The organism is Leeuwenhoekiella polynyae (assembly GCF_004104075.1).
Taxonomy (GTDB): domain Bacteria; phylum Bacteroidota; class Bacteroidia; order Flavobacteriales; family Flavobacteriaceae; genus Leeuwenhoekiella; species Leeuwenhoekiella polynyae.
The window spans coordinates 1-57,671 of sequence record NZ_QOVK01000010.1 but is presented as its reverse complement, the minus strand read 5'-3'; the positions used below and the strand labels follow the sequence as shown (position 1 = coordinate 57,671).

Sequence of the window (57,671 nt, the reverse complement as noted above, 5' to 3'; positions counted from 1 at the left end):
AGCAGCCCAAATGATAAAAAGGCTAAATGTTGAGGTGATTAGAACTACAATGTGACTGGTGTAAGCTGCCACAGCAAGGTGTAAAGTCTGTGCAACAAAGTACCCGCCCAGAATACCCGCTGTAATTTTACCAAAGCGCTGCCATCTGGATTGTGTTAGGTATTTAGAATTTGCGGGCATAAATTATCTCTTTAAAAGATTTAATGGAGTTAATAAAACCAGAAGGCTGCCTGAAGTCATCAGGCAAACCAGACCTGAAAATATACCTGCCGCCCAACCTAGCGCAATAACAAATACTGAAAATGCCAAAATCAGCAGGACAAGCCCGCAGATTTTGACAAGTTGATTACTGTGTTTAAATAACCCATTATCTATGAGTTTTTTCTTTTTGCTCTGCATTTTATCTGATGCAGAATACAGCGCATAAAAACCAACAAATAAAAGAATAATAGCTAATAAAATCATAGGTTACAAAAGGTTGCACAATGCCAGATAAACTCATAATCAGTATCCTTAAATTTACCAGGCACTTCTTCATTATGTGTTATTTCAAGAATGTATTTAGTGTCAAAAGGCTTATTGAAACTCAAATAACCATCTTTATCTGTAGTCAGTTTTTTAGTCCATAAATCTTTCATAGAAAGTGTTGCTTCTCCTTCTGCTAAAGGCGCACCTTTATAAAATACCTGGAGCTGTACAGTTTCAGCGGTATTAGAAGTTTCTTTGATTAGTAGACCTTCAGAATACTTTTCCACTTCAACGGGAGCCTCAGTATCTACAAGAATTTGTTGAAAAGCCTGATATTCGGGTTTAAAGATTCCAAAATCATATTCCGTATAATCTAACACGTCAATGTTTCGATTTTCAAGAAAAACGAGGTAGCCTCCTTGTTCTTTTGGTGTGAATTCAGCTGAATAATAATCCTTGTGAGCACTTGTCTTTAAAGCGGTCTTTTCTCCAGAAGGAGTGACTAACCAAAGCGTAAAGTCAGCAACACCAGCAAAAGCTTCACCTGCTACTTCTTCAACAACTCCGTAGGCATATTCGCCAAAATAAACCTTGACTTCTTGTTTTTGATTTTGTGCTCCGGTCGGGTTCGTTTCTATCCATAAATAATGAGCGAATGTAGACTTCGATACAAATAGAAATAAGAATAGGCTTAGATATTTTATGTTTTTCATAATGATATTTTTAGAAGTTATAGGTGAAGTTGGCTAATAAAGAGCGTTTATTTTGTGGGCTGATGGTTGACCAGCCTTTAAAATACTCTTTGTTTGAGATGTTGTCAAGCTTTAAGCTGATGCGGAAATTTGGCGTGCCATAAAAAACAGAAGCGTTAACAATAGTGTATTCCGGAAGGGTAAATGCTCCGCCCAGATTACGGTTAAAAATTTTATTCTCACTGGCATAATTACCTCCAAAACCAACACCAAAGCCTTCAAATTTTCCTGAAGTTAATTGATAGCTTGCCCATAAGTTAGCTAAGTTTTGAGGTCCTGCGCTTTCTGGGCGTAAGCCTACAAAGTCTGCATCACCTTCTGTAAGCTCACTATCATTATAGCTATAACCGGCAACAATGTTAAAACCATCTACAGGGTTGGCTACAAAACTCGCTTCAAAACCTTTGCTCTCCTGAGTCCCGTCTTGTGTGTAGAAATAATTGTTAGCATCTACATCTATACGTAAAGCACGGTCTTTAACCTTAATGTCATAATAACTCAAGGTCGCGCTAAGTCTACCTTTTAGAAGATTGAATTTTGTACCTGCTTCAAATTGATCGGCATGCTCAGGATCAAGAGCTCTGTTGCTAATTACCCCATCAGTTAATTCATCAACTGGCGCAACATTGCTAAAGCCATTCATATAATTGGCAAATACCGAAACCTTATTCAATATAGGCTGATACACCAAACCGAATTTAGGCGAAAGTGCAGTCTGTGTATGGTCTTCGTTACTAAAGTGGTCTATACGTAAGCTTGCCATTGCAGAAAGTTCTGGCAACACATTGATTACATCTGAAGCGTAAGCGCTAAATATTTCCTGTTCGGTTTTTGATGGATTGATGGTGCTGTTTGCGAGTAATGCATCTGTGCCAGCCTGAGTTAAAACTCCTGAATCGTCAGTATAGTTAGCAGGATCTGTGACTCCTAAAACCTCCTCATTAAACTCTTGCAGGTTATTACCAATATAGATATTTCCATTTGTGATATAAGGCGAGCTGTTGTTAATCACATTTGTGCGTAAATAATCAAGACCTACAACCATTCGGTTTCTAAGCGAACCTATTCTAAAATCACCTATAAAATTCTGTTGTATGTCTGTTGCAATAGTTTCAGAGTTTTGTTTGCTGATGTAGCGCGCTAAAAGAATACCTTCATCTAGTGTAGTAAATTGTGTCCCTTCATATAAATACGAGTAATACCCATCAGATTTTGAATTAGAGCGAGAGTATGCAGTTTGTGAAGTCCAGTGGTCACTTAGCTTATAATTCATTTGCCCTTGAAAACTATAAGTAGGGGTTTCTATATAAAGATCATTACTTGTATAGGAACGGTTGATGTCATAACCCAGTTCATCAATATTATTAACGCGTAGTTGCGCACCACGATCTAGAAACAGCATCATTTGGTTAGTGCTTTTCCCAGTATAGAACTCGGTGTTTATATTAAATGAAAGACGGTCATTTACTTCATAGGCTAGAGAAGGGGCAAAGAAAAAAGATTTTCTAAAACCTGCGTCCTGGTAGCTATTTTGCGTGTGATATGCAGTGTTTACACGCAATGCAATATTCTTTTCAGAACTTAGCATGGTATTTACATCTGCAGTAACACGATTTAAACCGTAGCTTCCTGAAGTGTAAGATACAGAGCCGCCAAAACCATAATACGGTTTTTTTGTAGTGATATTAATTAAACCTCCGTAAGAAACCAAACTGCTTCCATACAGCGTTCCAGAAGGGCCTTTAATGACTTCAATACTTTCCATGTTTGCCGGGTCAGGACTGCCGTTAGTAAGCGCTGGGAGTCCGTTAACCAGAGTAGGCTGTACAGCAAAACCGCGTAAAGCAAAATAGCCGGCTCCGTCGCTTCCTCTACCGGTAGATTCCCAAAGCTTATCAATTCCCGGAGCATTTTTTAGAGCATCGTCAAAATTCGTGACAATTTGTTCTTCAAGTAAACTAGAAGTAATTGTATTGTAAACCTGTGGATTTTCTATGTCAGCAAGTGGCATTTTAGAAACACTTATGCTTTTTTCTCTGGTAAACTTATTGTGTCTTTTACCATTTATACTTACAATTTCTAATTGCTCCTGATTTTGCTGAAGTTTGAAATTGCCAAGGTTTTGAGTTGTGTTTTTTGATGCTGTTATATCAACAGTTTTGTTTATAAAACCAACGTAAGAAATAATTAGTTTATGGCTTCCGGCAGGGATATTACTCAATGTGAAATTACCAGAGTTATCTGTAGTAGTTCCTAAAGTGGTCTGAGAAAGTTCTATAGTGGCTCCAGATAATGGTTGGTTATAAACGTCTGTTACAGAACCGGTCACTTTTATATTTTGAGCTGATAGGCTTAATGAAAAGCTAAGTACAACTAACACGCTAACTAGGGTACGCATCATTATTTAGATTAAATTAAAATAGATATTTTTTGCAAATGTACATGCGAGCTTTAAATTCACAAAGATTATTTAGACTTAATTTGGATAATAGATTTAAATATGTTGAATCATAATGCTTTAGACATATATTTTAACAATTTTTAATAAGGAATTGGCATTGAGCTGAGCTAATTGAATAATGTTTTAGTTTCATAATTTCTAAGTGAAGAATTAAGAACCACTACATTAATAGTATATTTAGAGATTACTAATTATAGGTTATGAATATTCAAGAAAAATATGTAGCTGATCCTAATCGCTATGATAGGATGCAATATCGGCGTTGTGGAAATAGTGGTGTAAAACTACCCATGATTGCTTTGGGTTTATGGCACAACTTTGGGGATGCAGCAGATTTAACTAACGGAAGATCTATATTAAGAACAGCCTTCGACAGCGGTATAACCCATTATGACCTTGCTAATAATTATGGGCCTCCTTATGGTTCAGCAGAAACTAACTTTGGACGAATTTTTAAAGAGGATTTTAAGCCGTACCGAGATGAACTTTTTATTTCTTCAAAAGCAGGTTATGATATGTGGCCGGGGCCTTATGGCAATTTTGGCTCTAGAAAATATCTAATTGCAAGCTGTGATCAGTCACTTAAACGCATGGGATTGGATTATGTAGATGTTTTTTATCATCACCGTCCAGACCCCGAAACTCCTCTTGAAGAAACTATGGGAGCATTAGATCATTTGGTGCGTTCAGGTAAAGCTTTATACGTGGGTATTTCTAATTATGATGCGCAACGTACTCGTGAATCTGCTGCGATTTTAAAAGATTTGGGAACTCCATTTCTTGTACATCAGCCTCGTTATAATATGTTTGATCGTTGGGTAGAAGGTGGTTTGCTTAATGCACTGGAAGATAACGGTATGGGTAGTGTGGTTTTTTCACCTTTACAGCAAGGTTTACTGACTAATAAATATCTTAAAGGGATTCCTGAAAATTCTCGTGCTGCGAATTCTATTTATTTGTCTGAAGATCGAATTACACCTGAAATTTTAAATAAAGTTGAGAAGCTTAATGCTTTGGCTGAAGAGCGTGAGCAAAGTTTGGCTCAAATGGCAATCGCCTGGCTTCTTAAAGATAAAAGGGTGACCTCTGTGCTTGTTGGAGTAAGCCGGGTATCTCAATTACAAGATAATATTGATGCATTAAATAATCTTGAATTTTCTGAGGAAGAACGAGTTGCTATTGAAGAAATCCTACAAAGTTGATTTTTATATTTTGTGTAATGCACTTTTGTAATACTATCTTATTTCTACCGACTTTAAGCTTAACTATTTTTTGATAAAAGTTCAGTTTATTTTAATACATCAATGCATTCCTATGCTTAGAATTATCTTTTCAATTTGCTTTATAAGCATTTTAAGTGTCTTTACTGCAAACGCGCAAGATGACTTGTTTGAGAAACCAGAAGCCCCTTCGGAGAAAAATATCTGGAACTATTTTACCTATGACATGGGGAATGTTTTTGGAGGTGTGGGGTATGCATACTCCAGACCTCTGCACTGGCAAGGCAACGATTTTTTAAGATTGGGAGGTGTTGCTGCGGGAACCACCGGACTCTTTTTATTAGATGATGAAATACGTCATAACTTTTTGAGTCATAAAGATGATGTACCAGATATTTTACTGGATTATGGGCGTTATGCGGGCGCTCCTCAAAATAATTATGGAATTACAGGGGCGATTTATCTTACCGGTCTAATCACTAAAAATGAAAAATTACGTCGCACCGGAGTTTTGATGATCTCTGCCGCTACAGCTGCAGGTTTTATACAACAAGTGAGTAAAACACTAGTAGGTCGTGCGCGTCCCGGAGCAGGTTTTGGCAATCATCATTTTAAGCCAAACGGAGGCTCTGCAGCCTATCGCTCATTTCCTTCGGGGCACGCGGTTTTGACGTTTACAACCGCATATACCATTTCTAAACAATTTGATAACAAATGGGTGAAAGGTGGTATCATCGCTGTTGGATTGATCCCCGGCCTTAGTAGAATTTACGAAGAAGCACACTGGGCTAGTGATGTTGCTTTAAGTTGGGCAATGAGTGCTTTTATCGTTGAAGCTATTGATAGATATCTGGATAAAAAATACGATAAGAAGTACAATGAAGATACAGGTATGGCTGCTGCAAGATCAGATTTTGAATGGAATCTTACTTTTGGCGGAAACCAGCTAGGTGTAGTTTTTCAATTCTAAATTTATTGGCTAGACCAAAGGGTTTAATACCCTGAAGCTAGCTTAGAAATAGAAAATTTGTTTTTAACGAATGCATTGTGGGCTTGCCGCGAGGTATTTCACCTAATTAAATAACAGCTTTTTAGCACTAAGCTCAGTTAGTCTTTAGTACTTTTAAACCCAATCAGTTTTAATCTTCCTCACCAACTTGAGCTCAAAACGAAATATATACGCCCGTTCGGGACTGTTTGCTAAGGCCATACTTTTTCTGGCAATTGGCATTGTGACAGCTATGGAAGCCTTTGGTCTGGGTGGCTTTAAAGCCGGAAGTTTTACGTTGATGAATGTTCTGGCGAAGCAAGAGTACGGTAAAGCGATTCTTATTCTTTGGGCAACTGGTCTTTTAGGGTATTTATATTGGAGGGTTTATGAGACTTTTGAAGATAATGAAGGTTATGGCACAAGTATAATCGGTATTGGGCAGCGCATTGGTTTTTGTTTTGGCGGTCTCGTTTATGGCTTTTTAGCTTTCAAAGCTATACAAGTTGCGTTTTTTTCTGATGGAATAGACTGGATAACCAATTCTAAATTCCAAGATTTATTGCATACGAGACTTGCTCAGATTGCTGTAGTAGGTGTGGGATTAGGAATGCTTGGAGCTACACTAAATGAATTTTACATATCAATTTCCGGAATATTTAAAAAGACGATAGAATACGATAAAATTCCGGTTGCATATCAAAAATGGGTCGTAGCTTGTGGTAGAATTGGGTATGCTGTAAGAGGGGTTACAGTTGGAATTGCAGCATTATTGCTTATGGATACAGCGTATACCAATCAGGATATTTCCAGCGCTAATAAAGAAGCTGCATTCTCTTTTATGCAATATGCATTTGGTAGTTTTATTTTAGGAATGATTGCCATAGGTTTTATTATCTATTCCTTTTATGTTTTTATCGAAGTGCGCTATCGGCGCATAGATATGGCACAAAATAAAACCCGATAGCTTTACCATCGGGTTTTGATTATCTTATTAAAAGCTGAATTACTTATTCAGCAGACTTTCATTAAACAATTTTAGAATACGTTTGTATTCATCAGTCCAGCTGCTCGGCTCTACAAAGCCGTGGCTTTCTACCGGATAGACTGCAAGTTCCCAATTGTCTTTACCCAGCTCAATTAAGCGTTGTGTAAGCCGCACTACATCTTGAAAATGTACATTGGTGTCTACCATACCGTGCTCAATTAATAAATCTCCTTTTAAACCTTCGGCGAAATAAATAGGCGAAGAGCGTTTGTAAGCGATAGGATCCTGAGACGGTTCGTTAAGAATGTTAGCTGTATATCCGTGGTTGTAATGTGCCCAGTCTGTCACCGAGCGTAAAGCAGCTCCTGCCTTAAAAGTTTCCGGTTCATTAAATAATGCCATGAGTGTGATAAAACCGCCATAGCTTCCTCCATAAATGCCTATTTTTTCCGGATCAATATCATAGTTTTCGATTAAATATTCTACTCCGTCAACCTGATCAGAAAGATCTTTTCCGCCCATATGGCGGTAAATACCGGTTCTCCAATCTCTACCATAACCTGAGCTTGCCCGGTAATCAATATCAATTACTGTGTAACCCAGATCAGTCAACATGTTGTTGAACATATATTCTCTAAAATAGGTTGACCACCACTTATGCGCATTTTGCAAATAACCGGCACCGTGAACAAAAACCACAGCGGCATTATTTTTTACCGAAGCTTCTGGTACATACAATCGCGCCGGAACCATAGCCCCATCATCTGCTTTAAAAGTTATGTTTTGTGGCACACGCCAGTCATAGGCTTTAAAAGCTTCAGATTGCCCTGAAGTAAGTTGCTGCGCGTCACTTTTTGAACCAGTTTTCTTAAAATACAATTCCCAGGGCTCATTGCTGAAAGAATTACGAATCGCCATATATTTCTCGTCAGGTGAAAGACTTACTTCGTTGTTTCCGGGTAGGTTGGTAAGTTTTTGCATTTTGCCCCCCATAAGCGGCATTTTGTAAAAATGACGTTCGCCGTGATCAACTTCTGAGGTCGTTAAAAACCAGGATTTTTTATCCTTAGACAAAAACGGATTAAAGACTTCATACTCACCTTCAGTTAAAGCTTTTTTTGTTCCGTTGTTTACATCTAAAACATATAAATGGGAGTAACCACTTGCCTCAGACTGAAAGTAAATATGCTTATTATCGGGTAACCAGCCAAGTGTTCCCCCACCAAAAGACCAACCAATTCCCGGGCCGGCAATCCAGGCCTCGTCCCGTTGACGGTCTAAGGTTTTAAGACTTCCGTCTTCCAGATTTAATAGGGCAATCCAGCGATCCTTGTTGTCTTTAGATCTGATGTTTACAAAGGCTTTACTGCCATCATCTGAGAAGGTGGCCTGAGAAACAATAACCTCACGCTCTTTTTCTTTCCATTCTTTATCCGGGTAATCTTTTGTATAATCGGGTAAATCTTTAATCCCCGGTAGCTTTGAGGTATCTATATAATATGCCGTGTCTTTTTTGATGTTGTAAACCGCGAGAGTCACTTCGGTTTTGTCATCACCTACTTTACTACGCGCCCGCAGATCTTCCGTATATCCACTGGCGTCAACATAGTTAGGTACATTGGTGCTTTCACCGCGATCACGTTTCATCAGCATCAGCGTTACAAAATCTGCTTTTGGAGCAACTTGTAAACCACTTACAGACCAATCTCCTGCATAAAACGTATAGGGTTCAGGATCTGCAGTCATCTCCCGATATGCTTTAGAAAGAGAATCTTGTTTTTCACGCTCGCGTACTATTTGTAAAAGACTAAGGTTTTCATCTTGCAACCATTTGTCTTTTTCAGAGCTTTTTTTCTCGCGTTCCTCCGGTGCTTTTTCTTCTTTGATTTGGGTTAGTTTTTCAATATTTCCGTCTTCAGTATCAAAGACATAAGCGTTGTTTTCAAATTCAAAAGCGATTTGATTTTCATTAGCTAAAAAGGTAGGATTCCCTAAAGGTCCCCCTAGATCAATGAGTTGTTGTGACCGATCTTTTTTTAGATCGTACACATAAAGCGCTCCGTCTTCAGTATATAATTTTTTAGTGTGATCTGCATTCCAGGTGCCATAAGGGCTGGTCATGTTTTTGCGTTCAGCAAGACTTACCTTTTCAATGTTTTCCAGATTGTTTACACTTAGTTTATACAAACTGTCTGAAGGATTTTTGTCAGGATTATAATCAAAATAAATAGTTTTACTCTGTGAGCCCCAGTTAATGCGCTCCGGAAAAGTTCCCATCCACTTGGGGTCTTGCATTATTTTTTCTACAGATAATGAGCTGGTCTGGGCAAAGAGGGCACAGTTACTCAGTACAAAAAAAGCGATGAGCATTAGGTGTAAAGATCTGTTCATAAAGGTGTCATTGAAATTTAAAAATCATCGGTAAGTTACAGAATTGTTACAGAATCTATTGATCACGATAATTTAAAAATGAGGCATATAATTTATAAACTTGCTAATGGGTAAGCACCCTTTTTATTTCGACTATATTTGCACTCATTCAGGAATTACAAGCTATGTCGTTTAAAAAATTAATAGAGCCTTTAAAAGATGCTGTACAGCGCAAAGGTTTTACAGCTCCACTACCTTTTCAGAAAAAGATCTTATCAAAAATAAAAGGGGGCATAAGCATGTTTGCAATCGCTCCAGAAGGTTTTGGTAAGACCACTACAATTGTTATCAGCACGATTCAGAAATTAAAAGGGAAGGCTTTTGAAGATGCGCCGCGCGTACTTATTTTTGTAAAAGACAAGCAAGCAGCTTTAGATCTTGAATCTGAATTTCACGGGTATACACAAGGGACTGATCTGCGTGTTTATTGTGCTTATGATGAAAAGAATATAGACGATCAGCGGGATGAGATTTATAACGGTACAGATATCGTTATTGCGACTCCAAAACGACTGAATAAAATTTTTTACTTAAACGGAATCAACCTGAATAAACTGCAAATGTGTATTATAGAAGATGCAGGATTCATTTTTAGAGACAGTAATCTAGCCGAAGTTACCCGCACTCCAGAAAGTATAGGTAAATGCCAGTATCTCATTTTTGCAGAAAAATTTGATACGCGTTTTGAGCGGTGGTTAGATAGTTTTATGTTTAATGCAGAGATCATTAAATCATAAAAGTTATTTTTTAATATCCTCTAAAAACAAAAAAGCCTCACCAGTAAAGGTAAAGCTTCTCAAAGGTTTCACTACAAAACCAGTTTCCGAATCACTTCGGAAACAACACAACTTCTTTATAAAGATACAGCTGAAGGCTGCGGTTATTTCTTAATGATTAGACAAAAATAGCATTAGTTTTTTGATTTTGATTATATAATTCAAAAATTTAAGGCTTCAAGTCTATCAAAGCGTAAACCGGTAAATGGTCTGAAGCGTAATGTAAATCTTTAGAATCGCTCAGCGTTGCGTGCTTAAGGACTTTAGAAGAATTTGTTTTTTTCTGAAAAATATAATCTATTCTTTTGGTAACCGGTTCATTGAATTTGAAGCCATTAAAAGTACCCGTTGGACCAAAAGATCCGTTAGGGGCAAGTTCAAAAGTATCATCTAATTCGGTTTTTAAAACAGCGATAGGAGTACTGTCTGGTTCTAGATTTAAGTCTCCCATTACAAATGCCGGATAGTTTTTAGTGTTGAGTTCGTTTATTTTTTTAAGAATAAGCGCAGCTGCATTTTTACGCGCTTCAATACCTACGTGGTCAAAATGCGTGTTGAAAACATAAAACTTTTCACCAGATTTTTTATCCTTAAAAAGAGCATAAGTGCAAATACGCGGTAATGCAGCATCCCATCCGGTTGATATTTTTTCTGGTGTTTCAGATAACCAGAATGTATCTTGATCTAATTCTTTTACTGTTGAAGCATTGTAAAAAATCGCAGAGAATTCCCCTTTGTTTTTTCCTTCTCTACCCACACCCACGTGTTTATAACCGGTAAGATTATTAGTTAAATAATCCATTTGTTCAGGTAAAGCCTCTTGTACTCCCATTACATCTGGAGCATAAAATAAAACCTGATCGGCTAAAAATTCTTTGCGCTTACTCCACGCGTCAGCACCGTCAGATTCGGTAGCCATTCTGATGTTGTAGGTCATTAAACCCACTTCTTGTGCGTTGAGTAAATTCAGGCAAAAAAACAGACTTAATAAAGAGAAAAATGATTTCATATTTTAAATTGAATTTATAGCGAAATTAAAACAAATGTCCTCATTAAACAGAGAAGAAGTACAAGTTATGAGAATATTAAATACTACTGTATAGGCGTGCCACGCAAACGTTCAAAATTCTTATATTCACGAGCAACACGCTCAGGGGATGCTTGTTCAAATTCTTTGGCATTAACGCCATAAGCTTCCTGTACAGAATCTAGTTTTTTATGTAAACTTTCAATAATATCTTTATAGGCAGGATCATCAATTTTATTTGCCAATTCCTTAGGGTCGCTCTCCAAATCGTAAAACTCCCACTCGTCAATATCGTCATAAAAATGCATCAGCTTATACCTTTTGGTACTGATTCCATAGTGTTTTTTTACCATATGAAATGCAGGAAAATCATAATAGTGATAGTATAATACCTCTCTGAAATTGTCATCAGAAATTTGTTGCTCAAATACCGGTCGCAGGCTTTGTCCCTGCATATCGGTAGCTAAAGAATCACCTTGTGCATAATCTAAAAAGGTTTGTGCAAAATCAAGATTTTGAACCAAAGCATCGCTGTGGCTTCCGGCTTTTATGGCTTTGGGATATTGAATCAGAAGCGGTGTGCGATAAGATTCTTCATACATAAAACGCTTATCAAAAAATCCTTTTTCGCCCAGATAAAATCCCTGATCTGAAGTGTAAACCACAATCGTATTTTCATTCAGATTGTGAGCTTCGAGATAATCTAGAATATTTCCTACGCCTTCATCAACTGCTGCAATGGTTGCCATATAATCGCGCAGGTAGCGCTGGCCTTTCCATTCATCAAGGGCTCTGCCGTGTAGATTGGCCTTATGAAAAGCATCATTTTTAGGTTGATAGGCTTTATCCCACGCCGTACGTTGCTCAGGAGTCATACGTTCAAAATCTGTAGTCCATGGATTGTGAGCCAGTTCCGGGCTACCTAAACCTTTAGTCATTTTTAAATCATGACCTTCATACATATCTTTATAAATAGTCTGTAATTGCTCTTTTGAAGCTTTCGAACCATCGTGATCTGTAAAATAGCTTTCCGGTAACGAAAAATTAATAGAGTCGTACTTGTTTGTGTGCCGCAATGCCGGCATCCAGTTGCGGTGTGGAGCTTTGTGATGCACCATCATGAAAAAAGGCTTGGTCGTGTCTCGCTGTTTTTCTAGCCAGTTTATTGCGTCTTTGGTGATAATATCTGTGGCATAACCTTCTATTCTAGAAGTGTCACCGGCTTTAATGAAGTCTGGATTGTAGTAATTTCCCTGATCTTTTATAATATTCCAGTAATCAAAACCTTGTGGATATCCATGTAAGTGCCATTTCCCTAAAATAGCCGTTGTATATCCAAGTTTTTTTAATTTTTTAGGAAGCGTAGGTTGATCGCCATTAAAACGATCGCCGTTTTGACGAAACCCATTAATATGACTGTGTTTACCAGTAAGAATTACCGCTCGGCTCGGTCCGCAAATGGAGTTGGTTACATAAGCCCGGTCCATTCGTATCCCGTTGCTGGCAATGCGGTCGATGTGGGGAGTAGGCGCCAACTGGCTTATCGGATGCCCATATGCACTGATGGCCTGAAATGCGTGATCATCAGACATGATAAATACAATATTGGGACGTTGCTGTTCAGTTTCAGAAGTAGATTCTTCTTCTTTGGTTTCGGTTTTACAAGCTATTAATACTGAAACAGTAAAAAATACCAAAAGAAGCTTTTTCATAATATCATTTTTTTTCAACCTGCTCTTCACGCTGAATCAATTCATTTTGATTGATTACCGCGTTTAAGAAAGAAGCAATTTCATGAACATAGGCATACCCAAGATTTGCCCAATCGTGATTGCCTTGAGGTGCTGTTAATAGGGTATAAGAAGCATTGAGATTTTTAAGCTTTGCAGCGATAAATGCATCGCCGTCAAGCGGAAGAAATCCTGGGGTGTTAAAAGCACAAAAATGATGTGGCTGGCTACCATAAGGCACTAAGTTATCTGCATCACCGTGAATGAAAAACCCGGGTACTGCATTGTCTTTTGTAATGTAGCGCGCGTCTACAACTGCACCGGCTAGTGAAACTACAGCCGCAATTTTAGGATATTCTCCTAGATTTTTAAAATCTGGATGATGGGTCATATAAGCGGTATTTAAAATACCTTCTGCACCAGCACTACTACCTGCAAGAATAATTTTTTCAGTATCAAAATTGAACTCAGGATTAGACTTCAAATAAGCTATTGCGTTAAGAATATCTGCTGTTGTTTGTTTAAACGTATCTATCTTTTCTGAAGCAGGGCATGCACAACCAAAACCGGTTGGCTTGCCTTTACGCGTAAGCTTGTAACTCATAGACACCACGGCATAACCTTTTGTAGCCATTGCCTGAGCAAATTGAACTTCCATAGGGTTGTCGCGTTTTCCGCCACTAAAACCACCACCATGAACGAGAATTACTAGCGGTCTGGTCTCATCTGTTTTATTCTCTTTTGCCGTGTAAAAATCAAGTTTGAGTGTATCTGTATACGTATGTGTAGATTTAACCAGATCGGCATAGATTTGTCCTACGTATTTTTCTTGTGCCTGTGTCGAAAGGCTAATAAATACAAATAAAAAAAGAATACTGATCTGGCGTTTCATCCCGGCTAATAGTTTAGTTTAATACAAAAGTTTCTTTTAAGGAAGCATTGCTGTTTCCACCTACGAAAACTTCAAATTCTCCCGGCTCTGCTATGAAATCAAGCGATGCGTTATAGAATTTTAAATCGTCGGCTTTTAAAGTTAGGGTAACTGTTTTAGTCTCTCCTTTCTTTATAAATACTTTATGAAAACCTTTAAGGGTGCGCATAGGAGGTGCAAGACTGCGTACTACATCGTGTAGGTATAATTGCACCACTTCTTCACCATCATAATCTCCGGTATTGGTGACCTCTACAGTTGCGGTAAGGTCATCGCCTTGCTCGATTTGAGTAGCATTCAATTTTAAGTTTTTATATTCAAAAGTGGTGTAGCTCAGGCCGTATCCAAATGCTAAAGCAGGCGCATTAGGCGCATCTAAATATTGTGATTTAAATTTTTGAAATGCTGTGGAAGGAGCCGGGCGACCAGTTGTTTTCATACTGTGGTAAACCGGAATTTGCCCAACGTTCTGTGGCCAGCTGGCGGTTAATTTCCCTGATGGATTGTAATCGCCAAAAAGAACATCTGCAACGGCGTTACCGGCTTCAATACCCGGATGCCAAACTTGTAAAATACTTATAGGAAGCTGAAGCTCATCTGTAATCACCAGTGGCCGACCGCTCATTAAAACAAGAACGACCGGCTTACCGGTTTCAACCAACTTTTTTATCATTAATTTCTGGCTATCTGGAATAGAAATATTAGTGCGGCTTGAAGATTCTCCACTCATCTCTGTAGCTTCACCAACTACAGCAACTATAACATCTGCATTTTTTGTAGTGTTTAAAGCATTTTCTAATAAAGCATCCGGAGTTTCTTCAGAGATTTCAATACGCGGTCCAAAAACGTTTATTTTTTTCGCGTATGCGGTATCGTTAGAAATATTGGCCCCTTTTGCGTATGTGATTTGTGCATCTGGCGCAACGTTTTTCAATCCTTCTAAAATAGGAATTGAAAGCTGAGGATCTCCGGTAGGAGCCCAGGTTCCTAACATATTATTTTTATTATTCGCCAAAGGACCCACCAAAGCGATCTTTGCATTTTTTGCTAACGGAAGGATGTTTTTTTCATTCTTCAGCAACACAAATGATTTACGAGCTGCTTCACGAGCAACTTCTTTATTTGCAACGGTTAGAATATCGCGTTTTGGTCTTTTGCTATCTGAATATTTGTAAGGATTTTCAAATAACCCCAGTTTGTATTTAGCCTCCAAAATACGGCGGCAAGCGTTTGTAATGGTTTCTTCGGTTACTTTGCCTTCATCAACCGATTTGTTTAACGTGGTTAAAAAGCCTTCACCCACCATATCCATATCCAAACCGGCATTGATAGCAAGTGCAGAAACGGCTTGTAAATCACCCATTCCGTGCGCGATCATCTCATTAACAGAAGTATAATCTGAAACGACAAAGCCATCAAATCCCCAACGGTCACGCAATAGACTAGTCAATAACCATTTATTACCACTCGCAGGAACACCATCTACGTCATTAAACGAACTCATCACACTCTCGGCACCGGCATCAATTGCTGCTTTGTACGGCGGTAAATATTCGTTGAACATTTTAGTACGGCTCATATCGGTCGTGTTGTAATCGCGGCCGCCTTCCGCAGCACCATATAGTGCAAAATGTTTTACGGTAGCAATCATGGTGTTTTCTTCGGTAAGATCGTTTTGCTGATAACCGGTTACCATCGCTTTTGCGATTGCAGATCCTAAATACGGGTCTTCACCGGCTCCTTCAGAAATACGTCCCCAGCGTGGATCACGGGCGATATCTACCATTGGAGAAAAGTTCCAGTTTATACCGTCTGCAGTAGCTTCTTTAGCTGCAATCTGCGCGGTTTTCTCAATCAATTCCATATCCCAACTGCTCGATAATCCTAACGGAATCGGGAAAGTAGTTTTGTACCCGTGAATGATATCAGATCCTATTAAAAGCGGAATTCCCAAGCGGGTTTTTTTAACCGCGATCTCTTGCGCCTGTCTGATTTTATCAGGGCCCGTAACACCGAATAAACCACCAACATTCCCGGCTTTAATTTTTTCTTCTACATTTTTACTCACCACAGAACCGGTAGCAACACCACCACCCGGAGTCAATAAATTAAGCTGACCTATTTTTTCTTCAAGGGTCATTTTTTTGAGTAGGGTTTCTACTTCAGGAATAGGCGCTCTATTTTGAGCAAACGTACTGCTGATGCATAGTATAGTTGCAAGTAGAACGAGTCTGTTGAGTATATTTTTCATAGTATAAGGTTGCTTTTTTTTAGTTTGCTTTTGTATGACTAAAGAGCCATTGTAAGAAATCAGGTTCTGCAAAGGCAGTATCCCAACTGTTGTGATTGGCGTGCTCATAAACAGACACGCGAGGTTTTGCTCCTGCATCTAGCATAGCTTCTGCCATTTGTAGACTGTAGGTAGGTTTTACTACATTGTCATCAGCGCCGTGAATTACCCAAAACGGAGTTTTTAATGCGTAATCTTTTACAGAATCTGTACTTCCGGCACCGCAAATCGCAATGGCTGCGGCAAAAGTTCCGGGGTTACGTTGTACGATTTCATAGGTTCCCATTCCCCCCATAGATAATCCTGCAATGTAAACGCGTGAAGTATCTACTTTTCCGTCTTCAATAAAACTATTGACTAATTCCGCAGCCATTTTTAAATGGGGTGTGGGCTTTTTATCCGGATGAAAAGTGATACCAATGGGGTATGTGCTTCGATCAACATCTACATTTGCCCAGTAAGAGTCTTTAGGACACTGCGGAAAAATCACAATTGCGGGAAATGCATTGCGGTTGCCTGTATTAGTAAACACTTGTGCTCCATGAGTAAGTTGTGTTTCATTGTCAGAACCACGCTCCCCGGCGCCGTGTAGAAACAAAACCAGTGGATATTGCTTGGCCTTGTCGTAGTTTAACGGATATTGAATTCGATACTGTAAACTATCACCATCGCTGTGATAGACGGCACGTTCAAAGCTGTCCTGTGCCAGCATAACAGCTGAACCCAGCAACGCGATGATAAATGCAAGTTGGTTTTTCATTGAATTTTATTGAGGTACGGTATAGGTGAAATTTAGTTTGTCAAGACTGGCCTGTACACGTTCGTTTTGCATAAACAACTTCCAGAGTAGCCCGCTTCGGTGATTTTCGATCATAACCAAAATTGGCCCCTGATCAATGGCTAGATAGGCTTCGGCCACTTCATAATTTTGAATCGGACTGAATGCATCGTAAAATCCGGCAGGACCTAGTAAAATATTCTTCAGTTCATAAAATCTGCGCAAAGCAGCCATGGATTTTTCAGGCGTATACGGAAAGGAACTCAGCGCGGCAGTTGGCGAAATCACACCGGTGTCATCACCTGGACCATGTGCATTATAACCTAAACTTCCGTCAGCATTGATTGTGTAACTTGCTGTGAGTCCCCATAGATTCTGCCCGTAATCGCGCCATCCTAACGGATTTTGCACACAATATGCATAATTGCTCAAAGCATGGTTTGTTGTAGCTGTCTCATAATTTACATTAGCATCTGATAAACCAAAAGGATTTAGACCTAAATAGGAATAATGCGCCCAAAAAAGCGGACCTCCGGTTTGCTCTGCTCCGGCGTGTTTCACTTCAAGCGGATAACCGTAAGCCACTGCCGAAGATTTGATACCGCCATTTTGTGCCCAACCCTGATTGTAGACTTCAGGCGCAATGGAAAAATCTTTGGAAGCAGCTGCCATAACATAGGTAATTAAGGTCTCATTATACCCTTGTAATCTAAGATTTATGGCAAACTCATTATCCGGACTCCAGTGCCAGTACAGCACGTTTTCGCCTTGCGTAAACCAATTCCACTCAATACCATGTATCAATTCAAAGGCCTTTTGAGCCAGAGCCTGTTCTTCGGCAGAACCATTTTTGAAATATTCCCCAACAGTTATTAATCCCTGAGCAACAAAAGAAGTCTCTACTAAATCTGCACCATCATCTAATGAGCTAAAGGGAATCACCTTTCCTGTTGTACCATTGATCCAATGCGGCCAGGCACCGTGAAAACGATCTGCTCCTTCCAGAAAATTGATGATTTTTGAAAGTCGGTTAAAACCTTCAGTTCTTGAAATAAACTGTCTTTCAATCCCCACCAGAATTCCCATTAGTCCAAAGCCGGTGCCGCCCGAAGCAACAACGTGCTGGTCCTGGGTAGGATTTGCAGGAATGTAGCGTTCTTTAGCTGCACCCGATTCGGCATTGGCATAATCCCAGAAATACGTGAATGTTTCCTCCTGCGTAAGATCTAAAAGTTCTTCATCAGTCAAGTCAGGTTCTGTAGTGGGGTTCTCACCACCATTTCCCTCGTCAGGAGTTTCATCAGGGATGTCGGCGACAGCATCGCTGCTGTCGCTAGAACACCCTAATAGGCTCAATACAAATACTATGTAAATTAAATTTTTAATCCTCTTCGTTTTTTAGATACGGACTCTCAAAACCTAGTTTTCTAAGTCCGTTGAGTACTTCTTCATTTTTCATAAACAGATCCCAAAGCAAGCCGCTTCGGTAGTTTTCAATCATCACCGGGATAGGACCTTGATCAATCGCTAAATAGCGCGGTAAATACCAATCCTCTTGTAAGCTAAACGCATCATACGGACCATATTTTCCAACAAGAGAATCTAAATCGGTATACATATGGTGTAAAAAAGCCTGACTTTCTTTAGGGGTGTAAGGCATAGATGATAAAGCAGCAGTGGGTGATATGACCCCAAGGTCATTACCTGGACGATGCCCGGCATAGCCTTTCATAGAATAGCTCGAAGTCATTCCCCAAAGGTCGGGCCCATAGCCTTTAAAACCTTTTGGATTTTCAACAGCATATTCATATTGAATCTTCGCGTGGTTTACATTGAGTTTCCAATAATCTCCATATTGATCAGAAAGCCCTTTTGGGTTTAATCCTAAATAAGAATAATGCGCCCAGAAAAGTGGACCTACAGGAGCATCATCGTGTTCAAAGTGGTTGAGAACAGTACGCATACCATACATAGTTGTATCCTGAGCGATCTTACCATCAATAGCCCAGCCTTTTTCATAAACAGCCTTTGTGATAGGGTGTGTAGGAGATGCCGCTGCAAGTACATACATAATAAGCGCCTCGTTATAACCTCCTACGGGGAAGTTCATCTTCCAGCCTACATTAGGTGACCAGTGCCAATAGAGCACGTCTTTACCTTGTGTATACCAGTCCCATTCAACTTCTTCCCACATTCTTTGAATTTGAGCAGCAAGCGCTTTCTCTTCGTCACTGCCGCCTTTGTAGTATTCAGCAACGCTAAGTAATCCCTGAACCAGAAAAGCAGTTTCTACCAGATCGCCACCATCATCATATTTACTGAAAGGTTTCACCTTACCGGTTGTCCCGTCTAGCCAGTGTGGCCAGGCACCATGAAAACGGTCTGCATTATCTAAGAAATCAACCATTTTCTGAAAGCGGGCAAATGCTGAATCTTTAGGAATGAAACCACGTTCTGCTCCGGCGAGAATTGCCATAAGACCAAAACCGGTGCCGCCAATAGTTACTACATTCTTATCGTTAGAAGGATAAATGTCATCCAGATGAATACGCTCTGGAGCGAGCCCGGAATTTGTATTGGCTCCATCCCAGAAATAATTAATGGTTTGTTTTTGTACCGAGTCTAGGAGACTCTCTTCATCATTAGAAGGAGAAATCTGGGAAGTGTCTTGCACTTCCCGTTTTTCTGCTTCAGAATCACGACCCTTACATCCTGGCAGGGATAGTAGGATCAACCCAATTAAAATATATCGCATAATTACTTTTTATTCGATGATCGAGATTAAAATTTATTGAATTAGTATCCCGGGTTCTGTCCCATTTCAGGAGTTTGAACCAACTGATTGTTAGGGATCGGGAATAATTCGTGTTTACCAACAATAAATGTTTTACCATCTGCCGCCATTGCAGATTCAGCCTGACCGGTACGCACAAGATCAAACCAGCGGTCGTGCTCCATAGCTAATTCCAGACGACGTTCCGTCCAGATAGCCTGACGTACGGTTCCTTGATCTGTAGAAGTTACTGCTGGTAACTCAACACGAGATCTAACTAAATTGAGAGGTGCTAAAGCAGCACTGGTTTGTCCAAGTTCGTTTAAAGCTTCAGCACGAATAAGGAGTACTTCCGCATAACGCAACACTCTAATGTTCTTATCGCCATCACTTTGTCCTGCATTTGCAGAAGAATAGGCCTTTTCGCTATAACGTGGATTTTCTACACCGGCGTCAACTATCCGACCATCAAACAAGGTTTCACCTGCAAAAATAATGGTAGCATCACGGCGAATGTTGTCACCTGCTGCGTTAAACGCATCTTCTAAGTTTTGAGAAGGTGTATTGAAGCCCCAGCCCCAACCGTTATCACCACCACGAGCTCCTTGTACTTGAGAGTACTGTTGCACACCATGCTGAGGAATTTCTCCACGTGCTTGAATTTCAAATAAAGAACCCGGACCATTTTCACCGGTTACTCTCCATACATTAGCATAATTAGGATCTAAGCTATACTGATTAGAAGTGATCACTGTATTTGCTATATCAGCGGCTTCTTGCCATTTTTTTTGATATAAGTAAACTTTGGCTAATAAACCCTGAGCAGCACCCTTAGTTGCACGACCTAGCTCTGTGTTAGTATAATCACTTTTAAGAGGAAGCGCATCAATCGCGTCTACTAAGTCTTGCTCGATATAATCATAAACCTCTTCAACAGGAGCGCGTTCTACTAGGTTGATTTCTTGAATAGGGATTGCTCCAAAAGAACGAACCAACCAGAAATAGTTAAGGGCTCTTAAAAATTTTGCTTCACCAATAACGCGAGCGCTAGGTACTGCTGTTTGACCTTCAAAAGTATTTGCTATTTCTATTGTTTGTGAAGCTCTACCGATGGTTTTGTACCAAATCGTCCACATAGCAGTTACTGAAATAGAAGATGAGGTGAAGTTTAATTCATCTAAAGCACGCTTGTCTGTACCGCTATCTGTAGGCGAACTTCCCTTATCTGAATTATCAGAGATCATATCGGTGATTCCTAGGTAAGAGAATGCATAAGAAAACTCAGTATGCATCCCATAAACACCATTTACAAAATCAACGGGTTGATAATCTTCGCCTTCTTCGGCAACAGGATCTACAATATCTACTTCTTCAACAAAATCATCACAACTGCTAAAGACAAGCCCGGTAAACAGGCTTAATAAGAGTGTTTTATATATAAATTTCATAGTCTTTGTTTTTATAATTTGAAGTTTGCTCCAACAATGAACGAACGCGTATTAGGATATGGTGAAAGCTCGATACCTGTTGTATTTGTAGGGTCTCCATCATTATCACGCCTGTCTCCTTGATTCAATTCTGGAGTGAAACCAGAGTATTTTGTGAACATAAATGGGTTTTGTAGCGTTACATAGACCCGTGCACTGTTTATAAAAGAAGATATTTCAGGCAAGGTGTATCCTACAGTAATGTTGTTGATTCTAAAATAAGAACCATCTTCTAAGTAATACGAAGAGGCTTCAACATCTCGATCAGCTCCTGGATTCACATTGGTAGAACCTGGTCCTGTCCATCTTTTGTTGAAGATTTCTTGTGAAATATTCTCACCACCTAAACGGGTGTTGTATAGGCCGTTGTAAACCTTATTGCCACCAACACCAAAACCAGTAACACTCAAGTCAAAGTTTTTGTAGTTTGCACCTAGATTGATCCCGTAGTTATAGGTAGGAATATAAGAGCCAAAGTATTTCTTATCACGATCATCAATCACACCATCTCCATTTTGATCTTTGTAACGCAAGTGTCCGGGAGCAGCGCTTACTAAAGAAGGATTGCTTTCAATTTCATCTTGAGTTTGCCATACGCCATCTGCTTCGTACATCCACCACGCAAAAATTGGTTGACCTTCTGCAAGACGTTTGGTAATACGGCCGTTACCCAAGCTACCACCTATGGCACCGTCATAAGCTGGTTTTACATTTTGAACGCGGTTTTTATTTGTTGAAAGGTTTAGGCCAATATTATAGCTAAAGTCTGATCCTATTTGATCTCTCCAGTTTAATAGAAATTCAAAACCAGAGTTAGAGATTTCAGCAGCTTCATCAAAGAAGTTATTACTGTACTCAGAATTTAATAGAGGGCGTACGCTTAAGATTGCATTAGTATTCAAACGGTTGTAGTAGTCAATAGTACCAGACAGTTTACGGTTGAATAACGCAAAGTCAAAACCAGCTTCAAATTCCTCAGTGACCTCCCAAGAAAGTGGTATTGCAGGAGTACCTAAGGCTGCTCCTACAGTTAAACTCTGTAAAGGACCAAAAACATAATTGGTATTGCGGCTTCCTGCTCCTGCATCAATAGACTGTACGTTAAAAGGAATTGCCTGGTTACCCAATTTACCCCAACCAGCAAAGAATTTCAGGTTGTCTAACACGCCGTTATCTTCCATAAAGGCTTCGTTAGTCATCGTCCAACCTAAACTTACCGCTGGGAAATATCCAAAGAAGTTGTTGTCACCGGTGGCAAAATCACTGGTTCCATCACGTCTTATTACTGCTCTAACATAGTAACGTTGATCATAATTGTATTCTACGCGACCAAAGTAGGACTGTAGATTGGTGCTTTGATACGTATCACCGTCTACGTTATCATTAAATAACTGACTGGTTCTCAAGTTGAAGTTACGCAGGTTGCGCTCTGGTCTTATATCATAAGCCTGAGCCTCGGTAAACTCACCTCCTTGATAGTTTTCACGGCTAATACCTAAAGTAGCACTCAGGTTGTGCTCATCAAAGGATTTATTATATGTTAAGAAACTTTCAATATTCCAACGATATGATTCTAAGCGTCTAATGGTATATGAATTATTGGCAAATTCTGTAGAAACACCATCTTCGTCAGGGATTCTCCCTGCTTCAAATTGAGCCTCTGTACGATTAGGATTTGCATTTAACCACTGACCTCTAATATCATTGTAAGTTTTCTTAGTAGAGTAAAATTTTGTTGCTCCAAAACGGGTGGTTAACATTAAATCGTCTGTAATATCAAACTCTGCAGCGATTTGTCCTTGAAGGCTGGTAGTGTTGATTTGCTCGTCTTCATAATACACTTGGGCAACTGGATTTCCATGTGAATTCAATCTTCCTAAAGTTTCGCCAGGCTGTGTAGTAAACCCTACAACTCCGGTAGATTGGTTTACAAAAGATTGTCCAAAAAGGCCATTGTCATAGCGCACAGGAACCAACGGAGACTGGCGATAGGCTGTACTAAAAGCTCCAAAAGGTTTAGGAGTTTCATTAGTATAAGCAACGTTTAAATTTTGTACAAAACGCAAACGGTCATTAAATAAGTGATAGGTGTTGTTACTACGAATAGTACCACGGTTGTACTGCTGACCTTCTAAAATACCTTTCTCTTGGTACAGGTTGTAGCTCAAGAAATAGTCTATGTTTTCTCCTGCTCCTGAAACCGAAAAACTATTGTTGTTAATGGTACCCGTTTGTAGTAATTCATCATACCAGTCCGTATTATAACGTTGATTTTGTTGAAGTAAAAAGCCTCCATTTGCAGCACTTTCCTCATTAAAATATTGCGTATACTGCTGTGCATTTGCCATCTTAAGTGGGTTTAAGATGGTTTTAGCTCCATAATACGACTCAAAAGAAAATACGGTTTTACCTTGCTTACCACGTTTAGTAGTGATCAGAATAACACCGTTTGCAGCACGAATACCATAAATGTTGGCATAGGAAGCTCCCTTTAAGAAATCGATTGATTCAATGTCGTTAGGGTTGATGCTGGTAATATCAGTCAATGGTTGGCCATCTACGATATAAAGAGGAGATCTACCTCCTTCTGCAGTACCCAGACCACGCATTAAAACTGTAGGTGTAGAACCGGGTGCATCGTTTGCGATAATATTAACACCGGCAACTTTACCCTGAACAGAAGTCAAAGCAGAAGTAGCAGGTTGCTTAGTAATCTCTTCACTATCAACAGAAACGATCGCTCCGGTAATATCAGATTTTTTCTGATTACCATACCCTACAACAACCACTTCATCAAGTTCGCTCGACTGATCTTGCAACACTATATTATATGTAGCGTCATTAGTTATAGAAAATGTTTGAGCTTCAAAACCTAAATACGTTACACGTACTTGATCTCCTACTACAACGTCTAATGAAAAGTTTCCGTCAAAATCGGTAACAGCATAGTTGTCTTTGTCAACAACTTTAACTTCTGCTCCCGGTAATGGCACATCACGAGTATCTATAACAGTACCCGTTACTGTTTTTGTATCCTGTGCTGTTACTCCAAAAGTAACGAGTGACAGAAATAACAGAAAAGTTATTTTAAGTTTCATACACACTAAAATTTGAATTGGTTTTTATGATTTTGGGGTCAATATAGCAGAGGAATAAGTTAATATAGCTACATAAAAAACACATCAGATTGTTAAATTATAATAACTTGTTGTTTTGTAGTTATTTATAATTTAAAAAATGTAATTATAACGTTTTCGTAAACTGCCTTGATGTAGTGTTGAGAAAGTATTTTTTAGTTAAAATAGCTTTTGAAGTATGAGAATTTAATAATTTTTGATCAGGTATTTTGATAAATTCTTACCGCTTTTTAGACCTAATTTTTTACGTAATCTATACCGATGAATCTCTACTCCACGAACCGAAATTGCCATCAGTGGAGCAATTTCTTTGGTGCTTAAATTCATTTTTAAATAGGCACAGAGTTTTAAATCTTTTGAACTTAAATCAGGATGATCTTCCAATAACTGATGGAAGAAATCATCGTTGATTTCTTTGAAAGTCGTTTCAAAAACCTTCCAGTTATCTTTTGCGTCGATGATGTGATTGATCTTGCTTTGAATGTTGGAAACCTTTTTAGGGTTTCCGCCTTTTTCTTTTACATCCTCCAGTTCATTTTTAATATCAAGTAAACTGCTGTTACGTTTTGCGGCCAGATAGGTTGTATTAGCAAGTTCTTTGCGTTTAGTATTGATCTCTTGCAGTAGTTTATTGCGTTCTGCGATCTGGGTTTTACGTTCTTGTTCCTTAACCAGACGTTCTTCAAGTTCCCTACGGTGTTTATTCAGTTTATTTTTATTGATTACTGCAATAAGGAAGATGATTCCAAAAAGCAATAATACATAGATAACAATCATCAGATTAGATAAATACCATGGTCTGCTGATCACAAACTCTATCGTAAGCGGCTTTTCTCCTTGTTTCCCGTTAACGAGAGGCCAAATGTTGAGTTTATAACTCCCGGATTGTAAATTCTGAAAAGAGAGTGTGCCTTTAGTGTAGTCTTTATTTCCGTTAGAAAGAGTATAATAAAATTCAGGTTTATGTAAAGAAGGTGCAGCTACTTCAAAATCAATAGTTGCAGATTCATTATAATCTATTTTAAAGATTGAAGCATTAATGTCTAATGTATCCTTTGAAGTAGAAACCATACTGAGTAAGGGTTCTTGCATTTGCTCTCGTGTGCCGGCTTGTTTCAGTTGAGTAAGATTTAATCTCCCAAAACCTTCATTCAGTGTAATCAAAGAAATACTGTCGTTACGCTTTATAATACGTTCATAGTTTTTTATAGATCTGCTTTCTAAAACAGGTTCATAAATGAATATACTGTCCTTATTGAAATCTGTGTAAACAAGACCGTTTCCATTTCGGTTTTTAAACCAATACGAGTTTTCCTGATTACTCAGTAAAGCATAAGAACGATAGGATTTTAAATCCTTAAAAAGTTCGAGATCTTTACTTATACGGTTATAGCGATACCAATTGCCGGCGTTGTAAAAAGCAGTCTGACCTTCAATTTGATGTATAGTGGTTTTGTAAGCGTCTAGCGATTCATGAGTTGTATAAAACTGCTGGTTGCTGATTTTCAACTCGGCTAAATCAAGATCTGCAGCATAAAAACCTTTATACGGATGTGCGGCCCAAAAGTGCGTTTTATCCTCAAAAATAATGTGCTCTACTGGGGCACCGCCAGCTTCAAAAAGCGGAATGTTTTCTAGATTTTCAGCTTGCATTTGATACCGTCTTAAGCCGTTGTATGTGCTGTTGATGTATTCCTGTGATTGAGGGATTTGCGTTAGACTAAAACTTCCGGAAGCTCCTGAAATAAGACTGAGTCGGTCGTTTTTCAATTCAAACAATCCCAGGTTGTGATTCACATATAAGTGATCATTAATCGTGCTGAAACTCCATATTTGTCCTTGAGAACCGGGAATAAAAAACAGACCCGAATCAGTGATCTTGTGTACTCCGGTATTGCTGCCCACATAAAAGGCATCATTAAAATAGGCAATATCATAAACAGCTCCCAGCTGCCCGGTGTTGTCTAAAAAATATTGAATGGGAGCATCAGGGATAATCTCATCTATACCATTATCTAGACCCAGCCAGACTTTAGTATTTGATTTATGAAGTGATAATACGGTATTGTTTTGCAGACCGTTTTGGCGAAACTGATTTTTAAAGGTTTGTGTCTTGGGATTGTAATATAAAATACCCCCTTTAATAGTTCCGATAATAAGGAGACTTTCATTAAAAGGCTCAATTTTGTTGAGTTCGTTTGTGTTTAAAAATTCAGTTAGGTTTGGGTTTCCCCAGGGAAAGAGTTGTTCATCTTTAAAACTGAATATTCCATTGATGCGTGTTCCGGCGAGCAGTTTTCCATTGAAAGAAGTAAGCTCAATGATAGCGCTAGAATTATTGGTATTAAAAGTAACGGGATTAAATGTTTCAGCTTGAAAACGATAAATCCTTCCATCATTAGCGCCTAGAAAAAGTTGATTTTTAAAGAAGGTCATGGCGGTAATTACAAAATCTGGCTGAAATGCAGAGATCTTGTTATTTTCATAACGGTACAGCTTTCCGAAGGATCTAAAATAAACCGCATCTCCTACCGAATAAATTTGCCAGAACTCCTCATTTTGAAACGTAGTATCAATAAGGTGTGTAAGCGAGGTGTATTGTAAACCGCCAACATGTGTTTTTGTCCAGTATCCAAACTCCTCGTAAGAGCCGGTATAAATACGATCACCCAGACAGTAAACAGAGCGTATGATGGTCTGGTTAGGTAATGTAAAAACTTCCCATCGCTGACCGTCAAAACGCAATAACCCTTCGTTATTCGCTGCATATAAAATTCCGTCTGCATCTGTGCTTAAGCCCCAGTTTTGACTTGCCGCATTATACGTGTTACTGCTGTAATTGGTTACCGGTGGAAAAAAGTTTTGCGCATAATTTGATGTTCCGGAAAGAAGCAGGACAACGAGAATGAATCTATATAAATATTTTGAGAACATATGTTGTAGGCTAGATACGATAACGTTTGCAAGTAAAAATACCGAAGCTAAAAGCTTAACGGGTACCTTTTAAATTGGATACTGTAAAAGTATTAAAAAGTAAATTGCATTGGTGTAACCTGAGCCGCATTTACACCTAAACTTGCCCTAATTATTGAGGTCGTTATATAAGTTATGCAGTAACTTCTTTTATTGCAGGAATGTTGCCCAAACGTTGTGAATTTAAAATAGCAATGACCAGCATGCCAAATAAGGTGAGCATCAGATACGGGAACGCAACCCCCTGGTCAATTAAAAAACCGATAAGCAACGGTGCCAGTGCTGTGCTTAAAATCATACCCATAGAAAACAGACTGTTTACTGCACCCAACTTTGCGGTCCCGTAAACTTCGGCTAATACTGCAGATTTAACTGTGCCGGCAACGCCTGTGCTTATGCCGGTCATTATGAGAAAAATAAGCGCACCTGTAATACTATCCATAAATGCAAAGGGTAGAAGTCCTAAGGCTTGAGGAATTAAGAAAAATCGATACAATTTTTTTGCGGTAAACTTATCGACCCAGAGTCCGCCAATGACAGACATAATGAACCGCGTTAGTGCATATCCGGTAAAAAATGCTGCATAAAGTGATACAGACCAACCTTTTTCTTCCACAAAAGTGTATTGATATAAAAACACAGCGGTAGATGTAAAACTCAACATAAAGGTAGATGGCATCAACACAGCAAAACGCCTGTCTTTTATAATACCGCCAAAATCTTTTGCAAGCGTTTTAAAGCTGGGTTTTTTAGCTACTTGTGATTCTTTATCAAAATAACTGAGACTTCTAAAAGAAAAAACAATCAAACACAGAATCAAGAATACTGCGCTGGTTTGCGCTGCAATTTCAAATCCAAAAGCAACGATAATCGTTGTAATACAAATGGGGAAAATTGCTTCTCCCATAGGGAAACCCAGAGCAGCAACACTAAGTGCTTTCCCACGATTAGCGCCATAATAGCGTGACATAACTGTTTGACTAATATGACTCATCATACCCTGACCGGTAAGCCGTAATCCTATCATTGCAAGTATAAGCAAGCTGATGTGATAAGGTGAAAAACTCAAAATTAAACAAGAAAGAATTAAACCTGTGAAATTGAGTAATACCACCGTTTTAACCGGTTTATGATCTATCGTGTGACCTACTGCAATAAGTATTACTGAAGCAATAACGGTGCCCAGCGCATAAATGCTCCCAAAAGTTCCTTCAGAAATAGCAAATGTTTTTACCAGTTCAGGAACATAAAGTGAGATCAAAAAGGTTTGTCCAAAACTGGAAAGAAAGGTTAGCGACCAACCAAAACTTACGGTCTTAAAATTTGATCTTAAAAACTGAGCGAGACTCTTCAAGGTTTTGGTTTACGGTTAAAACTGAAATTTTGAATCACAAAATTAAGAAACACTTTAAGCCTAAATGCTTTAGCATGCAGCTTCTTTTCTATTTTTAAGAAATACGCATTTTTGCTATTGAAAATCAATAAGTTGATAATCGGCAATAACAAACGGAGTAAGAAACAACATTTGCACCCTTTTAAGAGAATTCAAAAATAGGGTAACGAACTTTACAGCAACCCTTGATTTGGGTATAGAGCTTCAGCCTGAATGAGGATTAAAAATATTAGAACATGCATTTTATTAAATATCTAAGTATACTGGCAGTTAGCCTTATTTTTTTAAACTCTAATACTATAGACCTTAAAAAGAAAAAGGATAAAGTAAAAATTGTAAAAACTTGGGAGATGCCAGATGAGCTCGAAGAGATCTCGGGAATCTCTTGGACTGACAATGGTAAAATTGCTGCTATTGAAGATGAGGATGGTGTGATCTATAGCTACGATTTGAATACATCAAAAATCACCAAAACCATTGAATTTGCAGATGATGGCGATTATGAAGGCGTTGCCGTAAATGGAAATAATGCGTATGTAATGCGTAGCGACGGCTTGCTCTTTGAGGTAAGTGATTACCTGAGTGATTCGCCAAAAACGAGGACCTATCAATCCTCGATGTCTCATAAAAGCAATGTAGAAAGTCTTGCGCTTGACGCTAAAAATAACAGGTTGCTGACTGCTCCCAAAGATGAGGACCCCAACGATGAAGATATTAAAGGAATTTATGCTTTTGATCTTAATAAAAGATTGATGGTACCAGACTTGATCTTTAAAATTGATATGAAAGACAAAGCGCTTAAAGATTTTAAAAAGAAGAAAAGTAAACGTACGTTCAGACCTTCAGATCTGGCGATACATCCGCAAACCGGAGAGATCTATATACTTGAAGGCGTAAATCCAAAATTGATGATTTTGGATGTTTCTGGAGCTATAAAAAAGGTATACGACCTCGATAGTGATGATTTCGCCCAGCCTGAAGGAATAACCTTTAGTCCAGATGGACGCCTCTTTATTTCTAATGAAGCGCACGGTGGTACAGCCAATATTCTGGAGGTTGAGCTGGACTAGCTCTTCTTATAATTAGTAAAAACGATGCAGATAATGGAATATGTAAATCATTTGGGGAAGATCAATTCTTAACCCAATGATAAAATGCAAGACTATAATGTATTCTCGTTTTTTACTTTTTTTGTCACAAGCACATACCAGATGCAAAGGCAAATTTTACAATACAGTGATCAGGAGTTGCAGCAGCTGCTTCACGAAAACCCAAAAAGGGGTTTTGACCGTGTTTTTGAATGCTACTGGAAACGTCTTTTTAGCTATGCTTACCAGATCTATGCAGATGATACTATTTGTGAAGATATTGTGCAGGAAGTTTTTGTAAGTCTTTGGGAAAAACTAGAAAATACAACGATCATAAACCTCGAAGGTTATTTGTTTAGAGCGGTAAAATATAAAGTGTTTACACACCTGCGAGATTTAAAATTCACACAGGACCATCAGGACATTCTCGATGAGATCGCAATGCCTTCACGCGCCGAAACGAATCTTGATTATAATGATTTTGAAACTTTGGTGCACCGGGAGATTGATAGACTTCCGCCCAAGTGCAGAACTGTTTTTATGCTCAGCAGATTTGAAGAAGTCTCTAATGCAGAAATCGCAGAAAAACTCAATATTTCCATCCGCACAGTTGAGAAACATATTAGCGATGCGCTAAAGCATTTAAAATCAAACCTTCCCGTTCGAGAGCTCTCGCTCATTATTACCTTAATGTTTCAATAATGTAAACAGATAAAAGCGTATTTAAACAAATTATTAAATGCGATTTTAACACTACGTGTGTAGGAGACAAAAGGAGACTTACTTGTAAAAGCAAGATATTTTGACTCAACAAGAACTCCTGGCATTAGCTGAAAAACAACGTCTGGGCACTGCTACAAAAGAAGAACAATACCTACTGCATACCTTTGTTGACAAACTTCAGCAACTAGACCTAAAGGCAAACCCTAGTGACCAAAACCGGTTGCGTATTCTAAAAGATATTGAAGCCAGAATAAAAACAGAGTCAAAACCCGGGCTGAATTATAAACGCCTGTTAACGTATGCGGCCATTTTTATAGGGCTCTTGAGTATCGCTTCGTTGAGTACTTATGTATTCGGAACGCAGTTAATCACAGAACAAACAGGAAAGGGCGAAAAGCGCACTCTTGCCCTTGCCGATGGTTCTAGCATCATTTTAAATGCGAATTCTAAAATAATATACTCTGAAGATTTTACGCAAAACCGCCGGATAGAGCTGCAAGGGGAAGCGTATTTTGAAGTGCACCGCGATACGCTACATCCGTTTACCATTACTACGGGTCCAGTACAAACTCAGGTACTGGGCACCACTTTTAATATCAATTCTTATGAAGCAGATGAAGTGACCGTAAGCGTAAACAGCGGTAAAGTAGCGGTACATCATACAAAAACCGATGAAAAGGTTTATTTGACCAAAAACCAGCAAGTGCTTTTTAATGCTTTAGATGCTCCTGTTCAGGCACAGGTAAACAGTGAAGATCAGATGGCTTGGACTAAAAATATCATCGCGCTAAATAATACAACCTTAATAAAAACTGCAGGCATATTAGAAAACTGGTATGATGTGAAAATTGAGTTTGAAGACACGTCAATTGAAGGACTCAGAATCACCGGAAAATTTAAAGAAGAACCATTAGAGACGGTACTGCAGAGTATTGCGCTTATCAATAATCTTAAAATAGACACCTTAACTCAAAAACACTTTGTTATCCGAAAAAAACACTACAATCCATTAAAAAACCCATCGCTGCTGTAACAGCAATGGGCCGAATTTAAATAAGACTACAAATCCATAATCATAGCCATTATTAAAATGAAAACTAAACTACAAATTTTGAGAAAGTTTTACTTTCGAAAATTAAACTTTTTAGCGGTTTTGCTGCTTTTTATAAGTAACGCTGCAAGCGCCACAACACGGCATCAATCCTCAGAAGAGGTTTTTGTTACCACACGTCTTCAAGACGCACCGCTTAAAGAGGTTTTTGCTGCACTTGAAGAACAGACCGATTTTACCTTCGTCTTTGACAGCACACTTCTTAAAAATGCAGCATCGGTAACGCTGGTAGTAAATGAGGTACGACTCAGTGCGGTGTTAAACCAAATCACCGCACAAACAGGACTTTCCTTTACGCAAATCAACAATACCATTACCGTGGTTAAAAGTGAAGCGCAGCAACAGGTTTCTGGAGTCGTAACCGATCAGGAAGGAGTGCCATTGCCCGGAGCTACAGTGATGGAGCAGGGTTCCAATAACGGAGTTACCACCGATTTTGATGGAGTTTTTAACCTTTCTGTAGGGGCTAATGCCACATTAGAAGTGTCTTTTGTAGGTTTTGAAACACAAACCGTGGCTGCAAATCCGGGAACTAACATCACCATTGTTTTACAAGAGAATATAAATGCACTTAATGAAGTGGTAGTAACAGCTTTAGGGATTAAGCGCGAAGAGAAGCGGTTGGGCTTCTCCCAAGCGACCATTCAATCTGATAATCTTGCACAGGCTGTGCCTTTAAACTGGTCTTCCGGATTAAAAGGAAAAGTAGCAGGATTAAACATTGTGTCTTCAGGTTCCGGACCTTTAAATTCTCAGCAAATCACGCTACGCGGAAATAACTCCTTAAATCCTAACGGAAACAATGCACTTATCGTGATTGACGGCGTACCGGTAAACAATGAGATGACCACTTCAGGTTCTTCAGCAAGTTATATTGGTGAAGATTCTCCTATAGATTATGGTAACGCGATTTCTGATCTCAATCTAGACGATATCGAAAGTGTAACCGTATTAAAAGGTCCGGGTGCAACAGCACTATACGGAAGCCGTGCGGCAAACGGGGCTTTGATCATCACCACCAAATCAGGAAAAAAGACCACAGGATTAGGCCTTACCTACACTTCTAGCGTTAACCTTGATGTGATTCAGCGTTGGCCAGATTGGCAATATGAATACGGGCAGGGTACCGGAAAAAGTTTTAATGAAGATGGGGAACCTTATTATTCCTATGGAGGTTCTGAAGATGGAAATAATACGGGAAGTACCAGTAGTGCCTGGGGCCCGCGTTTTGAGGGTCAGGAGTTCTTTCAATATGACCCTAATATCGAAGGGCAATCTTTAACGCGTCAACCATGGAGGGCGTATGAAGATAACCGTAAAGATTTTTGGCGTACAGGAGTTACGTTTACCAATAACCTATCGCTTCAAGGTGGAAATGATAAAGGCTCGATGCGACTTTCGGTAGGGCATTCAAAAAATGAATGGATTATGCCCAATACCGGTTACGAGCGTATTACGGCTTCTATAAATTCAAACTATAAGGTTTCAGAACATATTAAAATAGGATCGGTGGTTAATTATAACAACCGCAGCAGCGATAACCTGCCCAGTACAGGCTACAATAACGGTTCTATAGCGTACTTTATGATTTTTCAAAATCCTAATGTAGACTTAGACTGGTTGCGCCCCATCTGGCAAGAAGGGCAAAATCAAATTCAGCAGATTCAGCCGTTCAGTTCGTATATAGACAATCCGTATTTGATCGCTTATGAAGCAACAAATCCGCTGGCGAGCAGCCAGATCGTAGGGAATGTCTTTACCAATATAGACCTTGCGCCTAATCTGGATTTGATGCTTCGGGCTTCGCTAAATACCTACAATCAGGATCGGGAGCAACAACGTCCTTACAGCATTAACCGGTATAATCAAGGTTTTTACGAAACCCAGGGCATCTGGAAACAGGAAGTGAATACTGATTTTCTCCTAAGCTATGAAAACCAGTTGTCAGATGTCATTGGGTTGAACGCTTCGATAGGAGGTAATGCGATGGATTATAAATACCGCCGTACCGATGCTTCGGTAAATGGTCTTGTGGTTCCCGGAGTATACAAACTCGCTAACGGAATCAACAATCCTATCGTGCAAACCTACGACCGCAATAAAAAGGTAAACAGTTTATACGAATTGATTTCACTTTCGTTAGACAACACCTTATTTCTTGACCTAACCGGTAGAAACGACTGGTCAAGCACCTTGCCTGTCGCCAACAATTCGTTCTTTTATCCTTCAGCGAATGCCAGTGTGATTCTTTCTGAAATGTTCAATTTGCCTAAAGTGGTAGATTATTTAAAGTATCGGTTCTCTTTTGCAGAGGTAGGTAATGATACAGATCCCTATAAAACCAGTAAATACTACAGTCAGAGTGCTTTTCCAAGTTCAGCAACGGTTCCTACCAACTTGTATAATGCCAATTTTAAACCGGAGATCACCACCAGTTATGAGACCGGGGTTGAAGCGCGTTTGCTCAAAAGCCGCTTAATTCTGGATGCTACCCTTTATGAGACCCTTACTAAAAACCAGATCATATCGGTGCCTTTAGACATTACTACTGGGTATAGCTCTGGTGTTTTAAACTCGGGCGAGGTACGTAACCGCGGGATTGAACTTACCCTGACCGGAAAGATCTTTGATGCTGATAAATTTAAATGGAGTAGCACGCTTACGTTCTCTCGCAATTGGAACAAAGTGCTGGAATTGGCAGACGGTATCGATGGGCAACAAGAAATTGGCTCCGGAGGTAATGCAACCTTATTAGCCAAAGTAGGCGGAACCACAACAGCCATCTATGGCTATGGGTTTGTACGTTCACCGCAAGGTGAAATCGTATATGACAACGGTGGTTTACCGGCTTATCCTGAAGAGATTCAGTACATCGGTGATGCCAGCCCAGACTGGAAAGCCGGTCTGTATAACAGTTTTAGTTTAGGTCCTGTAACCCTTAATGTCATGCTAGACGGGCAGTATGGAGGAATTATCTATTCGCAATCCAATCACAAGTTTACCCAGCAGGGTAAACTGCGCAGTACGTTTATGGGGCGTGAAGAAGGCTTTATTGTGGGTGATGGTGTGGTGCTTAATGATGATGGCACGTATAGTCCAAATACTACCGAGGCCATTACGCCAGATTGGTACAACCGGTATTACCGTAGGGCTAATGTAGAGTCAAACTCGTTTGATGCTTCGTTTTTAAAACTGCGTGAAGTGAGTTTGCAATATACCTTTCCTAAACGCTGGTTGGGCAATAGCGGGATCACGGCACTTAATCTTTCAGTATTTGGGCGTAATCTGGCTACGGTATCAGACTTTCCGATTTATGATCCTGAGACCGCTGCATTAAACGGAGACACCATCCTTCCCGGAATCGAGATGGGACAAATGCCTTCGCCGGCAACCTATGGTTTTAATCTAAGAGTAAATTTATAATTCACTGCGATGAAAAAATTAAAAACACTATTTACTGGTCTTTGCGTTCTGATGTTATTGTGCGCGTGTACGGGCAATTTTGAAGAAATTAATGAAGACCCTAACCGTATTGCGCAAATCAGTCCGGGTACTTTGATCAACCCAATTATTTATGGGTTGGCAAGTCACAATGTAGGTCGCGCTCACGCGATTACTTTTGATTTGATGCAGGTGACCCTGCCGTTTCCCAGTGTATCCGGAGGATTGCACCGGTATGATGTGAGTCAGAATATCAGTAACTCTTCTTGGTACAATTATTACCGCTGGCTGAATAATATCAAGGAGATGGAGCTGGCAGCTGTAGCCGCTGAAGATCCCAACTATGAGGCGGTAGCTTTAACGCTAAAAGCCTGGGTTTACTCAAATTTAACCGACCTATTTGGTCCCGTGCCTATGGTTGAAGCGGTTAATGGAGAAGAGGGGAATTTCTACCCGGCTTTTGATACCCAAGAACGGATCTATGAGACTATTTTAGCTGATTTAGAACGTGCAAACGCTTTGTATGATCAAGATTTTGATATGGTATATGCAGCGGATATTCTCTTTGCTAATGATGTGGCCTTATGGCAAAAATTCACAAACGCGTTGCAGATGCGTTTGTTGTTGCGTATTTCTAACCGAAACGAGACCAATGCACTTCAAAGACTTACCAATATCATCAATGATCCGCAGACGTATCCAGTTTTTGAAAGCACGGAAGAGTCGGCTATTCTTCAGGTAACCGGAGTAACACCTAATATCTCCCCTTGGGGTCGTCCACAAGATTTTCCACTTGGTGTAAAAATGGCGAGCTTCTTTGTAGATAATTTAAATGAATTAGAAGACCCCAGAAGACCTATAATCCAGACTATGGCGCAAGATTTAGACAATGTATCTATAGGCTATAAAGGAATACCCAGTGCGTATGCAGGTCCTGAGTCACAGTTTGAGTACAACGCGAGTACCCTAAATAGAGCTCAGGTAGAAAACCCAATGCAAATCTTTTTACTGACTTATGCCGAGATCGAATTTATCAAAGCCGAAATGGCACAACGCGGCTTTATAGATAATGCCCAACAACATTATGAAGCCGGAGTAGCAGCAGCTATCGAGCAGCTGGAAGCAGAAATTACTGACACCTATTTTGAAAACCCTGCGGCAGCCTATAACGGGACTTTAGAGCAGATTTTATTACAGAAATACTACGCGCTGTACTTTGTAGACTATCAACAGTGGTTTGAATTCAGACGCACCGGATTACCGGAGTTGCCTACAACCGAAGCGATGCTAAATGACGCGGTGATGCCGTCTCGTTTTTTCTACCCTTCTGATGTGCAAATCAGTAATCAGGAGAACTATCAACAAGCGCTTGAACTCTTGGGTGGCCCGGATAATATCAACACCAAAGTATGGTGGGACAATAACTAAACCGTAAATACAATCTTATGATGAATACATTAAAAATCACCCTTATAGCTGGTTTACTTGCAACAGGATTGTCTGCTCAAGAGCAAGCCAAAGGGTATGTCTTTGAAGATCTTAATGGCAATGGTAAAAAAGACCGTAATGAGAAAGGCATTGCGGGAGTTTCGGTTACTAATGGGGAAGACGTGATAACCACCGATGCAAAAGGTAAATACGAACTTAGCGTAAAAGACGGGCAGGCACTTGCTGTAATCAAACCTGCAGGGTATACATTGCCGGTTGACGAAAACAACCTGCCGCAATTCTACTACAGCTACCGCCCTGAGGGTTCTCCAACATCTGATTTTAAAGGAATCGCTCCTACCGGAAAATTACCAAAATCTGTAAATTTTGCACTGCTGCCTGCTCAGGAGCAAGACAGCTTTACTGCTTTGATCTTTGGTGACCCTCAGCCGTATACACAAGAAGAGGTTGACTTTTTTGCGCAAGGCGTTGTGGCTGAGGTAGCAGGTATTCAGGATGTGGTTTTTGGGCTCAGTCTGGGGGACCTTGTTGGGAATAATCTTGACCTGTTTAATCCGTATATCGATGCAATTAAAAGCGTTGGGATTCCATGGTTTAACCTGATGGGGAACCACGATATGAACTTTGATGCCGCAAGTGATCAACTATCTGATGAGACATACGAAGCGCATTTTGGTCCGGCGAATTATGCATTCAATTATGGTGCGGTTCACGTGATCGTGCTTGATGATATTCTGTATCCTGATCCACGAGACGGCAAAGGCTATTGGGGCGGGTTTAGAGAAGACCAACTCCAATTTGTAGAAAATGACTTGAAGCTGGTTCCTAATGATAAATTGATCGTATTGGCTTTTCACATTCCCTTGAGCGAACCGGAAGGTGATCCGTTTAGAGATGCAGACCGGGAGCGGCTCTTTAAAGCCTTAGCTCCGTTTGAAAATACACTCAGTCTCTCGGCACATACGCATATTCAGCGTCAGGATTATTTTACAAAAGAAGATGGGTGGTTGCGGGAGAAACCGCATCACGAGTATAACGTAGGGACTACTTCGGGAGACTGGTACTCGGGGAAATTAAACGCAGAGGGAATCCCGGTTTCTACCATGCGGGACGGTACGCCTAAGGGCTATGCATTCATTCACTTTGATGGAAATCAATATAGCGTAGACTATAAAGTTGCCGGAAAACCAGAAGACTTTCAGGTGGAGCTGTTTGCACCTAAAGTAGTGGCACAAGGCCGAAATACCAAAGCCGGTATCTATGCCAACTTCTTTATGGGAAGTGCTGCCGATACGGTGGAATATCGCGTAGATAACGGGGAGTGGAAGCCGATGCAGTATGTGGAGGAGCAGGATCCTTCTTACGAACTCAGTGTTTATGAGTGGGATACTACAGAGACCTTGATGGAAGGCCGCCGATCGAGCAATCCTATCAACAGCACACATTTATGGCGCGGAAACATTCCTGCTAAATTAAAAAAAGGAAGCCATAGGGTAGAAATACGCGCTACTGATCAATACGGAAAAATCCATACTGGTGCAACAACATACCGTTTAGAATAGTATTAAGAATGCTTGTTTCGAGGGCCTGCCCACCTTCATCAATAATCTCGGGTGGGTCCTTTTTTTAAGAAATTATCCGTCTAACATGTAACTTTGCTTTATGAAAATCCTACTTTTAGCAGGTATAGTCCTTGCGAGCCTTGTAAGCTGCAAATCAAAACCTGAAGAATCAAAACCTATGCAAACACAACCTCAAGATACGCTTGCTATTCAAGTTCAGGGCCATCGCGGGGAACGCGGCAACCTGCCCGAAAATTCGATTCCTGCCTTTTTAGGAGCACTTCGCAAAGGCGTAGATGTATTAGAATTAGATGTAGTAATCTCCAAAGATAAACAGGTGGTGGTGAGTCACGAGCCGGTGATGCTTCCGCTGTATATGCTTACACCAGAAGGGGACAGCATTGCTAACGAAGACAGCCAGAAATACAACTTGTATACGATGGGGTATGCCGAAATCAAAGAATTTGACGGCGGTTCTAAGGGGAATGTACGCTTTCCGAAGCAACAGAAGATGAAAACCTATAAACCTTTATTAAGCGAGGTTTTTGATACGGTAGCCGCGACTATTACTAAAGAAAACCTGCAGCCTGTAACATTCAATATTGAAATTAAATCGGTGCCTGAAGCGTATGATCTTTTTCAACCGCAACCCGAAGCTTTTGTAACGCTTGTGATGCAGGTAATTCAAAACAAGAATATGCAAGAGCAAGTCAATGTGCAGTCCTTTGATCCTGCAATTTTAGAAGTGATGCATACCAAATATCCTGAGATTGAACTGGCGTATTTGGTAGGCGAAAACACGTATGAAGAGAATAAAAAGAACCTGAGCTTTACCCCAGAGATCTACAGTCCGTATTTTAAATTACTAAACCCAGATGAGGTTGCTACCATACGTAATGACGGTTTAAAAGTGATCCCATGGACGGTAAATGAACCGGAAGATATTAAACAAATCATAGCGCTTAAAGTAGACGCGATCATTACGGATTATCCGGAGCGGGTACTTAAAGCACTGAAACAGGAGTAGTTTTACAAAACGTTTTTAGTATTGAAGATTCAGGAATTAAAAGTATATACGCCCCATCTGAACCTACAGCGGCTGTTTTATGAAGAAACGCTGGGGCTTGAAGCATTTAACGCGACCAACGATCGCTTTTCGGTGAAGCTCGGAGAATCGATACTGGTGTTTGAGGAACGGGAGACCGCCACACCATACCATTTTGCGATCACGATTCCTTCAAATAAAGAAAAAGAAGCGCTTATCTGGCTCAAACAACGGGTTGATATTCTTAATTATGAGGGTAATACTATACAGGAGTTTAAAAACTGGAATGCAAAGGCAATCTACTTTTACGATGCAGATCACAATATTGTCGAGTTTATTGCCCGAAATACCCTGAATAACCAAACTTCAGATGGCTTTAGTAAAGCACAATTGCTTGAAATTTCGGAAATAGGGCTTCCTACAGATGCTATTGAGCAAAGCTTTATTATACTTAACAAAACGCCGGGACTTGAAGTCTACGACGGCAATTTTGAGCGTTTTTGTGCGGTGGGTGATGCAAACGGATTGATTATTCTTATCGATAAAAATTCCAGAAAATGGTTTCCTACCAATGACACGGCTTATCCTTCAGATTTTAGCCTAATCGCAAAGGTTGATAGGGCGACATTTAGAATTGAATATAAAAATGAAATTTTAAAAGCAGAACCTATAACTACAACAAGTAAACAGAACTTGTAAATGCAACACAACCTTAAATCCATCCGGCCATTTATAGGATCTAAAGACTTTAAAACATCGCGCGCGTTTTATCGTGAAATGGGTTTTGAAGAAGTCTTGCTTCCACCTAAAATGGCACTTTTTAAACTAGGAGATTTCAGCTTTTACCTTCAGGATGCCTATGTAAAAGATTGGGTAGACAATACCATGCTTTTTCTGGAAGTAGAAAATCTGGAAGCGCATTTGAAGCACCTTAAATCATTGAACTTGCCTCAAAGGTTTGAAGGCGTACGTGTTTCAGAACTGGTACATAACGATTGGGGTTCCGAGTTTTTTGTACACGATCCTTCCGGAATCTTGTGGCATATAGGAAATTTTAAATAGATCGTTTCGGGTAATTTGAGTACGAGTTGGATGAAATTCTTTAATATTTAGCCAATACGATGTTAGAGCTATCCAAAAACAAAGGTGCAACTCAATCTCATTAGTTAGCTTTAATAAAATTTTAAAGCCTAATGCAATGCGCGTATTACTTCTTTTTTGTTCTGTACTTCTAATAAGCTCTTGTAAAGAGAATCCCAAAAACCAGAAAACACCTATTCCTCAAAGTCAGGATGCAGGTTCTGAAACACCTGAACCCATATCCTCGCCGCAAACGCTTACGAATATAGAAGACATAAAAAAAGAGTACAGCCGCCTTACGCAGCTTTTAAAAACTAAGGATTTAGATTCTACATCGTTTACCTACAATTGCAACGGTGAAAAATCAGGTACTGTAGTATTTTTTTCAGACACTACAGGACTTAAAGTGATTCGACACGCGCATAATGAATACAGCCATTTTGAAGCAGCTGATCTTTATTACCTCCGCGATGAAGTTCCGTTTTTTGTATTTTCTACAAATACAACCTGGAGCTTTAGTGGAGGTACAGCAGATGCGCCACAAACTACTGATAATGTAGTAGAAAATCGTTTTTACCTATTAAATGGAGAACCGGTTGACTGTCTGCGGAAGCAATACAGTATCAAATCTGATGAAGCCAATCCGGTTAATCCCAATACCATAACAAATCAAAAGACAGATTGTAAGGCAATTGAAGACTATTTAGAAACGTATAAACTCCTTTTAAAACATCGGGAGACTACTTCAGAAATTACCTGTCTTTAAAATCTAAAAACGATCTAAAAATTAGTCTGAAAAACTTCAAATTATTTTAAGGGGGTACTTAGCTTTGTTGCTTACAAGTACCACTTCATGAAGCGCACCTTTATTAAATCAATTCTGCTGGCAGGTTTTACTGCTGCTTTGGCATTGATTTATATAGTGGCTCCTGTACAGCAAGCGGCATTACAATGGGCTCACGAACTGGATCACGAGTTCAATCATATAACTGCACAAGCGCACGAGCACCACTTTATAACTGCAGAAGAATTGCTTGCCGAAGCCGGTCATGATCACCGTACGTTAGAATACATCAAGCAGGTATTGGAGCCTTTTGAAGACGATCTCAAAAACGAGAAAGAACAACCTAAGCCATTTAAAATTGATAAGCATCTTCAGGTTGATCGCTTTTTAGAATGCGTCGTAACGCATCAGATAACTACTAAAACTTCTTATGATTTAAGAATGCAAATCCACCGGCAATTTGCTTTGCGCAATCCCGTGCCACCTCCCCGATTTACTATTTAAATATTTGTTGCTAAGTGCTTCATTCTTTAAAAAGAGAACAGAAGCGCAGATACTATTCTATTTATTTAATTAGTAAATCATAATATGAAATATATTTATATGGTGCTGCTGTTGTGCACCCTGCATGTAAGTGCTCAAAATTTAACAGGAACCATTACAGATAGGGATAAGCATGCCCTGGAGAATGTCAATATTTATAACCTATCAAAAGGAAGTCATACCCACACCGATGCTAACGGAACTTTTGTGCTTCCTGCGCCACGGCTTCAGGATTCACTGGTGATCTCCCGTTTAGGCTTTAAAACCTATTATTTGGTAGTCGATCAAGACTTGCTTTCAGAACCTCTAGTTGTAGAACTGGAAGAAGCCAGCACTTCATTAGATCAGGTAGTGCTTACTGCTGAGGTAAATTCATTGAGTACAGTGGTTGCGGTAGATCTTAAACTGAATCCGGTAAAATCATCACAAGAGATCTTGCGTAAAGTACCGGGGTTGTTCATCGGACAACACGCCGGTGGGGGTAAAGCAGAACAAATCTTCTTACGCGGCTTTGATATAGACCACGGTACGGATGTGGCGATTAGCGTAGATGGGATGCCGGTGAATATGGTGTCTCATGCGCATGGGCAGGGATATGCAGATTTACACTTTGTGATTCCTGAAACGATAGAGAATATTGACTTCGGAAAAGGAGCGTATTATGCAGATAAGGGAAACTTTAATACAGCAGGTTATGTAGATTTAAGATTGAAAGAGCATTTGGATGCAAGCAGTATTTCGGTGGAAGCGGGTCAGTTTAACACCTCGCGTTTAACGGGCTTGTTCAATTTGGTTGATGAACAAAATCACACGGCGTATCTGGCTTCAGAAATGTACCTGACCGATGGGCCTTTTGACAGTCCACAAAACTTCAACCGCTTCAATGTTTTGGGTAAATACACCTATACCAATCCTAATAAAGATAAACTCACATTGACGGCTTCTCATTTTCAAAGCAAGTGGGATGCTTCGGGACAGATTCCACAGCGCGCCATAGATCAGGGATTGATTGGTAGGTTTGGTGCTATAGATGATACAGAGGGTGGACAAACAAGCCGTACCAACATCAACTTAAACCACTTGAAGAATCTGGAGCATAATGCAGTTTTAAAAACCAATGCTTTTGTGTCTAAGTACGATTTTGAACTGTACTCTAACTTTACGTTTTTCTTAGAAGATCCGGTAAACGGAGATCAGATCAAACAGCAGGAAGATCGTTTTATTGCAGGCTTGCAAAGTGTGTATGAGCGTAGACATGTAACACTGGGATCAGGTAGCTTAGAGTATCAGGCGGGTGTAGGGTTTAGATATGATAATGTAGATGATATGAGTTTGTCACACACGCTCAACCGCCAGACTACATTAGACCGTATTGCACTTGGAGATGTAGACGAACTCAACGCATTTGCTTTTCTGAATACCGAATTTAAAACTGGGAAGTTTACCTTCAATCCGGCAGTGCGTCTGGATTATTTCAAATTTGATTACTACAACAAACTTACGGAAACGTATGACAATAAAAGCGAGTCTAAAGTGGCCTTCAGTCCTAAATTCAATACGATTTTTTCACCTACACAAAACTGGCAGCTTTCGTTGAAGACCGGTATCGGTTTTCATTCTAATGATACGCGTGTGGTGGTGGCTAACAGTGGCGAAGATATTTTGCCTGCAGCCTATAGTGTAGACTTGGGAACTATTGTAAAACCCATAGATCGACTGGCTTTAAATGCAACTTTATGGACGCTTTTTCTGGATCAGGAATTTGTATATGTGGGTGATGCCGGTATCGTAGAACCTAGCGGCAAGAGCCGAAGAATGGGTGTTGAAGTAGGGGCACGGTATCAGCTGTTAGACTGGTTATACGTATACGGAGATGCCAATTATACTTACGCCCGAAGCACCGAAGAAGCTGATGGAGAAGATTACATTCCACTGGCTCCAAAGTTTACTTCGGCCGGTGGTTTAAGTGTTGACAATCTGAATGGGTTTAGCGGAACTTTAGGATACCGCTGGCTGGGTGACCGTGCCGCCAATGAAGACAATTCCATCGTGGCAGCAGGTTATTTCGTAACCGACTTTAATGTGAATTACACGATTAAAAACTGGACGCTGGGCGTGATCGTTGAGAACCTGTTTGACGTGGACTGGAATGAAACCCAGTTTGCTACAGAAAGCCGACTCTTTAATGAACCGGCACCGGTAGAAGAAATCCATTTTACCCCGGGAACACCTTTTTACTTGAGAGGAAAGATCACGTATAGATTTTAGTTCCTGCTTAAAAAGTAGCCTGTCTAAAAGGCTGTTTGTGTTTTGCAAACAGCCTTTTTTAGTTGATGATTAAAAATGGATATACTAAGTTCTTCTGAAATGTTACTGCTCATACTTTTGCATAACCAGATATTTCAACTCGGTGTCTCCGGCATTGCTGATGCCGTGCATACTGTTTGAAGGACAATACAGACTGGTATACGGGCCAACTTCTACGGTCTTACCATCCAGATAAAATTCAGCGGTACCTTCTAAAACAAAAAAGAACTCGTCTTGTGGGTGTTGATGCGGTGCATGGGTAGATTTGCCCGGGTCTACCACACTCATCTTGATCGTCCTGCCATCTGTAAAATCCTTATCAGCAAACCAAAATTGATGCCCTACCTGCGTCTTTTGAATCGCTTCGGTATCGTAAGTGGTTACACAATCATCAAAAGTATAGGTCTTGTCTTGTGGCATGTGTTGTGCGCTTGTCGTTGTTGCAAAGAATAGGCAGGCCAAGAGGCTCAAAATTTTAAGCATGCTACTTCAGTTTTAAGAGCTTTAAATTACAAAAAAAAGCGGCACTTTTTTAAACATAGCGAATTAGAGTCTGATGCCCTGTACAAATGATCGCTTTTTTACGACTATACACGGGTAATATATAAAAGCATGCAACTTAAAGATTTAAATAAGTGGAACCGCAGCTTACCCAATACCGCAAAAATGCCGGTGTTGTTTCTGGGGCATGGGAGTCCGATGAATGCGATAGAGGAGAATGAATTTGTAAATGAATTCAAGAAACTTGGGAGAGCGTTAGCGGTACCTCAGGCAATTTTATGTATTTCGGCACACTGGGAAACCCGAGGGACCTTTGTAACCGCGATGGAGCATCCACAAACAATACATGATTTTGGAGGATTCCCACAAGCTTTGTTTGATGTGCAATACCCTGCACCGGGAAGTCCGGAGCTGGCCCTTGCGACTCAAGAACTGGTTAAAAGCGCCAACGTACACCTTGATGACAAATGGGGACTCGATCACGGGTCGTGGAGTGTGATCAAGCATATGTATCCTGAAGCCAAGGTACCCGTAATCCAGATGAGTATCGATTATACCAAGCCGGCACAATACCACTATGACCTGGCAAAAGAGTTGGCTGCGCTACGCCATAAAGGAGTGTTGATCGTAGGTAGTGGTAATATGATTCACAACCTGCGCCGTGTTGCCTGGGATAAATTGAATACGCCGTTTGCCTACGACTGGGCACTTGAAGTGCGCGAAAAAATGAACACCGCAATACTAACCCACGATCACCGGAAACTGATTGATTTTAAATCACAGGGAATGGCTTTTGATCTGGCAATCCCTACTCCGGAGCATTATTTACCGCTTATTTACGCAGTGGCTTTGCAAGAAAAAAATGAAGAAGTCACCTTGTTTAATGACCTTCCCGTAGGAGGTTCTCTTTCGATGACGTCTCTTAAAATCGCATAAGAACAAAAAAAGAATATTTCAAATGTATTTCCGTAATTTTAAACGGAAACCCTGGCGTTGTAAACACACGCTGTTTTATTCTTTTTACAATTATGAAAAACAAAATACTCGCATTGCTTTTACTAACCAGTTCGTTTATTCAGGCTCAGGAAGCCTTGTTCAGCGGGCAGCAAGTAAGTTCGCCTCAGGTCCATGAAGATCATTCCGTCACCTTTCGGTTAATGGCTCCGGGTGCTGAAAGCGTTCAGGTTACCGGTGATTTTTTACCATCGGTAAAAGTAAAAACACCAATGGGTGAAGCCGATGGTCCCGGAAAAGCCGATTTAGAAAAAGATGAAAAAGGAATCTGGTCGTTTACAACGGAAGCTTTAGCTCCTGAGTTGTACAATTACGCCTTTATCATTGACGGCTTTAAAACAACAGATCCTGCCAATCCGTTTTTAATACGCGATGTGGCTTCGGTGATGAATATTTTTATCGTTCCGGGCGAGCAAGCCGATTTATACCGCGTGCAGGATGTACCCCACGGTACGGTGGCCAGCCGCTGGTATGATGCTCAGGACTTGGGTTTTGACCGAAAGCTTTCTATATATACTCCACCGGGTTATGAGCAATCTGATGATGAATATCCTGTGTTGTATTTGTTACACGGTGCAGGCGGTGATGAAGAAGCCTGGCTTTCATTGGGGCGTACCGCCCAAATTATGGATAATCTGATCGCTGAAGGAAAGGCAAAACCTATGCTTGTGGTGATGCCTAACGGAAACGTGGGGCAGGATGCTGCACCGGGAGCCGGAAGCGATGGGTATTATACACCTCAGTTTATGACACCGGAAACTATGAACGGGAAATACGAAGCTCAGTTTATGGATATTGTTGATTTTGTAGAAGACAATTACCGCATAAAAGCAGATAAAGCAAATCGGGCTATAGCCGGACTCTCGATGGGTGGGTATCACAGTTTACAAATCTCACGTTTTTATCCGAATGCCTTTGATTATGTCGGACTCTTTTCTGCTGCGATTATGCCGCGAGAAGATAAAAGTGGTAAAGGCGTGTATGCCGATTTTGAAGAAACACTAAAAGCTCAAAAAGATAACGGCTATAAGCTCTACTGGATCGCAATTGGGGAAAGCGATTTTCTATACGAAGCCAATATGGAATACCGCGAATTATTAGATAAAATAGGAATGCCCTATGAATATACAGAGTCTGAAGGCGGGCATATTTGGAGAAACTGGAGAGTCTATCTTTCTGAATTTGTACCGCTCTTGTTTCAGGATTGATTATTCGATTCCCTCAGAAATACCCAAGCCCTTTCGCATAGAAAGGGCTTTTTATTTTTTGAACAACTCATAATAAGTGTAATTAAAACATTTTAAGTAACTTATCAAAGTTTTAGTTATGTATTTAATCCTGCCTTTTATGAAAACCTTTACCTTCTTGCTGCTCTTCGTCTGTAGTTTTTCAAGTGTATTTGCCCAGTATGATACTATTCAACCTGTAGAAATAGGGGTGGATTTTAATGCCAAATTAGGCGAGTTGAAACCCATTTGGGCGTTTTGGGGGTATGATGAGCCCAACTATACGTACATGAAGGACGGTAAAAAATTACTAACTGAAATTTCGGAGTTGAGTAAAGTTCCGGTGTATGTGCGTGCTCATAGTTTGCTGGTTACGGGCGATGGAGAAGCTGCTTTAAAATGGGGTTCAACCAATGCCTATACTGAAGATGAAAATGGAAATCCTATTTATGACTGGACGATTATCGACAAGATTTTTGATACCTATATCGAACGCGGGATGAAGCCGCTGGCGCAAATAGGATTTATGCCCGAAGCCTTATCGACAAAGCCTCAGCCTTACCGGCATCATTGGAAACCGGGAGCAGATTATGATGATATTTATACGGGATGGGCCTATCCGCCAAACGATTACAACAAGTGGGCAGAATTGGTGTACCAGTGGGTAGTGCATTCGGTAGCGCGCTACGGAAAGGAAGAAGTAGAAAGCTGGTATTGGGAATTGTGGAATGAACCCAACATTGGCTACTGGCGGGGCACGACCGAAGAATACATCAAACATTACGATTATACGGCTGATGCGGTTAAAAGAGCTTTGCCTACGGCGAAAATGGGCGGACCCGAAACAACCGGGCCGGGCTGGGATAAAGCCGAAGCATTTTTACGCACCTTTTTAGACCATATCATTTCAGGTAAAAACTACGCAACCGGAGAAACAGGAGCTCCGCTAGATTTTATTACCTACCACGCAAAAGGAAGCCCTAAGTTGGTTGACGGTCATATTCAGATGAATATGGGTTCGCAGCTTAACGATCTGGCTAAAGGCTTTGAGGTGGTGGCTTCCTATCCTACACTGAAAGATTTACCCATCATTATTGGGGAGTCTGACCCTGAAGGCTGTGCGGCATGTTCGGAAGAGGATTATCCCGAAAATGCGTATAGAAACGGAACGATGTACAGCAGTTATACCGCTGCATCTTTTGCGCGTAAGTATGATTTGGCACGGGCGTATGGGGTAAACCTGAAAGGAGCTGTGACCTGGGGATTTGAATTTGAAGATCAGGCCTGGTATGCCGGTTTTAGAGATATGGCGACAAACGGAGTAGATAAACCGGTACTCAATGTGTTTAGAATGTTTGGGATGATGCACGATACGCAGGTAGCCGTTTCGGGAGATCTGGAGTATGATTATAAAAAAGTCCGGTCAGAAAGTGTCCGCGATAATCCCGATGTAAACGCCTTGGCTTCGGTAGGTGAGGATGGCGCATCGGTTATGGTCTTTAATTACCATGATCGCGACGATCTGGACGTTGCAGCAAGTCCGGTCACGATTACTCTTAAAAACATTCCAGCTGAAAAAGTTCTGGTCAATCAATACCGGGTAGATCAGGAATTCAGTAATTCGTATTCGCTCTATAAAGAAATGGGTTCGCCGGAAAATCCAACTCCGGCACAGATCAAAGCCTTAGAGCAGGCCGGGCAGCTGCAGTTGTTTACTTCTCCCGTTTGGATGCACGTAACAGACGGAAATCTGGAGTTAAGCTTAGATCTCCCAAGACAGGGGGTGGCGTTGTTTCAGCTGGAGTTTGAAAAGTAATTCTGGTCATTCTTTTAATCTTAAAAAATTTCTTGGTGACGATTTGCATCTTAGAATTTCTATAGACTCCTCCTTACTTTTCTTTGTTTGTCCAAAGAAAAGTAACAAAAGAAAAGACCCTTTTTCTTAGGTATTTTTGCCCTTAGGGGCAAAACCGCAACAAGTCCCCTAAATTTTCTCCAAGGCTTCGAAAATTCTTAACGGGGACTTTTTGCTATACTGAAGAAAAAGAAGGCTAAAGAATAGAATTCTTAGTTCTGATTTTGGAAACGGCCTACAAGAAGGTATCGTTAAATTTGAAGTGAGCGTAACGTCGCAGGCGGTTCTGTTTGAGGCCGCCAGAGCGGCCGAGTTAAGCGCATGCAGTGCAGCGAACGATAAATTTAACGATACCGTCTTGTGAGCCTAGCGTTTTTTGTTTCTTTTTTGGGCGATGCAAAAAAGAAAGAGAAGATGAATAGAAGTTAACAGCTCGCTCGCATACAAATAGTTTTAATTGAGGTCGCTGCGCCGGCTGAGTTAAGCGCATGCAGCGGAGGGAGCAAAAAATTTAGAGAAGCTCATGTAAGCCTAGATTTTTTTGGTTTCCAGCCGCATCAACTCGCTCAAAGACATGCTTTGCCGTATCGATGGAAAAAATGAACAGAAAGATGAATAGGAGTTATAGCTTCTAATGAAGTTTTGATTGATCTCCTATCAGAGATTTGAGTAAGACTTACTTCTAATCATGTTTGTTCATTTTCTTTACTCGTCTAAAGAAAACGAACCAAAAGAAACGACGCCTTTTGGATAGGTATTTTTTGCTACCGCAAAAACCACAACAGCATCCCTAAATTCCTTCCAAGGCTTCAGGAATTCTTAACGGGATGCTGTCGTTATACTGACCAAAAGGAAACTAAACCCTTCGGGTATGAATACGTATTGTTTCATTCTTCTAACTATCTAATTTCTAATAGAACGCCAGTATCGGCCTATCAGGAGGTTCTCGTCAAATTTGCGGTGAGCTTAGCGTAGCAGGCGGTTCTGTCTGAGGCCAGCGGCCGAGTTAAGCGCATGCAGCGGAGGGAGCAAAAAATTTAGAGAAGCTCATGTAAGCCTAGATTTTTTTGGTTCCCAGCCGCATCAACTCGCTCAAAGACATGCTTTGCCGTATCAATGGAAAAAATGAACAGAAAGATGAATAGGAGTTATAGCTTCTAATGAGGTGTTGATTGATCTCCTATCGGAGATTTGAATAATTCCAACATCTATTGATGTTTCATTCTTTTTTGGGCGATGTAAAAAAGATAGTACGATGAATATCCCGACTGTACTTCGACCAAGCTCAGCAAGCACGCTTGATGTATGAATTTTTAATATTGAAGTTTTTCAATGACGATTCCTTAAAGCACCAAATCTGAAAACAGCTGTTCCAAAGTTTGCTCTAAATCAGCACTAAACCCCGGATGAGTCTTTGAAGTTTGAATCACCGAACTTCGGGTAGCCGTTAACCATCTAAAGCGTTCTGCAGCTTCCAGTTTTGCTATGGGGCCGCCGTGTGTATCACCGGCACAAATAGCTTTAAAGGCGTTGAGGTTTTTTTCAACCTGCTCCACATCCAGTTCGGGGCAAAAGGCAGTCAGTTTCTGCGCATCCAGCTGAAATTGCATCCCAATAAAACGCGGACGTTTGCAATAGAGCACCACGCCTACATTAAAAAACTCTTCGCGCTCCACCTGAGGAACGATGCGGATCACCGCATACTCATACAAGTGCTTGTCGTGCATCGGTTGCGGTTTTGGTGAATAATTCAGAATGCGTCAAACGTGTTTTCAAAAACTGAAAATAGACCTGACGCAGGTCATCGGGATTTTCGTCGTAGCCTTCCCAGTCCAGCCATTCATCCGGAATGAGGTTAACAATGTTGAGTAGGATATCATCGGTAAGCACCGCTTTCAATTTTATGTTAGCTTCTTCCAATTGCGATGCCTGCGGAAGCAACACGTGATCTTTAATCAGCACAAAAGGCGTGGTTGCACTTTTCTCCCAGTTGGTAAAACTATGGTGAAAATACAAGGTCGCGCCGTGGTCAATCAGCCACAATTCCCGATGCCACATCAGCATATTGGTATTGCGAAAGGTCCGGTCAATATTGGTCATAAAGGCATCAAACCAAACAATCTCAGATGCCAGTTGCACATCCACTGTAGTCACCACCGGATCAAAATTGATCGCGCCCGATAAAAAGTGCAAGCCAATATTCAGCCCTTGAGAAAACTTCAGTAGATCCTGAATTTCCTCATCGCCTTCGGTACGACCAAAGGCCTCGTCCAGATGGGCAAAAACCACTTCCGGGACTCTAAATCCCAGAACCCGACCGATCTCACAGCCCAGCAATTCGGCAATCAATGCTTTGGGACCGTGACCGGCGCCTTTAAATTTAACGACATATTTAAAGCCGTCATCGGCATCGGCAACCGCCGGTAACGATCCGCCTTCCCGCAACGGAGTGATGTAGCGGGTGACGTTTACGTGACGCAATTCTGGAGGTGTTTGCATAGCTTCAGTTAAGTGTGGCAAAAATACGGTATTGCAGTATAATTAAGCTTGAAATCTTACAAGGCTTAGCTTAGTATTGTAATAGTCTTTACTTTAATGTTTAAAACAGCTTCAGTAAAATAAAACTCTTTTAAGGAAAGTTTTTGAGTTCTATATTAGAATATTGATAACTTCACAAAAACTAACAGAAAACCTCACCTTGAAAAAATTACTCGTTTTCTTAATAAGTATAAGTTCGTGTATGCTAGCTGCTCAAAACATCACCGGCGAGTGGTATGGGGCTCTAAAAGTACAGGGTATCGAGTTGCCGTTGATTTTTCATATTACTGAAACCGATTCTGCCTACACTGCAACAATGGACAGTCCTGATCAGAAAGCTTTTGGGATTCCGGTTACGACCACGCATTTCATTAGTGATACCTTAAAACTAGAACTAAAAAATTTAGGAGCAACTTATAAAGGCGTACTGGCTGACCAACGCATCAGCGGTACGTTTATACAAATGGGAAACAGCTTTCCACTTGACTTGGGACGGGAAGCATTACAAAAAGAACCGCTTAAGCGACCTCAGGAGCCTCAAGCGCCTTTTCCGTATGCAACTGAAGAGGTCGTCTTTCACAATGAGACAGCAGCCATCGATCTGGGAGGAACGCTTACCTTACCGGAGGGCGACGGGAATTTCCCGGCTGTGATACTCATAAGTGGAAGCGGACCCCAGGACCGAAACGAAGAAATTCTGGGACACAAGCCGTTTCTGGTGATTGCAGATTACCTTACCCGCAATGGGATTGCGGTTCTGCGCTATGACGATCGGGGTGTTGCGAAGTCTACCGGAAATTTTGCTACAGCTACGTCTGCAGACTTTGCGACCGATGTGGCAGCGGCAATTGCGTATTTAAAAACACGCAAAGAGATTGATTCAGCTAAAATAGGCTTGGTGGGGCACAGTGAGGGCGGACTCATTGCTCCAATGGTTGCAGCAGATTCTAAAGATGTGGGGTTTATCGTTTTGCTGGCAGGAACAGGAATACGTGGAGACGTATTGCTTTTAAAGCAGGAAGAATTGATTGCCCGTGCCTCTGGTGTATCGGAAGAACGCATCGCAAAATCAAAACTTAGAAATAAGGAACTATTCTTTTTGGTTCGGCAATTTGAGAATCAGGATGCTTTGAAAGAAGCAGTAGCAGATCAAATCAATGCATATATTGATGAAGAAGATAGGGAAGAATTTCCTGAAGGAATGAATCGGGAAGCTTACGTGAATCAACAGGTAAGTAAACTTGCCAATCCCTGGATGCTGTATTTCTTGAAACACAACCCTGCAACAGATTTACAAAAGGTAACTTGTCCCGTGCTTGCAGTAAACGGGTCAACAGATTTACAGGTGCCGGCCACCGAAAATCTTTCAGCAATTAAAGCCGCTTTAGAGCAGGGAGGCAATCAGGATGTAACCATTAAAGAATATACCGGTCTCAATCATCTATTTCAGGAAAGCGAAACGGGCGCTCCGGGTGAATACGGAGTAATCGAGCAAACGTTTTCGCCTTTGGTTTTAAAGGAGGTAACTGAATGGATATTGGAGCAAACCAAAGAGCAACAGAACTAGAATTTATTTATCTTGGAAAAACAGGCAACCTCAGGATAGAATTTTGAATAAGAGATTCTTATAGAATTACAGCATTCAGAACTAAAAGAAGACACCTGTTCTGTATATTTCAGTTTCCAAAACGTTCCCAAGATGAAAATTTACGGCAATTGCAAATTCTGTAAACAATCTATCCCGGTTAAAACCGAAGCGCAAACCCGTATACAACTGGCCATGCAGAAAGGTGAAAAGATTAGCTGCAAATGCCCCAATTGCAATGCTAATCAAAGCATCCACGTCAATGATTTTAAAACTCAATACTCTAAAACCCCACAAGTGATTGCGGCAATCATTTTTTGTACAGGAACTTTAGGAGGCTTATATCTGGGATTTTTCGTTCTGGAAAACATAAGAAATCACTATCTGGCATACGGGGCATGTAGTCTCTTATTAGTTCCGGGATTGGCTTATGGTATTCTTCATCAGGAAGAACGTCGTCGTGTAAATGCTTTTAATCAGATGTGGGTTTAACTAATTAGGCTTAAATTTTGATACACCTATCAAAAACCGTTTGATGATTTTATTTTTTATTGGTATTGTGTGCCTGCTACAATATGGGCTGTATCTTTTGAATCAGCGCACGAAACCAAAAATTCCTTCGGTATTGATTGCCATTCTCTTTCTACCCCTTCACTTTTTTGTGTTTCCACAACTGTTTTTCCCTCCGCCCAGACCAGATGGGATTAATTGCGGAATGCCACAATTGGGGATTGTATTAGGTTTTTGGGTATTTGGAACGCTCGGGGTTATCGGGACGCATATTTTTTGGACATTTAAAAGAAAAGCTAAAATGAGAAAGGATGCGTAAAGGGTATAGCTCGTATAAAAACAGGGAACTCTTACAGATCATTAAGACTACAACTTCACTGGGAGAAAGAAGAGCAGCTCAAAACGAATTGGATTCGAGAAATCTGGATGCTGCAGACCTTCGTAAATTGGAGAACAGTTACAGGCAGGTTTTAGTCAATTCTGAAAATCGAAAAAACAAATCGCTAAGCTTTGATGAACAGTTTCTGTTTTTTGTAATTCCTTTCTTTACATCCAGACCACGTTGGCGGCATGATCATTTTTCGGAGTCAGAGCTCGAAAGGTTTAGAGAGCACGGTTTTGATTTAAAGCGAAAACAGGCACAAATGATCCGCTTCTTTGGAGTAGTTTTTTGGATTCTAATTTTGATGGCGGTCTTCTATTTTTTATCCTAATTAAATTTTAAAGTTTCTTTCCTGTTTAGCTTTATAAACTAGCTTCGCTCAAATATTGATACCAAATTATGACACGTTACCTGATTGTATTTGCGGTTTTGATTATTTCCTGTAAACCTTCCACCGAGAAAAAGGCTGATGTAATGTCTGCCGAAGAAACGGAATCCGCATCAACTTCTGAACCCGATAGCCTAAGCCAGCAAAACGAACCCGTTTTGGAGTCTGCTGCAGACCAAAAACGAGCACTGATGCAAGGCACCTGGTACAGCACCGAAGATCCCAAGTCCTATTTGGAAGTGAAAGGTGATCAACTAATTATGGGCTACGAAGGCATAGAAAGCGCTACAAGTACTTACGCTGTAACCATTGCAGATCAGTTGCCTGATGACCAACCGTCTAATCCCGATACCCAGTACCTGATTTTAAAACAGGGTGAAGATACCATGACGTATGCGATTGATAACCTCACTGAAGATAGCCTGAAGCTGTTGTATTTACCCCGGGGCAATTTTTTAAGCTTCAGCAAAACAAAATAAGATTGGTTTAAAATGGAGGTAAAAGAGATCGTTTCCGCAGCCTGGCTTCACACACATTTAGGGAATGAAAAGCTAATCATTTTAGACGCCAGTCTCGCACAAACCGCAACCGGTAAAACACCGGCCAGTTCAACGGTAACCATTCCAAACGCACGGTATTTTGACCTGAAGCATGTGTTTTCAGAAGCTTCGAGTGTTTTTCCCAATACGCTCCCTGCCCCTGCGGCTTTTGAAGAAGAAGTGCGAAAGCTGGGCATTGATACCGATTCCATACTGGTAGTTTTTGATAATCTGGGCGTGTATTCGAGTCCGCGGGTGTGGTGGCTTTTTCAGAGTATGGGACACCAAAAGATCGCGGTGCTTGATGGCGGTTTACCCGAATGGAAGGCTCAGGGTTTTGAAGTGGAAGAGCGTCGGCCATCACCTCTTAAGTCAGGTAATTTTAAAGTCCGGTTCAATCCAGAGCTGCTGGCGACCTACGAAGCGGTGCTTGCAAATACCTTAAACAAAACCTTTACGCTTGTCGATGGCCGTTCTGCAGGTCGGTTTAACGGAACCGCCCCTGAACCGCGTAAGCAGCTCCAAAGCGGGAGTATTCCTAATTCGGTCAACATCCCCTACGAACGGGTTTTGACTGATGGAAAATTCAAAAGCAAAGAAGCGCTTCAGGAGCTTTTTAAACCCACCGATGATGCAGAGAATCTGGTATTCAGTTGTGGTTCGGGGTTGACTGCGTGTATCGTAATGCTGGCTGCAGTACGTGCCGGTAGATCAAGTAAACGCGTGTATGACGGTTCGTGGACCGAGTGGGCAGAGCTGCAAGACCTGACGCTTGATAAAGAGTAGCTAAAGCAGGGCAGAGCAGGATAAGTTTGTGGCGCTAATCTCCTATTTTGTGCTATCAATACATCTTATGAAAAAGCCGCTATACATCTGCTCTGTTATTTTGAGTTACTGGGTTATCTTCTTTTCAAGCACGATAGACTCAGCTTACGCTCAGAATACCATTACAAACGATTCTTTTTGGAACACCGTTACGGGAGAACCCATCTATTCTCAGGGAGGTGGAATCTTTCAGTTTGAAGATCCGCAGAGCGGAAAGCTACACTATTACTGGTATGGGGTGCACTATAAGGAAGCCGAAGCCTACCGCAACGATCCGTCAGTGACCTATGAGCGCAATCACTTTGAAGGGGTCACCTGTTATACGTCTACAGATCTGGTTAATTGGAAATTTGAAAAACATGTACTCACCAAAGAAGCAGTAAACTACGATAAGCAACCTACCTGGCTGGGGCGTATGGGCGTCGCGTATGTCTCAGAACTGGAGCAATACGCCTTGTTCATTCAGCACGGAAAGAACGTGCTGATTGCCCTGGCAGATTCACCCCTGGGCGATTTTAAAGCGCATCGGCATATAGATATGACAGACCGAATTGGCACCCCCAATACCGGAGATCAAACGGTATTTACCGATCCCGATACAGGAAAATCTTATTTGGTATATTCCTACGGGCAGGGACGTAACAAGATCTACCTTTCCGAAATTGGCGTACGCGATGGAAATGTTGATTTGCTGGATGTAAAAGAGATCTTTAGAGGGGCCAGCCGCGAGGGGAATTGTATGTTTAAATACAACGGGAAGTACTACATGGCTGCGTCCAATATTTACGGCTGGGACGGTTCGTTTGCCTATTACCTGGTAGCTGACGATATCTACGGACCGTATAAACCCATCAACGAAATGCAGCTCATGCCCGGCAGCGAGCAGGATTACGCACATGTTTCCCAAACCGGTTTTTTCTATACCATCCCGGGGAGCGAACAAGAGACGGTATTGTTTTGTGGAGACCGCTGGGCGGAGTTTGCCGGTAACGGCCTGGGTTACAACCAATGGGTACCGCTTTCTTTTGAGGGCGAGATTCCGTATTTCAACTCGTTAAGCGCGTGGAACCTGGACGAAGAAACCGGAACCTGGAGCGTGGCTAAAACCAATAATTTTGTCAAAAACGGCAGTTTTGAAGCCGACCGCCGGTATATTCCCAGCAACAACAAACCGGTACAGGAACAGCTCCTGGGTTGGAACACAGAGATCATAAAGGGAAATGCAATTTCTACCACAGATCCTGATTCGCCGGTACTGAATTACTTCAATACCCATGAAGATCGCAAACAGGTTGTAGGCGAAAAAAGTCTGTATCTAAGTGACACCGTACCGTTTGAACGCATGGTCTCTCAGGAAATCACGGCATCACCTTACGTTGAGCTCCCGGACGGGAATTACACCCTAAGCGCCAAAATCAGGAATACAGCGGGCTTTACGAAGCTAACCCTTTTTGCAACCAGTGGCGGCAATTCAAAAACCGCTGATCTTACTTTAGAAACTCCAGAGTGGACGCGCATCAGTATCACGAATATTCCCATTAAAAATGGAAAGGTAAAAGTGGGTATCGAAGCGCAGGCTGCCGCAGGTGCTTATGCAATCTTGGATGAGATCAGCTTAGTTCAGGAATAATGTTTTTGTTATCGAACGCAGGCGAGATACAGCCTTTGTTCATTTTTTCATTGATTCATCAAGGCTTGTCTTTGATCGAGTTGATACAGCTGGAAAGCAACCCGTCTGGTCAACCGGGCAGGAAGACCAAGGCTTACATGAGCTTCTCTAAATTTATTGCTCACTACGCTGCATAGTTACTGATTGAAATCATCCCAACGCGACAAGCTGGCTCATTCGCTAGAATAGTCCACAGGACTATTCCTTTACGCTCTGCCCTACGATAACCTCCTGATATGCCGGTACTGGCGTTCTATCAGACTTGAGATGATAGACGATAGATAAAAGGATAAAGAGTATGCGTATTCATACCCGAAGGGTTAAACGAATGCCCTTCCCTCGGTTCTAGAATAGGTGTGGGAAGCTCCGAAGGACAGGAGCGATAGCGACGCGGAGCTGACAAGCCGGTTTTCGCCCTAAGGCGAAAAATTCCTAAGCGAGGGGCTCTTTTCTTTTGGTTCGTTTTCTTTGGAGAAGCAAAGAAAATGAACAGAACATGATTAGAAGTAAGTCTTACTCAAATCTCCGTTAGGAGATCAAACAACACCTCATTAGAAGATCTAACTGCTATTCATCTTCCTGTTCTTTTGCCTTGATGCCAAAGAACCAACCTACCTCCCGGCAGGCAGGAAGATCAAGGCTTACAGGAGCTTCTCTAAATTTATTGCTCCCTGTGCTGCATAGTTACTGATTGAAATCATCCCAACGCGACAAGCTGGCTCATTCGCTAGAATAGTCCACAGGACTATTCCTTTACGCTCTGCCCTACGATAACCTCCTGATATACCGGTACTGGCGTTCTATCAGACTTGAGATGATAGACGATAGATAAAAGGATAAAGAGTATGCGTATTCATACCCGAAGGGTTAAACGAATGCCCTTCCCTCGGTTCTAGAATAGGTG

Annotated in this window: 45 protein-coding genes (1 of these 45 running past the window's edge); 26 read left to right on the top strand and 19 right to left on the bottom strand. The window is 40.8% G+C overall.

Annotated elements, in window-relative coordinates; translation table 11 throughout:
- The 4 genes in view from DSM02_RS11855 to DSM02_RS11840 are tightly spaced (at most 10 nt apart) and all read right to left on the bottom strand, a layout consistent with a single transcriptional unit that may run on beyond the window.
- Positions 1–180, bottom strand: partial view of a hypothetical protein gene (locus DSM02_RS11855; RefSeq protein ID WP_128765838.1) — the 5' portion only. 123 nt of this gene lie to the left of the window's left edge; the window shows 180 of its 303 coding nt (coding positions 1–180); it begins with the start codon at positions 178–180; the stop codon falls past the left edge of the window.
- 3 nt (positions 181–183) lie between these two features.
- A complete protein-coding gene (locus DSM02_RS11850) occupies positions 184–465 on the bottom strand; it encodes a DUF3325 family protein (protein WP_128765837.1) in 282 nt (93 codons plus the stop codon).
- Positions 462–1,181 carry a DUF4198 domain-containing protein gene (locus tag DSM02_RS11845; RefSeq protein WP_128765836.1) on the bottom strand — a complete coding sequence of 240 codons (720 nt, stop codon included), beginning with the start codon at positions 1,179–1,181 and terminating at the stop codon, positions 462–464. Before DSM02_RS11845 ends, DSM02_RS11850 begins: the two co-directional genes overlap by 4 nt.
- 10 nt (positions 1,182–1,191) lie before the next feature.
- Entirely contained in the window at positions 1,192–3,618 is a 2,427-nt protein-coding gene (locus DSM02_RS11840) for a TonB-dependent receptor (RefSeq protein ID WP_128765903.1), read from the bottom strand.
- A gap of 263 nt (positions 3,619–3,881) precedes the next feature.
- On the opposite strand from DSM02_RS11840, the gene mgrA reads away from it, so the two are divergent.
- The 3 genes from mgrA to DSM02_RS11825 all read left to right on the top strand — a co-directional run bounded on the left by mgrA (position 3,882) and on the right by DSM02_RS11825 (position 6,856).
- The gene (gene mgrA / locus DSM02_RS11835; protein ID WP_128765835.1) at positions 3,882–4,883 is read left to right on the top strand and encodes an L-glyceraldehyde 3-phosphate reductase; all 1,002 of its coding nucleotides are present in this window, start codon (positions 3,882–3,884) and stop codon (positions 4,881–4,883) included.
- A gap of 112 nt (positions 4,884–4,995) precedes the next feature.
- The gene (locus DSM02_RS11830; protein WP_240674045.1) at positions 4,996–5,871 is read left to right on the top strand and encodes a phosphatase PAP2 family protein; all 876 of its coding nucleotides are present in this window, start codon (positions 4,996–4,998) and stop codon (positions 5,869–5,871) included.
- 187 nt (positions 5,872–6,058) lie between these two features.
- Positions 6,059–6,856 carry a DUF1206 domain-containing protein gene (locus DSM02_RS11825; protein ID WP_128765834.1) on the top strand — a complete coding sequence of 266 codons (798 nt, stop codon included), beginning with the start codon at positions 6,059–6,061 and terminating at the stop codon, positions 6,854–6,856.
- A gap of 39 nt (positions 6,857–6,895) precedes the next feature.
- On the opposite strand, the gene DSM02_RS11820 is transcribed toward DSM02_RS11825, so the two are convergent.
- Positions 6,896–9,268 carry a S9 family peptidase gene (locus DSM02_RS11820; RefSeq protein ID WP_128765833.1) on the bottom strand — a complete coding sequence of 791 codons (2,373 nt, stop codon included), beginning with the start codon at positions 9,266–9,268 and terminating at the stop codon, positions 6,896–6,898.
- 164 nt (positions 9,269–9,432) lie between these two features.
- Between DSM02_RS11820 and DSM02_RS11815 the strand changes: the two genes are divergently transcribed.
- Entirely contained in the window at positions 9,433–10,044 is a 612-nt protein-coding gene (locus DSM02_RS11815; RefSeq protein WP_128765832.1) for a DEAD/DEAH box helicase, read from the top strand.
- Positions 10,045–10,252: 208 nt separating this feature from the next.
- On the opposite strand, the gene DSM02_RS11810 is transcribed toward DSM02_RS11815, so the two are convergent.
- The 11 genes from DSM02_RS11810 to DSM02_RS11760 form a co-directional block, all read right to left on the bottom strand.
- Positions 10,253–11,092, bottom strand: a complete 840-nt coding sequence (locus DSM02_RS11810) for an endonuclease/exonuclease/phosphatase family protein (RefSeq protein ID WP_128765831.1) — start codon at positions 11,090–11,092, stop codon at positions 10,253–10,255.
- 83 nt (positions 11,093–11,175) lie between these two features.
- Entirely contained in the window at positions 11,176–12,822 is a 1,647-nt protein-coding gene (locus DSM02_RS11805; RefSeq protein ID WP_128765830.1) for a sulfatase family protein, read from the bottom strand.
- Positions 12,823–12,826: 4 nt separating this feature from the next.
- Positions 12,827–13,732, bottom strand: coding sequence for an alpha/beta hydrolase (locus DSM02_RS11800; RefSeq protein WP_128765829.1), 906 nt, complete (start codon positions 13,730–13,732; stop codon positions 12,827–12,829).
- A gap of 13 nt (positions 13,733–13,745) precedes the next feature.
- Positions 13,746–16,022, bottom strand: coding sequence for a beta-glucosidase BglX (bglX, locus tag DSM02_RS11795; RefSeq protein WP_128765828.1), 2,277 nt, complete (start codon positions 16,020–16,022; stop codon positions 13,746–13,748).
- Between the two features lie 19 nt (positions 16,023–16,041).
- Complete coding sequence (locus DSM02_RS11790) at positions 16,042–16,821, bottom strand: carboxylesterase family protein (RefSeq protein ID WP_128765827.1); 780 nt, start codon at positions 16,819–16,821, stop codon at positions 16,042–16,044.
- Between the two features lie 6 nt (positions 16,822–16,827).
- On the bottom strand, positions 16,828–18,225 hold the full coding sequence (locus tag DSM02_RS11785) for a glucoamylase family protein (RefSeq protein ID WP_164918305.1): 1,398 nt from the start codon (positions 18,223–18,225) through the stop codon (positions 16,828–16,830).
- Positions 18,221–19,594, bottom strand: coding sequence for a glucoamylase family protein (locus DSM02_RS11780; protein ID WP_128765826.1), 1,374 nt, complete (start codon positions 19,592–19,594; stop codon positions 18,221–18,223). Before DSM02_RS11780 ends, DSM02_RS11785 begins: the two co-directional genes overlap by 5 nt.
- Before the next feature lie 41 nt (positions 19,595–19,635).
- Entirely contained in the window at positions 19,636–21,060 is a 1,425-nt protein-coding gene (locus DSM02_RS11775) for a RagB/SusD family nutrient uptake outer membrane protein (protein WP_128765825.1), read from the bottom strand.
- An 11-nt stretch (positions 21,061–21,071) separates the two neighbouring features.
- Positions 21,072–24,197 carry a SusC/RagA family TonB-linked outer membrane protein gene (locus DSM02_RS11770; protein WP_128765824.1) on the bottom strand — a complete coding sequence of 1,042 codons (3,126 nt, stop codon included), beginning with the start codon at positions 24,195–24,197 and terminating at the stop codon, positions 21,072–21,074.
- Between the two features lie 225 nt (positions 24,198–24,422).
- The gene (locus tag DSM02_RS11765) at positions 24,423–27,170 is read right to left on the bottom strand and encodes a LuxR C-terminal-related transcriptional regulator (protein WP_128765823.1); all 2,748 of its coding nucleotides are present in this window, start codon (positions 27,168–27,170) and stop codon (positions 24,423–24,425) included.
- Between the two features lie 172 nt (positions 27,171–27,342).
- The gene (locus tag DSM02_RS11760; protein WP_128765822.1) at positions 27,343–28,563 is read right to left on the bottom strand and encodes an MFS transporter; all 1,221 of its coding nucleotides are present in this window, start codon (positions 28,561–28,563) and stop codon (positions 27,343–27,345) included.
- Between the two features lie 275 nt (positions 28,564–28,838).
- Between DSM02_RS11760 and DSM02_RS11755 the strand changes: the two genes are divergently transcribed.
- From DSM02_RS11755 to DSM02_RS11700, 12 genes are all read left to right on the top strand, one after another.
- Complete coding sequence (locus DSM02_RS11755; RefSeq protein ID WP_128765821.1) at positions 28,839–29,672, top strand: SdiA-regulated domain-containing protein; 834 nt, start codon at positions 28,839–28,841, stop codon at positions 29,670–29,672.
- 141 nt (positions 29,673–29,813) lie between these two features.
- Positions 29,814–30,392, top strand: coding sequence for an RNA polymerase sigma-70 factor (locus DSM02_RS11750; RefSeq protein ID WP_128765820.1), 579 nt, complete (start codon positions 29,814–29,816; stop codon positions 30,390–30,392).
- 100 nt (positions 30,393–30,492) lie between these two features.
- Positions 30,493–31,446 carry a FecR family protein gene (locus DSM02_RS11745; protein WP_128765819.1) on the top strand — a complete coding sequence of 318 codons (954 nt, stop codon included), beginning with the start codon at positions 30,493–30,495 and terminating at the stop codon, positions 31,444–31,446.
- A gap of 57 nt (positions 31,447–31,503) precedes the next feature.
- Positions 31,504–34,947 (top strand): SusC/RagA family TonB-linked outer membrane protein, encoded by a 3,444-nt coding sequence (locus DSM02_RS11740; RefSeq protein WP_128765818.1) that lies wholly within the window; start codon positions 31,504–31,506, stop codon positions 34,945–34,947.
- 9 nt (positions 34,948–34,956) lie between these two features.
- Positions 34,957–36,393, top strand: a complete 1,437-nt coding sequence (locus DSM02_RS11735; protein WP_128765817.1) for a SusD/RagB family nutrient-binding outer membrane lipoprotein — start codon at positions 34,957–34,959, stop codon at positions 36,391–36,393.
- Between the two features lie 17 nt (positions 36,394–36,410).
- Complete coding sequence (locus DSM02_RS11730; RefSeq protein ID WP_128765816.1) at positions 36,411–37,976, top strand: calcineurin-like phosphoesterase C-terminal domain-containing protein; 1,566 nt, start codon at positions 36,411–36,413, stop codon at positions 37,974–37,976.
- A 100-nt stretch (positions 37,977–38,076) separates the two neighbouring features.
- The gene (locus tag DSM02_RS11725) at positions 38,077–39,003 is read left to right on the top strand and encodes a glycerophosphodiester phosphodiesterase family protein (protein ID WP_128765815.1); all 927 of its coding nucleotides are present in this window, start codon (positions 38,077–38,079) and stop codon (positions 39,001–39,003) included.
- Positions 39,004–39,024: 21 nt separating this feature from the next.
- Complete coding sequence (locus tag DSM02_RS11720) at positions 39,025–39,720, top strand: VOC family protein (protein WP_128765814.1); 696 nt, start codon at positions 39,025–39,027, stop codon at positions 39,718–39,720.
- The gene (locus DSM02_RS11715; RefSeq protein WP_128765813.1) at positions 39,721–40,083 is read left to right on the top strand and encodes a VOC family protein; all 363 of its coding nucleotides are present in this window, start codon (positions 39,721–39,723) and stop codon (positions 40,081–40,083) included.
- A gap of 136 nt (positions 40,084–40,219) precedes the next feature.
- Positions 40,220–40,867 (top strand): hypothetical protein, encoded by a 648-nt coding sequence (locus DSM02_RS11710; protein ID WP_128765812.1) that lies wholly within the window; start codon positions 40,220–40,222, stop codon positions 40,865–40,867.
- Positions 40,868–40,954: 87 nt separating this feature from the next.
- Positions 40,955–41,389: a hypothetical protein gene (locus DSM02_RS11705; RefSeq protein WP_128765811.1), complete on the top strand. Its 435-nt coding sequence runs from the start codon at positions 40,955–40,957 to the stop codon at positions 41,387–41,389.
- A gap of 84 nt (positions 41,390–41,473) precedes the next feature.
- Complete coding sequence (locus DSM02_RS11700; RefSeq protein WP_164918301.1) at positions 41,474–43,696, top strand: TonB-dependent receptor; 2,223 nt, start codon at positions 41,474–41,476, stop codon at positions 43,694–43,696.
- A 102-nt stretch (positions 43,697–43,798) separates the two neighbouring features.
- Here the strand turns inward: DSM02_RS11700 and DSM02_RS11695 are convergent, their stop codons facing one another.
- Complete coding sequence (locus tag DSM02_RS11695) at positions 43,799–44,218, bottom strand: cupin domain-containing protein (protein ID WP_240674042.1); 420 nt, start codon at positions 44,216–44,218, stop codon at positions 43,799–43,801.
- Positions 44,219–44,347: 129 nt separating this feature from the next.
- On the opposite strand from DSM02_RS11695, the gene ygiD reads away from it, so the two are divergent.
- The 3 genes from ygiD (at position 44,348) to DSM02_RS11680 (ending at position 48,292) form a co-directional block, all read left to right on the top strand.
- On the top strand, positions 44,348–45,172 hold the full coding sequence (gene ygiD / locus DSM02_RS11690) for a 4,5-DOPA-extradiol-dioxygenase (protein WP_128765810.1): 825 nt from the start codon (positions 44,348–44,350) through the stop codon (positions 45,170–45,172).
- A gap of 92 nt (positions 45,173–45,264) precedes the next feature.
- Positions 45,265–46,458 carry an esterase gene (locus DSM02_RS11685; RefSeq protein WP_205875144.1) on the top strand — a complete coding sequence of 398 codons (1,194 nt, stop codon included), beginning with the start codon at positions 45,265–45,267 and terminating at the stop codon, positions 46,456–46,458.
- Between the two features lie 139 nt (positions 46,459–46,597).
- A complete protein-coding gene (locus DSM02_RS11680; protein ID WP_128765808.1) occupies positions 46,598–48,292 on the top strand; it encodes a GH39 family glycosyl hydrolase in 1,695 nt (564 codons plus the stop codon).
- Between the two features lie 1,382 nt (positions 48,293–49,674).
- Here DSM02_RS11680 and DSM02_RS11675 read toward each other — a convergent pair.
- Positions 49,675–50,058: a DUF3037 domain-containing protein gene (locus DSM02_RS11675; RefSeq protein WP_128765807.1), complete on the bottom strand. Its 384-nt coding sequence runs from the start codon at positions 50,056–50,058 to the stop codon at positions 49,675–49,677.
- A complete protein-coding gene (locus tag DSM02_RS11670) occupies positions 50,036–50,830 on the bottom strand; it encodes a HipA family kinase (RefSeq protein WP_128765806.1) in 795 nt (264 codons plus the stop codon). The genes DSM02_RS11675 and DSM02_RS11670 overlap by 23 nt, the downstream gene beginning before the upstream one ends.
- Before the next feature lie 199 nt (positions 50,831–51,029).
- Here DSM02_RS11670 and DSM02_RS11665 point away from each other — a divergent pair, with 199 nt between their 5' ends.
- From DSM02_RS11665 to DSM02_RS11635, 7 genes are all read left to right on the top strand, one after another.
- Positions 51,030–52,436 carry an alpha/beta hydrolase family protein gene (locus DSM02_RS11665; protein ID WP_128765805.1) on the top strand — a complete coding sequence of 469 codons (1,407 nt, stop codon included), beginning with the start codon at positions 51,030–51,032 and terminating at the stop codon, positions 52,434–52,436.
- 132 nt (positions 52,437–52,568) lie between these two features.
- Complete coding sequence (locus DSM02_RS11660; RefSeq protein ID WP_128765804.1) at positions 52,569–52,946, top strand: hypothetical protein; 378 nt, start codon at positions 52,569–52,571, stop codon at positions 52,944–52,946.
- A 43-nt stretch (positions 52,947–52,989) separates the two neighbouring features.
- Positions 52,990–53,283: a hypothetical protein gene (locus DSM02_RS11655; protein ID WP_128765803.1), complete on the top strand. Its 294-nt coding sequence runs from the start codon at positions 52,990–52,992 to the stop codon at positions 53,281–53,283.
- Positions 53,276–53,677, top strand: a complete 402-nt coding sequence (locus DSM02_RS11650) for a hypothetical protein (protein ID WP_128765802.1) — start codon at positions 53,276–53,278, stop codon at positions 53,675–53,677. Before DSM02_RS11655 ends, DSM02_RS11650 begins: the two co-directional genes overlap by 8 nt.
- Positions 53,678–53,745: 68 nt before the next feature.
- Positions 53,746–54,213: a hypothetical protein gene (locus tag DSM02_RS11645; RefSeq protein ID WP_128765801.1), complete on the top strand. Its 468-nt coding sequence runs from the start codon at positions 53,746–53,748 to the stop codon at positions 54,211–54,213.
- Between the two features lie 12 nt (positions 54,214–54,225).
- Positions 54,226–55,059, top strand: a complete 834-nt coding sequence (locus DSM02_RS11640; RefSeq protein ID WP_128765800.1) for a sulfurtransferase — start codon at positions 54,226–54,228, stop codon at positions 55,057–55,059.
- Positions 55,060–55,126: 67 nt separating this feature from the next.
- The gene (locus DSM02_RS11635) at positions 55,127–56,728 is read left to right on the top strand and encodes a family 43 glycosylhydrolase (protein WP_128765799.1); all 1,602 of its coding nucleotides are present in this window, start codon (positions 55,127–55,129) and stop codon (positions 56,726–56,728) included.
- Positions 56,729–57,671: the final 943 nt, after the last annotated feature.

Excerpts from the sequence above, each read along its gene's own strand:
- DSM02_RS11850 (WP_128765837.1), bottom strand. The coding sequence starts at position 465 with ATGATTTTATTAGCTATTATTCTTTTATTTGTTGGTTTTTATGCGCTG.
- DSM02_RS11845 (WP_128765836.1), bottom strand. The coding sequence starts at position 1,181 with ATGAAAAACATAAAATATCTAAGCCTATTCTTATTTCTATTTGTATCG.
- DSM02_RS11840 (WP_128765903.1), bottom strand. The coding sequence starts at position 3,618 with ATGCGTACCCTAGTTAGCGTGTTAGTTGTACTTAGCTTTTCATTAAGC.
- mgrA (WP_128765835.1), top strand. The coding sequence starts at position 3,882 with ATGAATATTCAAGAAAAATATGTAGCTGATCCTAATCGCTATGATAGG.
- DSM02_RS11830 (WP_240674045.1), top strand. The coding sequence starts at position 4,996 with ATGCTTAGAATTATCTTTTCAATTTGCTTTATAAGCATTTTAAGTGTC.
- DSM02_RS11820 (WP_128765833.1), bottom strand. The coding sequence starts at position 9,268 with ATGAACAGATCTTTACACCTAATGCTCATCGCTTTTTTTGTACTGAGT.
- DSM02_RS11815 (WP_128765832.1), top strand. The coding sequence starts at position 9,433 with ATGTCGTTTAAAAAATTAATAGAGCCTTTAAAAGATGCTGTACAGCGC.
- DSM02_RS11810 (WP_128765831.1), bottom strand. The coding sequence starts at position 11,092 with ATGAAATCATTTTTCTCTTTATTAAGTCTGTTTTTTTGCCTGAATTTA.
- DSM02_RS11805 (WP_128765830.1), bottom strand. The coding sequence starts at position 12,822 with ATGAAAAAGCTTCTTTTGGTATTTTTTACTGTTTCAGTATTAATAGCT.
- DSM02_RS11800 (WP_128765829.1), bottom strand. The coding sequence starts at position 13,732 with ATGAAACGCCAGATCAGTATTCTTTTTTTATTTGTATTTATTAGCCTT.
- bglX (WP_128765828.1), bottom strand. The coding sequence starts at position 16,022 with ATGAAAAATATACTCAACAGACTCGTTCTACTTGCAACTATACTATGC.
- DSM02_RS11790 (WP_128765827.1), bottom strand. The coding sequence starts at position 16,821 with ATGAAAAACCAACTTGCATTTATCATCGCGTTGCTGGGTTCAGCTGTT.
- DSM02_RS11780 (WP_128765826.1), bottom strand. The coding sequence starts at position 19,594 with ATGCGATATATTTTAATTGGGTTGATCCTACTATCCCTGCCAGGATGT.
- DSM02_RS11775 (WP_128765825.1), bottom strand. The coding sequence starts at position 21,060 with ATGAAATTTATATATAAAACACTCTTATTAAGCCTGTTTACCGGGCTT.
- DSM02_RS11770 (WP_128765824.1), bottom strand. The coding sequence starts at position 24,197 with ATGAAACTTAAAATAACTTTTCTGTTATTTCTGTCACTCGTTACTTTT.
- DSM02_RS11765 (WP_128765823.1), bottom strand. The coding sequence starts at position 27,170 with ATGTTCTCAAAATATTTATATAGATTCATTCTCGTTGTCCTGCTTCTT.
- DSM02_RS11755 (WP_128765821.1), top strand. The coding sequence starts at position 28,839 with ATGCATTTTATTAAATATCTAAGTATACTGGCAGTTAGCCTTATTTTT.
- DSM02_RS11750 (WP_128765820.1), top strand. The coding sequence starts at position 29,814 with ATGCAAAGGCAAATTTTACAATACAGTGATCAGGAGTTGCAGCAGCTG.
- DSM02_RS11740 (WP_128765818.1), top strand. The coding sequence starts at position 31,504 with ATGAAAACTAAACTACAAATTTTGAGAAAGTTTTACTTTCGAAAATTA.
- DSM02_RS11735 (WP_128765817.1), top strand. The coding sequence starts at position 34,957 with ATGAAAAAATTAAAAACACTATTTACTGGTCTTTGCGTTCTGATGTTA.
- DSM02_RS11730 (WP_128765816.1), top strand. The coding sequence starts at position 36,411 with ATGATGAATACATTAAAAATCACCCTTATAGCTGGTTTACTTGCAACA.
- DSM02_RS11725 (WP_128765815.1), top strand. The coding sequence starts at position 38,077 with ATGAAAATCCTACTTTTAGCAGGTATAGTCCTTGCGAGCCTTGTAAGC.
- DSM02_RS11715 (WP_128765813.1), top strand. The coding sequence starts at position 39,721 with ATGCAACACAACCTTAAATCCATCCGGCCATTTATAGGATCTAAAGAC.
- DSM02_RS11710 (WP_128765812.1), top strand. The coding sequence starts at position 40,220 with ATGCGCGTATTACTTCTTTTTTGTTCTGTACTTCTAATAAGCTCTTGT.
- DSM02_RS11705 (WP_128765811.1), top strand. The coding sequence starts at position 40,955 with ATGAAGCGCACCTTTATTAAATCAATTCTGCTGGCAGGTTTTACTGCT.
- DSM02_RS11700 (WP_164918301.1), top strand. The coding sequence starts at position 41,474 with ATGAAATATATTTATATGGTGCTGCTGTTGTGCACCCTGCATGTAAGT.
- DSM02_RS11695 (WP_240674042.1), bottom strand. The coding sequence starts at position 44,218 with ATGCTTAAAATTTTGAGCCTCTTGGCCTGCCTATTCTTTGCAACAACG.
- ygiD (WP_128765810.1), top strand. The coding sequence starts at position 44,348 with ATGCAACTTAAAGATTTAAATAAGTGGAACCGCAGCTTACCCAATACC.
- DSM02_RS11685 (WP_205875144.1), top strand. The coding sequence starts at position 45,265 with ATGAAAAACAAAATACTCGCATTGCTTTTACTAACCAGTTCGTTTATT.
- DSM02_RS11680 (WP_128765808.1), top strand. The coding sequence starts at position 46,598 with ATGAAAACCTTTACCTTCTTGCTGCTCTTCGTCTGTAGTTTTTCAAGT.
- DSM02_RS11675 (WP_128765807.1), bottom strand. The coding sequence starts at position 50,058 with ATGCACGACAAGCACTTGTATGAGTATGCGGTGATCCGCATCGTTCCT.
- DSM02_RS11670 (WP_128765806.1), bottom strand. The coding sequence starts at position 50,830 with ATGCAAACACCTCCAGAATTGCGTCACGTAAACGTCACCCGCTACATC.
- DSM02_RS11660 (WP_128765804.1), top strand. The coding sequence starts at position 52,569 with ATGAAAATTTACGGCAATTGCAAATTCTGTAAACAATCTATCCCGGTT.
- DSM02_RS11655 (WP_128765803.1), top strand. The coding sequence starts at position 52,990 with ATGATTTTATTTTTTATTGGTATTGTGTGCCTGCTACAATATGGGCTG.
- DSM02_RS11650 (WP_128765802.1), top strand. The coding sequence starts at position 53,276 with ATGCGTAAAGGGTATAGCTCGTATAAAAACAGGGAACTCTTACAGATC.
- DSM02_RS11645 (WP_128765801.1), top strand. The coding sequence starts at position 53,746 with ATGACACGTTACCTGATTGTATTTGCGGTTTTGATTATTTCCTGTAAA.
- DSM02_RS11640 (WP_128765800.1), top strand. The coding sequence starts at position 54,226 with ATGGAGGTAAAAGAGATCGTTTCCGCAGCCTGGCTTCACACACATTTA.
- DSM02_RS11635 (WP_128765799.1), top strand. The coding sequence starts at position 55,127 with ATGAAAAAGCCGCTATACATCTGCTCTGTTATTTTGAGTTACTGGGTT.